This is a genomic window from Larkinella sp. VNQ87 (genome assembly GCF_049445795.1).
Lineage (GTDB): Bacteria > Bacteroidota > Bacteroidia > Cytophagales > Spirosomataceae > Larkinella.
Genome location: NZ_JBMSDT010000014.1, coordinates 57,672 through 114,392, shown reverse-complemented (window position 1 = coordinate 114,392; position 56,721 = coordinate 57,672). Strand labels below are relative to the sequence as shown.

Genomic DNA, 56,721 nt, shown 5'->3' with positions numbered 1-56,721 from the left:
AACCCCAGTCGGGCTTTTTGAGTTGTACCAACGGAATCACAACTCGACGTGGGGTATGGAAACAGGATGCGGAGTGACGTGTATCATTCCATTTTACAACGAAGGAGAACGCATTTTTTCGGTTTTGGAAAGTGTCACGAGCCTGGGCGTATTTGACCAGATTATCTGCGTCGACGACGGCTCGGAAGACGATACGTTAGCGCGGATTCGGCAGCGGTGGCCCCGGATGACAGTCATTCGGATGCCGGAGAATCAGGGCAAAACGGCTGCCATCAAACGTGGCTTGCAATCGGTGGAGTCGGCTTACGTGATGCTGATGGATGCCGATCTGCGAAATGTTGACTCGAAAGAATTGGGCCAGATTGTCCGGTCGGTCCATCAGTGCCCGGATGTGGACATGATTATTCTGCGACGGTTACATGCCGAATGGTTTGTGAAAATGAACCGCGCCGACATCCTGCTCTCGGGCGAGCGGATTTTGCGGACGGACGATTTACGGGTTATTCTCGAAAAACCGGTCGATGGTTTTCAACTCGAAATTGCCATCAACGAGTTTATGTGGCGAAATCAAAAGACCGTTTGCTGGGTACCGTGGTCGGCAACGAACACCTACAAGATGGACAAACGCGGGGCCGTAGACGGTTTTTTCAAGGATTTTGCGATGTATGCCGACATTTTGCAGTACATCGGTATTCTAAAATTTTTCCGCCAGGTCGCCGGTTTTGCGCGAAAACCGCTGTTGATGGGAACGCGGATTTAGGGGCGCAGCAAATAAGCTGTGCGCAGATGATTGAAGTTGTAGGCGGATAAGCCGTTGTTTTGCAAATAATAACAAAGATCTAAATCGTCAGTAAGTACGGTATAATCGCGCGTCGATAATTCCATGGAAACTGTATCACTCAACCCGAATTTAGTGAAAAAACGATTCGAAGACACCATCAGTGATCGGCTGGGTAGGTGGTGCTCTTCTATAACTTCAAGAAGTTGGGGAAGTACCGATAAAACCGGTTTTTTATGATATTCTTCGCCTTCCAATAGGTTACTTACTTCGGTAAGAATATTGGTGGTCGTAATTACTTTTTTGAAAAAACCGGTAAAGTTAACGAGGAGATTGAAGTCTTCTTTGGAATACGTTCGGGTCCGTTTATTTTGTCCAATTCGGTTTGTATCCAGTAGCCCAATGACGTAAAGAACCAATAGATTAGTGTCGATGAGTAATCCTTCCTTAGAGCGCAACTCCTGTGCTGTCATTGTTGCAATTCTCTTATTTTCATAGAGACAAATTCACCATTGCTAGCGTCAATTTTGACCGTTTTATATTTTCGTTCATATTCGGGGTTCAATTTTGCTAGAGCAGAGAGCGGAGACGAAGCTAATTTATCATTCTTAACAAGAAAGCTGATAGTGATGAACCAATATTTCTTAGAATCATCCATCTCAACTTCTTCAACCAGAAAGTCTGTCGGCTCGCCCGGTAGCTCCTTAATAAAATAGAATGCGTTTTCGACAGCGAGTTTAAATGGTATCATGATTGCTGAAATTTGCTTCAACAAATATAAACCACTTTATGAGGAAATTGATCCCTGCTTTTCAGAAAAATCAGGTCCTTTTGACCGACCTGGAAACCGCCCATACGGAACCCGGCCTGCTACACATCTGGTGGCTGGGGCAGAGCGGTTTTTTGCTGCAATGGGAGGGAAGAAGGCTCTTATTTGATCCGTATCTGTCGGATTCGTTGTCGGTTAAATACGCGAATACTGACAAGCCGCACGTCCGGATGTCGGAGCGGGTGGTTGATCCGGGGCAGCTAGTGGGGATTGACGTCGTGACGTCCAGCCACAACCACACTGACCACCTGGATGCCGAAACCCTGCTGCCCCTTTTCAATGCCAATCCGACCGTTCAATTCATCATTCCGGAAGCCAACCGGGCCTTTGTGGTAGACCGACTCAAGTGTGACCCGGTTTTTCCGATAGGTCTGAACGATGGCGAAACCGTCGAAATCGCTGGTTTTACGGTTCACGGAATCCCGGCGGCCCACAATGAGCTGGAGCGGGATGTGCAGGGACGCTGTAAATTCATGGGCTTCGTGGTGCAGGCCGGACCCTGGACGATCTACCACAGCGGGGATACGCTTTGGTACGATGGGTTGGTCGAAATCCTGAAACCGTTTCAGGTCGATGTGGCTTTTTTACCCATCAACGGCAACAAGCCCGAACGGCGGGTAGCCGGAAACCTGAACGCCGAAGAAGCCGCCCGGCTGGGCCGTAAGATTGGGGCGCGGCTGGTTATTCCGCATCATTACCACCTCTTTGAGTTCAATACCGAAGATCCGGCCCACTTTGTCCGGGAAGCCCGGCGGTACCAGATGCCCCACCGGGTGTTGCGCCCGGGCGAACGCTGGAGTGGAAAAAAGGATTCGGTCGGAACGATTGATTATTGAGCCACGAATTGCGAATATTGAAGAAAGGTCTATTCCGAACCCGTCCTTTCTTCACCATGAAAAAACTCCTCACATTTTGCCTGCTTTCCGGGGCGCTCTACGCGCAGAAACCGAATTTTAAGCTTCAGGTTATCGATAATCAGATTGATATTGGTTACGGTCTGGCAATCGGTGACGTCGATGGCGACCGGAAACCGGATATCCTGCTTGCCGATCAGAAAGAGTTTGTCTGGTACCGCAATCCGGGCAAACCGGGCGACGCCTGGCAACGGCATGTGATGGCCCAAAACCTGACCCCGCAGGACAACGTTTGCATTGCCGCCCGCGACATTGACGGCGATGGCAAGGTGGAGGTGGCCGTGGGCGCAGGCTGGAATCCGTCCGAGACGAATGATACGACCAAATCCGGGGCGGTTTTCTATCTCATCCGGCCCACCGACCCGACGCAACCCTGGGAGGCCGTTCGGCTGCACCACGAAATCACAACCCACCGGATGCGCTGGGCGCGCGTCGGATCAAACCGCTACCAGCTTATTGTGGTGCCCTTGCACGGGTTAGGCAACAAGAATGGCGAAGGGCGCGGGGTGCGGATTCTGGGCTACGAAAAACCGAAAAATCCGCGTGACCCCTGGAACATGCAGCTACTCGACTCCACGCTCCACCTGACCCACAATTTTGAAATCTGGGAGGATGGCCCCGAAACCCGGGTGCTGATCGGCAGCAAGGAAGGCGGTAAAACCGTTGCGTTCCGGGGCGGAAAGTGGACGCCGGTCGAACGCTGGATTGGCGCGGGCAACGGCATGGGCGAAGTCCGGCGCGGTTTGCAGAATGGGAAGGTGCCGTTTGTAGCTTCGGTGGAACCGATGCACGGCAACAAACTGGTGGTGTACAAAAACGGCCCGATCGCCGATGCGCCGGATAAACTCATGTACGGCGTGCAGCAGACGCTGACCGAACAACTGAGCCAGGGCCATGCGCTGGTTTGCGGTGATTTTCTGAAGCTGGGCGTCGATCAGGTGGCCGTGGGCTGGCGGAATCCGAACGCGGAGAAAAAGGTGGGCGTGCGGCTTTTTGTACCCGACAAAACGCTGCATACCTGGCAGGAACACAGCCTGGACGATAGCGTGATGATGGCGACCGAAGACCTGCAAGCCGCCGACCTCGACGGTGATGGTGATCTCGACCTAATCGCGTCCGGCCGGGCCACGCTGAATGTGCTGATTTATTGGAACCAGTTGAAGTAGGGTTGATAGGAACACGGCCGGGTCGCCGGTGCGATTGAACGGATGAAGCAGCCGTGTTCCTATTAAAAATTAAATTCCAGGTAATAATTGCGTGACAACCAATCCATAGCCATATTTGTGTAATCACTTACGTAATTAAAAACATAAAATCTTACCGATATGGATTTGATGGCACAACTGGGACCGCTGGCGTTTGGGAGTCGGCTGCGACGGCTGAGCGACCTGATTTCGAAGCAGGCGGCCCAGGTTTACGAATCGTTCGGGATCAACTTCGATCCGAAGTGGTTTACGCTGTTTTATTTGTTATCCTGCAGATCACCGTTGAGCGTGACAGAACTAGCCGATGAACTCGGTTTTTCGCATCCGGCGATCATTCAATTGGCGCGTGAACTCGAAAACGCCGGGCTGATCGTGTCGGCCAAATCCGGCAAGGACAGCCGGAAGCGGTTGTTATCGCTTAGCGAGAAGGGCCAGGCGCTATTGCCTGAGCTGCAAAAAATCTGGCAGGCCATTCTGGAACTGAACACACAATTGATCAACAATCAGCGGCATAATCTCATTTTTGGCATGGAAGAAATGGAAGAAACACTGGCGCAGGAACCGTATTTGAGTCGGTTCAAGACGTATTTCAAGCAAAAACAGCTTGATGAGGTGGAAATTATCGACTATGACCCCCAATATCGGGAGCTGTTTAAAACACTGAACCTGGCCTGGATAGAAAAATATTTTACAGTGGAAGAACCGGACATCAAATCACTGAGCAATCCGGAAGGCTATATTTTAGCCAACGGGGGCCGGGTGTTTTTTGCCCGGTATCAGAACGAGATTGTCGGGACCTGTGCTCTGCTGAAAGAGAGCGATGCGGTATACGAACTGGTAAAAATGGCCGTAGCGCCCGAAGCGCAGGGAAAGCAAATTGGCAGGAAGCTCTGTCAGCACGCTATCGAGGTGGCCCACCAGCTGGGTGCCAAACGGGTGTATCTGGAATCGAACACCCGTTTGGCACCCGCGCTGGCGCTGTACAAAAAAGTTGGTTTTTACAAAGTCGAATCCACGTCCTCACCCTACCAGCGTGCCAACATCAAGATGCAAATCGACCTGTAAAACCATTTTTTACGAAAGCTGAACCCCCAGGTTTCGCAAAGCCGCCGAGAGGCCTTCCAACTGAGTGGGTATTTCGCCCTCGGGGCCCACTTCGGCACTAAATTCTTCCGTTGCATCGGCCAATTCGTTCAGAATTCGCTGAACGGTAGCCGTCTCGGGTTTCTCAGCCGTCAACGCGTCATTCAGTTCCGACAGTTTTCGGCCGAGAGGGTGCGTATTTTCGCTTTGCTCCAGAATGCCAATCCATTGATTGAGCAGGTTGACAATCGTTTCTCCCGGTGGGATTGTGTGATTAGTACCGAGTACTTCAATCGTTTCATCAAGCAGATTGGTGGTGTTTGCGAGCGTAGCCATGTTACAAAGAGGTAGCAAGCGTCAGAATTGCATCGGCCAAGTTACGGAGCGGTTCGCGAAAATCCGCATCGACGCTGCTGGCCCGGACACTGAGTTGCTCCGAGAGATCGAGCAATATGGCTTTTACCGTCACCGGATCGGGTTCATTGCTTTCGAGCTGGCTTTTCAGTTCATGTAGTGAGGTCACAACCTGCTGATTAGCCGGCGAATCGTCGAGTTGGCCGAGCCAGCGATCGATCAGAGCCGGACCATCGACCGGCACAATGCTGGTTACACCACCGTCGTTTAAGGCGGCAACGGTAGTGTGAATGAGTTCAGATAAGTGTTGAGTTGCCATACATCCAGCAAATTAAGTGGTTTGAGACGGTGACAACTGGCTGCCGAATGTACGCAGGGCTACCACGATCTGTTCGAGTTCGTTGATCCACGGCCCTTCGTTCGACTGAGCGAGCTGGGTCGTGTTATCGGCCAGATTATTGAGCAATCCTTTTACCAGATCAGTATCCGGATTGGGCATTTGCAACACCGAGCGAAGCTGTCTCAGTTCCTGCAAGACGTGCTCAGCCGGTTTGCTGCCTTCCAGAATGTTGAGCCAGTCATCGATGGTCGAAAGGCCGGTTTTGGGGGAAATTGCGTTTGGTTCATGATTCCCAAGCGTGTTCAGGGTCGATTTAATCGTTTTTTCGGTTAATGCGTTGGATGGCATACGATCAGGTTAGTTTGAGCAGACCGGTTGCGGCAACCCAACCGGCCTGCTTCGGATTAAGCTAATTGATTTCCAAAATTCCGCAGGGCAACGGCCAGACTGTCCAGCCGGACGGGGAATTCGCCCCCGGCTTTAGCCGCCCAGATTTCAGATTGTTCGGCCAGTCCGAACAGAATACTCCGCACATGAATATTGTCGATTTGCGGGCCTTCCAGGGCGGTTTTGAGTTTCTGCAAGGTACTGGCAACATTGTCGGCTTCCGACGTTTTGAGCGATCGTAGCCAGTCGTTGATGAGCGAAAGTCCTTCCTGTGGGGTTGTTTTCAAAGGTCCTCCGTCGAACGCTTCCACCGTCGCGTCGATCAGTGTCGTAGCATTGCTGTGCGGAGTTTGGGATTGCTGGTGTGACATAGTTGAATGAAGAATTTACGCTATTGGAGTGACCAACAATTGATGTTGGTAATGAACGGGTTCCAGTTTTAGACAAAAGAAGTGAGTCGAGAGACAAGAGATGAAGGCCATGAACGAGTTTTGACTCTTTTGTCTAATCTCCGATGTCTTCTACAATTGGTGGCTGTTGCCTCCGCCTTCGCCCGTCGAAGTCCGTCGGCTGGTGCGGGTGTCGGTGCCAGAATTGTCGCGGTCGGTTTCGCCCGCCGAGCCGGTTCCGTAGCCGGAGCCGTAGGAACCGCCACCCTGGACGTTGCCTTCGTCGCCCGTGCCGCTGTTTCCGGGTACAGCCGGATTAACGCCCGGATTTCCGGCGGCACTGCCTGTTCCGGTTTTCGTGAAAATCTGCGCGCGGCCGTGCTTGTCGGCAATGTTGCCCGCTTCTCCACTGAGCACCCGGCCGAAGTCGCGGAGCGTCTGCACCAACTGATCGAGTTGCATTTTTACTTTATCATCATCGGCCGATTGTGCGGCTTGTTCGCCCTGATCGGCGAGTTCCTGAAGCAGCACGTTGATCTGGCCGGTATTGGGGTTACCTTCCTGCAATTGCATTTTCAACTCGCTGAGCGTGTTGGCAATCGGGTTGACGCTGCTGTCGGTATCTCCGCTGCGGAGGGCGGTCAGCCAGTGGTCAATCAGGGAAATGCCGTCGACGGTCGAAATGGATGTCGTATCCCCGTTGAAGGTATCCATCGTTGAGTTGATCAGGTTTACTGCCTGTTGATTTGCCATTGAATCCATTGGTTAGAGTTTGACATTCTTTTCCACTGTCGGGCATGGGGTCGATTTTTGCCCGATGTGCCCAAATAAACGTTCGGTTTCGTTCCGGGTACAAAAGGGAACGGCCGCAAAGCCGGATTGTTCGTACCTTTGCGAAGATTTTAGCCAAAGCATGGACCCAACGCAGCTCTATTCCGAACTCCAGTTTCAATTTGCCCGCAGCGGGGGCAAGGGTGGGCAGAATGTCAACAAAGTGGCGACGAAGGCCGAATTGTATTTCGACATCCCGAATTCGGCGGTTTTGACGGCGGACGAAAAGGCGGTTTTGCTCGAAAAGCTCGCGAACAAAGTGACCTCCGAGGGCGTGCTGGTGTTGTACCACCAAACCGAACGTACCCAATTGGGTAACCGCGACAAAGTCACTGAAAAGTTTTATCAACTCATCCGTAAAGCCTTCGAAAAGCCCAAACCGCGCAAAGCAACCAAGCCGACGAAGGCGTCGCGGGAAGAGAAAAAGCAGGAAAAACAACGCCGGGGCGAGGTCAAAGCCGGGCGGAGGAAGGTTGATTATTGAGAAAAAGATTCGACTTCAACTGTAAACACAGTATTGCCGTCCTCTCTCCACTACTTATGCTGTGTCCGGTAATGCTCGGCCAGCAGGTCCTCGCCGAAATCGTTGGTCAGATCCCGGACGACCGAGTGAACGTGGTTGGCGTTGTTCTGCGAATTGTCGTACTCAATCAGAATCGTTGGCCCCTGAATCCGGTAGTATTGCCCTTTGCCAGGGCCAAAACCGGGTTGACGGTCGCCCGCCCAGGCAAACACCAGCTTGTCCAGCCCCGCCTTTTTCAGCTTATCCATCTGCTGGTTTTTCAGCGTGATGTGGTAGTTGTTCAGGTAGGTTTCCAGTAACGATAAAAACGTTTTCTGCTGACTTTCGGTTAGTTGCGCGAGTGCGATGCCCTCCATTTTTTCAATGGAAGCCTTGCGGGTATTCCGCGTCACAATGTCGTTCGGGCAGGTTTCGCTGATAAGGGCTTTCGCAAGCTGGTCACTGTTGAGCGAGTTGACGAGGGCCAGCGCCAGGGCTTCCTCCTGCTTCAGAATCTGGCGGCCTTTCTGCGGCACCTCGGCCCGGACAATACCCGGATTGCTACCCAGGAACGCGGGCGTCATGCCGACCACCTTGCCGGTCAGCGACGAAAAGTGTAGCGAAAGATGGTGGCCGTCGATGCGCCAGCCCCACGGGCTTTTGTCGGATACCTCACCAAAAACCGAGAACGAATAATTCTCCGGATCGCGGTAGGTGTCGTTCGGCGGGCGGTTTTCAACGACCCGCAACACATTTTCCAGATCAATGATGGAGGTAACTTTTTCGTACCCCTGCTCGCTGAGGGCAGTTTTCAGCAGGGCCATAGCCGCTTGCTGCTGCTGCGGGTTCATCTGCTTCATGGGCAGGCCGTTGCGTTTGCGGGGGACGTAATGCCAGTCGTACCGCTCCTCGCTGTCGAACGGAAAAACCGCCAGGTTGCGCTGCCCGGCATCGAGACTGTTGACGAAGGTCCGGACGGCGGCTGCCATTTCTTTGCCGATGGGTTCGCGGGATGTGGGCGTAAAGGCAATCAGCAATCCGGTCAGGAAAATCAGGTACTTTTTCATGAGGGCTTAGGAAGTTAAAAAGGAAAGGTACGGATTTTTGGCATTTTGCGGACGATAATTTATCGACAAGTCCCGGTAAACCAGCGTTTCATCCGCTTCCGGTACCCGTTCAAATAAAACCTGATTCACTTCGAATAATTTAGCGTCCTCAGAAGCCGGGTTGCGGCTTATTTTGTCTGGTTTTGAGGGCCTGCTGCCCCGGTAGTTGTATTCTTTCCGAGTGGCGTCATCGCGTTATGAGCGGTGATGAGGGCAACCGGCAAAAGCACTACCTTCGACACGGTATTGAACTTGTAGCGAACCATGAGATTAACCCACCGGGTGTTGCAAACCTCGGGCCTGCCCATGACTGTCCGCCAATTCTGGTGGTACAGCTTTTTATACTGGAGTTTTTTTGGCCTGATCTGGTATTGTCAGGCGACGATGGCCTGGTTGCTGACGCCCAACGCCCCGATGTACGCAACCGAAACGCTGTACTGGCTCATCGAATTATTGTTCTGGTGGGGCGCAACACCCCTGATCATTCTCTGCGCCCAGCGGTTTTCGTTCCTCAAAAGCCAGCGGACCCAAGGCGTTTTTCGCCAGGTTTTGACGCATTTGGTGATTGCCGCCGTTCTCTACGGAATCGAATTATTGATTGAATACACCCTACTGGGGTCGGCGATGGCGCGGGAGCAGGGACGTCAGATTACACTGCGACGGATTCTGACGGTTTTTTCGCTCAGCTTTGGAACGGCCTTCGCGCAATACCTGCTGCTGGTGGTTTGTTACAATGTGCTGACGTACGTGAATCAGTTGCAGGCGCTGAAACAGCAACAACTTCAGACCGAATTGACGAATGAACAGCTAAAAAACCAGTTGGCGAATGCCCAGTTGCAGGCCCTGAAAATGCAGTTGAACCCGCATTTCCTGTTCAATACGCTGCACACCGTCGTCAGTCTGATGCTCCGGGGGCAAACCCGCCGGGCGGCCCTGATGGTGACCACGCTCAGCGATCTGCTCCGGGGCGTTTTGGCACGGCAACAGGCCAATTTCATTACGTTGCGCGACGAAATTACCCTGACCCGCCAGTATCTTTCCATTCAGCAAATCCGGTTTGAAGACCGGCTAACGGTCGACTTTTCCATTGATCCGGAGGCCGAAGAATGCCTGGTACCGCAATTGATCCTGCAACCGCTGGTCGAAAACGCCATCACCCACGGCATTGCCGACCTGACCGAAGAAGCCCGGATTCAGGTGACGGCCCGGCGGGTGAATGAAACCGTTGTCATCGATGTGTTCGACAACGGGCTGGGGCAGGAGCAACTGCACGATACGTCGGGCCTGGGGCTCGGCTTGCCCAATACGCTCTCGCGGTTGCAGCAAGCCTACGGCGACCGGGCGCAACTCCGGTTTGAACAGCCGCCGGGCGGAACGACCACCGTCACGCTGCTGATTCCCTGCCAGTTTTCGAATGAAAACCCGTCTTTCCGTCATGCATCCCTATCCCACGCTCATCATTGACGACGAACCGGCCGCCCGCGAGGTGATTCGCACCTTGCTGGCCGATACGCCCGCCATTCAGGTCGTCGACGAAGCGGCCAATGGCCTCGAAGCTGTGCAGAAAATTCTGTTGCACCGCCCGCAACTCATTTTTCTGGACATTCAGATGCCCCGACTCGACGGTTTTGGCGTCTTGCGGCAGGTCTGGCCCGACCACCAGCCGACGGTAGTGTTCACGACAGCCTACGACCAGTATGCGCTCCGGGCTTTTGAGGTCAATGCCATTGATTACCTGCTGAAACCCTTCGACGACATCCGGTTTGGGCAGTCGCTGGGCCGGGCCCTGGACCGGCTCAACAGCCGCAGCCAGCCCAAAATCGAAGCCCTGCTGGCGCAGTTGCTGGCCGGTCAGGCGCCAGCCCGGGCGTTTCTGTCGCGGGTGCTGGTCAAAGAGCAGGGCCGGATGTATTTCGTGGACCTCAGCGAGGTGGAGTTTGTCGATGCCGACGGCAATTACGTGACCCTGCACACGGCCACCGGCAAACACATCGTGTACGACAGCCTGACCAAGCTCGAAACCCGGCTGGACCCGAAGCAGTTTGTCCGCATTCACCGCTCGCACATCGTCAACCTGGCGTACGTGCAGGAGGTCGAAACCCACTTCAACGGCGATTACATCGTTCGGCTCAAAACCGGGCGGGTGCTCAAATGGACGAGGAATTACCGGGACAAGATACAGGCATTTCTGAATCAGGCGGGGTGAGCCTGTTTCCGCTGTCCCCATACCAACAAAAAAAGTCGGAAGGGCTGGCCCTTCCGACTTCATAGCAAACAACGGATGCGGTTTTGAAACCTTAGCGGTCGCCGATGGCTTTGAACTCGCGCAGCGTGGCACCGGTGTAAATCTGGCGCGGCCGGCCGATCGGTTCTTTCTGTTCGCGCATTTCTTTCCACTGCGCAATCCAGCCCGGCAAACGGCCGATGGCAAACATCACCGTAAACATATTGGTCGGGATGCCGAGGGCGCGGTAAATGATGCCCGAGTAAAAGTCGACGTTCGGGTACAGTTTCCGCGAGACGAAATACTCGTCGTTCAGGGCGGCTTCTTCCAGGCCTTTGGCAATTTCCAGAACCGGGTCATTCACGCCCAGCTTGCCCAGCACGTCGTCGGCGGCTTTCTTGATGATCTTGGCGCGCGGGTCAAAGTTCTTGTACACACGGTGACCAAAACCAAACAGCCGGAAACCGGTCGTTTTGGCATTTTTGGCCATGTCGATGTACTTGGCGACGTCCCCGCCGTTGTCCTTAATTTCTTCGAGCATCTCGATCACCTCCTGGTTGGCCCCGCCGTGCAGCGGTCCCCAAAGGGCGTTGATGCCAGCCGAAATCGAGGAATAAATGTTGGCCCGCGACGAACCCACGAGCCGCACCGTCGAGGTCGAGCAGTTCTGTTCGTGGTCGGCGTGCAGGATCAGCAGTTTGTTCAGGGCGCTCGATACCAGCGGGTCGACCTGGTAGTCTTCCACGGGCAGCGCAAACATCATTTGCAGGAAGTTTGAGCAGTAGTCGAGCTGGTTTTTCGGGTAATTGACCGGATGCCCCTGCGATTTTTTGTACGACCAGGTCGCAATCGTCGGCAGTTTGGCCAGAAGCCGGATGATGTGCAACTCGGTTTGATCCGGCGCTTTATCGTCGTACGAATCCGGGTAAAAAGCGCTCAGGGCGCTGACCAGCGACGACAGCACGCCCATCGGGTGAGCGTTGTTGGGGAAGCCTTCGAAAATCTTCCGCATGTCTTCGTTGACCATCGTATGTCGCCGGATGCGGTCTTCAAAAGCGCTGTATTGCTCCTGGGTGGGTAGCTCGCCGTAAATCAGCAGGTAAGCTACTTCCAGAAAGCTGGCTTTGTCAGCCAGGTCTTCGATGGAGTAACCCCGATACCGCAAAATGCCCTCTTCGCCGTCGAGGAAGGTGATGGCGCTCTGGGTGGCACCGGTATTTTTGTATCCTTTATCTAATGTGACGTAGCCCGTCTGGTCGCGGAGGTTGGAAATGTCAATGGCTTTTTCCTGTTCGCTACCAACCACGGTCGGGAATTGGTAGGTTTTGCCATCGACCGACAATTCGGCAATGTTTGACATACGTATGGGGTGAGTGAATCAATTAATAATGAACTGGGTTATAGGTCGATGCGTTTGGCCTTTCCACTGGAATGGGCAGTTCCACAGCGCAAACTCACCCGCCGTGGCGACCCTGCTGCCCCGACGACGGACGTATCCGCATCGGGCGAAATTAGGCAAAAACCGGGAACGACCATCGATTATTTCGGTAAAAACACAGGATTTGTGCAAAATCTACTTGTCTAACCCAAAATCAATGGGTTTAGTTGCCATTACCGTTGCACCGGCGCTCCGCCTTTCACCACGAGCCGTACCCGCCGGATGGCCCCGATCGACCGGGTCGGGTCGCCCTCGACGCTCACCAGGTCGGCCAGCAAACCGGGTCGGATGCGCCCCCGGTCGGCCAGGTGAAAGACGTCGGCGTTGACGGACGTGGCCGAGCGCAGGGCATCCAGCGGTTTCATGCCGTAGTCCACCATCAATTCCAGTTCACGGGCGTTATCGCCATGGGCAAACACACCCACATCGCCCCCGAAGCAAATCCGGACGCCCGCATCCAGCGCCTGCCGGAAGGTAATTCGCTTCTGCCGAATCCGGTCGGGTTCGGGGTCAACGCCTTTTTTCCAGCCCCGGTACTGGCTGATGGCCTCGCCCGCAGCGACGGTGGGGCAGAGGGCCGTGCCGTGTTCTTTCATCAGGGCAAATAGTTCGGGCGTTCCGGCGTCGCCGTGTTCGAGGGTTTCGCAGCCGGCCAGAATCGCCCGGCGCATCCCTTCCGCCGATCCGGCATGGGCTACCGTGGGTCGGCCGCTGCTCCGGGCCACTTCCACGATCAGCTTCAACTCGTCGAGCGTGAACGTCGGCCGGGCTTCACCCATCAGCCCCCAGCGGTAATCCGCGTACACTTTCAAAACGTCGGCCCCCTTGCCGATTTGCCGCCGGACAGCCTGAATCAACCGGTCGTGACCGTCGGCTTCTTCGGCGCCCTGCGGCACCGTCACGTCGGGACTGAAGCCTTTGGGGGCATAACTGCCGGTGGCAATCAGCGCCCGGGTCGCGACGATCATGCGCGGGCCGGGAATCAACCCCTGCTCGATGGCTTGTTTCAGCCCTACATCGTCGTAATCCGCGCCTTCGGTGCCCAGATCGCGGACCGTCGTAAAACCGGCTTGCAGGGTGTTTCGGGCGTGAACCGTCGCCCGTGCGACCCGGTAGGAACGCGGTTCTTTCAGGACCTGATCGTCCCAGGATGTTTCGTTGTACGGATGGAGCAACAGGTGCGAGTGGCCTTCAATCAGCCCGGGCAGCAGGGTTTGGCCGGTTAACGCCACGACCTCGACGCCCGCGCTTTGCAGCGAACCGACCGGCCCGACGGCTTCAATTTTCTCACCGTTTACCAATACTGCCCAGCCTTCGTGCATCGTCTCGCCGTCGAACACCCAGTCGGGTTTGTAAAGTGTACTCCGGACGGTTTTTTCGGAAAAAGGAACCGGTTTGCCTGTTTGTTCGGAACGAAGCGGCAACATCGTTAGGGCCAGCAGGGTGAATAGATGCGTCGTCAACATAAGCGATACGTCGTTCAGGGAATAAGGTGCCTTGGTGGCAAAACCGCTGGCCGAACGAAGATCCGCAAAATTTCGAAACGCGGCATTCAGAAAAAGCGGTTTGCCGGGAGAATCAAGCGCAAATTAATGATAATTTAACGCCACCATCCCGGCTTGGAACGGTACCTAAACCATCGCTCATGAAAAAAACGCTTACCCTGCTGGCGCTATGCGGTTTACTGACCACAACCGGATTTGCCCAATCGACCCGGAAACTGGTCGAAACGACTACCCAGTTTCTGGCGACGCTGAATGCCGAAGAGTTGCAGGAAACGCAGTACGCCTTCACCGACAGTCTGCGGCTTAAATGGACCAACCTGCCGGTGGGCCTGGTGCCCCGGCCGGGTATTGCCTAGGGTTCTTTGTTCGACAAAAGCCGCATGGCTTTCCACCCGGTGTTGTCGGCGATGTTGAGTTCGCAGGGCTACCTGAAAACCACCAGCATCATGCAACTCGACGACATCCTGAATTCGCTGTACCAACAGGCGTTCGACAAGGGTGAGATCAACCAGAAAACGCTCACGATGATGCAGAACATGAAGTGGGGACACGGCAATTTAATGACAACCAGAAGGCCTTACTGACCTTGCTGATTCAGGAATTTACCCATAACTTCGAACACCAGAAAGCCCACCAGCTTTTAAGCAAAATCATGAAGTCGGGCCTCGACAAGGTGTAATTTGCCTGGGTGGGTAGTCTGGAAAATAACCAGCCGCATTATTACCTCATCAACGGGCCTGACTTCCTGATTGAGTACGATAACGTCGGATTTCAGAACGACGGAAACCCTATTCACGCCATTCTGCGCGAAAAAGGAAGCGAATTTGGCGAAGACCTGCTGAAGCAGCATTACCTGCAAAGTCACAAATGAGTCGGCCAGGTTCCGGTTCAGCGCTTTTTGCTCCTTTTGGTCGTGATAACGTCGTAAGAAGTTTTGCCAAATATGATTGCCAGAATGGCCGGGAGCAAAACAGCACCGGTTTTGAATCCGGAACCTGTAAACTGGTAAGTGCCGGTAGAAAACCGGGTGTAGGTCTGGAAAACCACAAACAGGCAGAAAACAAATAGCCCGATCGCTAATACCACCGCCAGCGGCCCGCTCAGCATGCGTTTGATGACCAAACCAACCAACAGCGCGGCCACCACCGTTGCGGCCACCGTTCCCATCGCTTTGGGGAGGGTGTCGAGGTAGTCGTAATCGTACCAGAAAATACCAATCTGACCAATCAGGTTTGGATGGGCGAGCAGCCAGGCATCGACGAGCGTCAGAATCAGCAATACGAGATAATAAAACAGGTTGTTACGCATTAGGCACAAAAAAGGGTGAAAACAATGGATCAATCTTCGGGAGATTTCACGAATAAAAAAAGCCTCCGAAGAGGCTTCTGTTTAGAAATTCCTGCTTTTACGGCATAACGTTAGCGAACGAACATTTTGTGTGTGGCCGATGGTTTGCTAACCAGGATTCGGACTAAATTCAGCAGGGTAAGCCGGTAGCTGAACGCGGCTGCCGCCCGGGGGCGGTTGTTGAGCCAGTGGAGGAGCGGTTTTTCGATACGCTGGTGGGCCAGTCCGCTAAACCAGACCAGACCGATCAGTAACGCAAAATTGGTGACAAGAACGTGCTGCCGAAGGCCGAGTAGGAGCAGGGCGTGGGTGACGACCATGACGACGGGCATGTGGATCAGGTACAGCATGTACGAGGCATCTCCGAGTTTCAACAGTCGGGCCGGATAGCGGATGGTGCCGGTTTTTTCCCACTGAATCAGCGCCAGCAGCAAAACCGTGGCGGGTAGACCAAGCCCACCGACGCGAAACCAGAGGTCTGCCGGGTTGATGTGTTGACCGGTGTAGACAAACAACGCACAGGCGGCTGCAACAAGAATGAGTGGAATCCGAACGAGCGTGGGGCGGGTCAGAAAATAGACGGTAATGCCGAGGCAAAATTCCAGGTTGAACGGGCTGAAAAAGAAGTCATTCAGCGGAAAATTGAAGAAATACGGATGGCCCAGCAACGTCATGATGCCGCTGAAAACCGTAGCGCCAACCACAACCGCCGGAATGATCAAATCAGGCACCCGAACAGCAGGTAAAATACAGCTCATGGCTCAGCGTCCAGGTAACGAGCAGCGGACTTTCGTGCGAAGGCAGTAGCAGGATGGCTTTTAGCAAGGTTAGCGGGCTGAACGCATATCGGACCCATTGCAAGGAAGGAGTAAAAAGCCTGAAAACCAGTAGACCAACGCTCGCCAGGAGCAGTAGAATCCAGTACAGGGAATAAATCCGGATGAAGCGCTTCTTCAGGTAAGGTAACCACTGTCGGGGCGTCCCGAACTTGCTGATGCTCGTGTGGGTAATGATAAAACCGCTGATGATGAAAAACAGATCAACCCCGCCAAAACCGGCTCTGAAGCAATTGAGCAGGGGTGACTGAATGCCAATATTGTCCATTTTGGCCGTCAAATGAAACAGGGTGACCAGCAAAGCCGCCAGGGCCCGCATCGCCTGGATGGAACGGAACGTTTGGGGTGTGGAAACAGGAGGACAGAGAATCATAGAATTTTGAATCATAGACCTGGGGAATGCGACCTAACTGGGTAACTGGCGGGCAGTTCAGGCAATCAATGCTAGGCATCTTGCCGCAAACGGTTCCGCCGAAATTGTGATAAAAACCGGGTTATGAGTGACTATAAATGGGGATTTGTTGATTTATAGGTAGGCCGGTAAAAAGGTGAATAAAAAATTTTAGACGATTCCCGGAGCGGAGGAGAAAAGAGTTGATGCTGAATGCTCATTTGGTTAGTAGTTACACGTTTCGTTTCCCGGGCGAACACAGCATTTGATGGGTTGATTAGCCCCAATTCATTCTGAAAACCGCCTGGTTTGGTGGAATACTATTGAGATTCAGAATTGCAGAAATGGTAACTGTGCGTACAAGCAAATAAAATAGCTTCGTGTTTTTCCACAGAGGATTAGCTGGGAGATTTACGGGTTGTAGTACCGGCGGGCGTAGTTCATGAAACCTGCCGCCAAACCTTCCGGCAGACCCTGAAGATGGACAAAACTGAACGTTCGGGGAAGTCGGAAATCCTTGATCGAAACAACTTTCAACTGGCCGGTCCGGACTTCCTTCTCAATGGCCCGCGACGACAGAATGGACAGGCAGTTGGCGTGTTCCAGAAACGATTTGATGCTTTCCGAACTGCCCAGGTGCATCACCACCGTGAGCGACGATGGCCGGATGCCGCGCTCCTGCAAAGCGGTTTCCAGCACTTCGAGCGTGCCCGATCCGCGTTCACGCAACACCAGCGGTAGGTTTGTGAGTTCTTCCAGGGTAATTTCCTTCAAACGGCTGTAGCGGCTGTTGGCATGAACGACAGCCACCAGCTCATCTTCCAGAAAATCGTGGTATTTCAGCCCGGCATGGTGTTTTTTCCCCTCCACAATGCCCAGGTCGATGTCTTTGGCCGACACCGCCTGTTCGATCATCTCGGTATTGCCCGTCAGCAGGCTGAGCTGAATGGTCGGGTAGCGTTCGTAATAAGCCGCCAGCAGGGGCGAAATCAGGTACTGGGCAATGGTGGTGCTGGCGCCCAATCGCAAACTCCCTTTTTGCTGGCTTTTGAAGGAATTGAGTTCGAACAGGGCTTCCTGATACAGATCAAAAATCTGTCCGGCGTAGCGAAACAGCACCTCACCGGGGGGCGTCAGCACGATGGAATTACCTTTCCGGTCGAACAATCGCAGGCCGAGCGTGTCTTCCAGCGCTTTAACGTGTTTGGTCACGGCGGGCTGCGTGATGAACAGCTCGGCCGAAGCCTTCGTAAAACTGCGATGACGGGCAACGGTGTAAAAAACTTTCAACCGAAAATCTTCCATCTGGATGAACTGGATGCTGGATAAGCTGGATACTGGATGCTGGTTACTCGATACTGGATGGTCCCAGATGTTATGCAAAACTACAGATTGCATCCCGTTTATCCAGTTTCCATCATCTAGTATCCTGTTTATCCAGTATCCAGTATCCAGCTCATCCAGTTTCCAGCTTTCCATTACCTTTGTGATTCTTCGCGAACTAACCCGACGAGCCATGGACCGCAGCTACCATCTCCAACAAGCCGAAAATCAGGAATTTGACCTTTGCATCATTGGCGGTGGGGCCACCGGCGCGGGCTGCCTGCTCGACGCCCAGAGCCGGGGTCTGAAAGCGATCCTGATCGAGAAGCACGATTTTGCCTCCGAAACGTCCAGCAAATCGACCAAACTGATTCACGGCGGGGTGCGGTACCTGGAGCAGGCCGTCAAACAGGCCGATCTGAACCAGTACCACATGGTGAAAAAGGCGCTGCGCGAGCGGCTGACGCTCATTCGGAACGCGCCCCATCTGGCGCACCCGCTGGCCCTGCTGACACCCTGCATGAGTTGGGTAGAAGGCGTTTATTATACGGCGGGCCTGAAAATGTACGATACGCTGTCGGGCGATCTGAGCATTGGCAAAAGTGAGTGGCTGAACAAGGAAGAGGCTTTGAAGCGAAATCCGTCCCTGACGCACAAAATTCATAGTGCGGTTTTGTATTACGACGGGCAGTTGAACGACGCCCGTTACAACATGTCGCTGGTCAAAACCGCCATGCTATTCGGAGCCGTGGCGCTCAACCACGCCGAAGCCCGCACGTTTGAGAAGGATGCCGCCGGGCGGCTGGCGGTGTTGCACGTCCGCGACTCGCTGACCGGCAACCTGCTGCGCGTTCGGGCGAAGCGGTTTGTCAACGCCACCGGTCCGTTTGCCGACCGCATCCGGCTGCTGGCCAACCCCAACATGGGCCAACGGATGCGCGTGAGCAAGGGCGTTCACATTATCGTGCCGGGCGAACTGATGCCCTCCGACACGGCCATTCTGGTGCCCAAAACCGACGACGGCCGGGTGGTATTCATCATTCCGTACAACGGCAAACTGATGATCGGCACCACCGAAACCGAGTCGGAACTGGGCGAAACCGAGCCGGTGGTGGAACGCGCGGAGGTCGATTACCTGGTCAGTTACGTCAACCGGTATTTCGAAAAACCGATCACGGCTGATCAGGTCATCGCCGGTTTTGCCGGTCTGCGGCCGTTGTTGCAGGCCGACCCCAACGCCGATACCAAGCAACTCGTGCGCGATCACGAAGTGGAAGTCGATCAGACCTCGGGGCTGGTCAGCATCCTGGGCGGCAAGTGGACCACCTACCGGCTGATGGCGAAAGACACCATCGACAAGTTTTACGAATTGGAAAACCAGCCCGAAGAACCCTGTATTACGGACCGGATCAAACTGGTGGGGGCGGAAGGCTACGCCGAGGATTTCTGGAAAGTGCTGGTCAGTAAATACGGCGTTCCGGAAACCGTAGCCCGGCACCTGAATCACCAATACGGCACTGAAAGCCTGGAAATTGCCCAACTGATGCACGACCGGCCAGACTGGAAAGCGCCCTTGTCGGAGCGGTTGCCGCACACAAAAGCCGAGGTCGTTTTTGTCGTTCGGGCCGAAATGGCGCAAACGCTCAAGGACGTGCTGGCCCGGCGGTTTGGCCTTGAACTGACCGACTGGCAATCTACCGACCAGATTACCGAAACCGTGGCCGATCTGATGGCCGCCGAACTGGGCTGGACCGAAGACGAACGCCGGAAAGCCGTCCATGACTACCACGCCGAACTCGACTGGTTCCGGAAGTCAGCGGGGTTAGTGGTGTGAGAGTTTGATAGGAACACAGATTTAACGGATGCAACGGATAAAAATCTGTTCTTATCCGTTGCATCCGTTAAATCTGTGTTCCTATTAAAATTTTTAAAGATCATTACTTCCCCAGCCGCATTATCCCCTTCACCAACTGCACGATCACGACCTGCGCAAGACCGGCGGCTGCGATCAGCCACAATTCGGTGCGGGTCATCGGCTGAATGCTGAGCACCTCGTTCAGAAACGGCACGTAATACGTCAGCACCAGAATAAACAGGCAGAGTAGCAGCGCATACCAGATGTACCGGTTTCGGGTGATTTCGTTTACAAAAAACGAACTGCCCGACCGCAGGTTGAACACGTGCAGTAACTGTGCAAACGACAGCGCGTAGAACGTCAGGTTGTTGCCTTCTTCCTGCGTTAGCCCCAGTTCCCGCGTCCCGATCAGGTAAACACCAAGCACCGAAACCGTCATCGTCAGCGCGTAGAAGACCACCATCCGCCAGTCGGATCCGTCCATGATGGGCGTTTTGGGGTCGCGGGGAGGGCGGTGCATCAACTTCGAGTTCTCGCGCCCGACGCCCAGCGCCAGGGCCGGAAACACGTCGGTGACAATGTTGATGAACAGAATCTGCAACGGCAACAGCGGATTCCCCACGTTCAGAAAACCGGCGAAGGTCACCACAAAAATTTCGCTGAGGTTACACGACAGCAGGAACAGCACAAACTTGCGGATGTTCTCAAATATCACCCGCCCCTGCGCAATGGCCGTCACGATGGACGTGAACGAGTCGTCTTTCAGGACCATGTCGGCGGTTTCGGCGGCTACCTGTGTGCCGCGCAGGCCCATCGCAATCCCGATGTCCGACTTTTTCAGGGCCGGAGCATCGTTGACGCCATCGCCGGTCATGCCGACAATGTCGCCCCGTTGCTGGTACAGATCAATCATGTCCAGCTTCTGCGCCGGACTGACCCGCGCAAACACCCGGCACTTCAGTAATTTATCCTTTTCCAAATCAGCTAGTTGATCGAGCGGTTTGAGGTCTTTGCCGGTCAGCACGATTTCTTCTCCGGGTTCGATCAGTTTCACTTTGGAAGCAATCGTCAGGGCCGTGGCCGGGTGGTCGCCCGTGACCATGATCACCTTGATACCGGCTTCGCGGCAGGCTTGCAGTGCGGGCGTCACCTCGGTGCGGGGTGGGTCCAGAAAACCGATCAGGCCCACGTAGGTCAGGTCTTCGTCGGCAAAATTTTCACCGGGTTGGGTGTCGGTTTCGCGGTAGGCAAAGGCCAGCGTCCGCAGGCCGTCGGTCGCCATTTTCTCCGATAACTCGTAATACGCCTTCCGGTCGTTGTCCGGCAGCGACTGGCAGCGGTCGAGCACTTCCTCGGCGGCTCCTTTGACAGCCACCAGAAAACCGTCCTCACGTTGGTGCAAGGTGCCCATAATCCGGGTGTCGGAACTGAACGCTTTTTCGGCTTTTCGGGGAAAATCGGCGTGGAGTTGATCGGGGTTCTGTCCGGCGGCAATCGCAAATTTCAGCAGCGAAACCTCCACCGGATCGCCCACTTCTTTCGGTTGGCCGTCGACGATGTCGTAATCAGCGTTGTTGCAGAGCACCCCGATCTGGATGAGTCGTTGATACGTTTCCGATTCGGTAAGGGCCGCATCGCCCTGGACTACTTCCAGCTTTTTCGCTTCGGCATCGGCCTGCACTTCGGCCTGCTGGCCCGGCAACTGGAGCAGGTTAACCTCGATGCGGTTTTGGGTCAGCGTACCGGTTTTGTCGGTAAAAATGACGTTGGTACCGCCCAGCGTCTCAACCGCTGAGAGCCGTTTGACAATCACTTTCTGTTCGGCCAGCCGCAGCATCCCGTAGGCCAGCGCAATCGTTGCGACCACCGACATACCCTCCGGAATGGCCGCAATCGCCAGCGCCAGGGCGGTTTCGATCAGCCGCAGCGGTTCTTCCTGCCGGATCAGCCCGACGACAAGAAACAAAACCGCCAGCCCGACCGTCACCCAGATCAGCACCTTCGCCAGCGAATCCAGTTTTTCTTCCAGGGGCGTTGCCGACCGCTGCGCTTCTTCGACCATCGTGGCAATTTTGCCCAGTTCGGTTTGCTGGCCGATGCCCGTCACGACGGCCCGGCCAGTTCCGGCCGTCACGGGCGTTCCTTTGAACAGTCGGTTGTGCTGGTCGCCAAGCGGGGATTCGTCCGGCGGCAGTTCCGTATTTTTATCGATCGGCAGCGATTCGCCGGTCAGCGCGGATTCGTCGGCCTGCAACTGGCTGACTTCGAACAAGTTGGCGTCAGCCGCGACCAGGTCGCCCGCTTCGACGACCAGAATATCGCCGACGGTCACTTCTTCCGACGAAATTTCCCGAACCCGGCCGTCGCGCAGCACGCGGGCGGGCGTGGTGTCCATTTTTCGGAGCGCATCCATCGATTGCTGGGCGTTCCATTCCAGAAAAAAACCGGTGGCGGCATTGATCAGTAACACGGCGATGATGGCAAAGCCTTCGACGGTTTCGCCCAGGAAAAACGAAATCCCGGCGGCAGCGGCCAGGATGTAGACAATCACACCCGTAAACTGGCGCAACAAAATCGAGAGGGGGCTTTCCCGCTTGGTTTCCTGTAGGGCATTCGGGCCGAATTCGTCGTAGCGGTTTTTGGCTTCTTCGGCGGTCAGGCCTTTTTGGGGATCGACGTTCAGGGTTTGGATGAGTTGCTCGATCGGGATTTGATAAGGACGCTCGGGCGTTGAAACAGTTGGCATACACGCAGTGGGATAGGGACAAGGCAAGTTACCGCATTAACCAATACCGAAGCCAGGCGGTTTGTGAAGTTTCAGTAAATCTTGATTGTTACACAGGGTTTATCAGAGAAAATCAGAGGTTATCAGAGAATCACTTTGATCAACTCTGATCAACTCTGATAAACCCTGTGTAACAACCCAAGCCTGAATGAAAACTGCGCGAAACAACGAGTCAAAAGAAGGTAGATAAGCCCGATAACCTGCTTTCTGTTATTGAATGTCCTCTTTATAGCTCATGAATAAAACAATTGGAAGATACCGCTGGACGATTTGCAGTCTGGTGTTCTTTGCGACCACGATCAATTACCTCGACCGGGTGGTCATCAGTCTGCTCAAAGGCGATCTGGAAAAAGATTTTAACTGGACAGAAACAGATTACGCCAATCTGGTGGTCGTTTTTCAATTGGCCTACGCGCTGGGGATGCTCGGGGTGGGGCAGTTGGTCGATAAACTGGGGACGAAAATGGGCTATACGATCTCGCTGACGGCCTGGAGCATCGTCGGCGTCCTGACCGCCCTGGCGAAAACCACCTTTGGATTCGGAGTCGCTCGGGCCGCGCTGGGTTTGAGCGAAGCGGGAAACTTCCCGGCGGCCATCAAGACCATTGCCGAATGGTTTCCGAAAAAGGAGCGGGCGCTGGCCACCGGTATTTTCAACTCGGGCACGAACGTGGGGGCGATTCTGGCACCACTGACCGTGCCGTTCATCGCCGAATTCTGGGGCTGGCAGTGGGCCTTCATCCTCACGGGCGCAACCGGTTTTATCTGGCTGGTACTCTGGCTGACGATTTACGACACGCCCGCCCGGCATAAAAAAGTAAGCAAAGAAGAACTCGACTACATCAACAGCGACAAAGACGAACAGACGGAAGACCAAACCTCGACGGAAAAAGTGTCATGGTTCAAACTGCTGACGTTCCGGCAGACCTGGGCGTTTGTGTTGGGCAAAATGCTGACCGACCCGATCTGGTGGTTTTACCTGTTCTGGCTCCCGGCCTTCCTGAAAGCGCAGTATGGCCTAACGGGCATGGATGCGGCTTTTCCGGTGGCGATTGTCTACACCATTGCGAGCATCGGCAGCGTTTTCGGCGGGTGGTTGCCCCTGAAGCTGATCAAAGGCGGGATGCCGGTTTTTCGGGCCCGGAAAACCTCGATGCTGATTTACGCGATTTGCGCCGTGCCGGTCGTGTTTGCCCAATACCTGGGCAGCATGGGGCTTTGGCTGGCCGTGTTGAGCATCGGTTTTGCCACCTCGGCCCACCAGGCCTGGAGCGCCAACATTTTTACCACGGTGTCGGATATGTTTCCCAAAAAAGCCATTGGCTCCGTGACCGGCATCGGTGGGATGGCGGGTGGCCTGGGCGGCATGGCGATTTCGTCGCTGGCTGGAAAGCTCTTCGACCATTACAAAGCCCTGGGCAGTCTCGAAACCGGCTACTACATCATGTTCCTGATCTGCGGTTTTGGCTATCTGCTGGCCTGGACGGTGATGCACCTGCTGGTGCCCCGCTATAAACTCATCGAACTGTCGAGCAAGAACGCCCCCGCGCCCGTGGCGTAATCGTAATCGTACCCACGGACTTTAGTCCGTGTGAGCTAGAATAACCTTTAAGTTGGTATCAACTAATGGACTAGATAAACTCACACGGACTAAAGTCCGTGGGTACTTTATTAACTCAAATTTTTGGAATGAAACGGAGTGGAGCTGTTTGTATTCTATTAATAATCAGCCTGTTTTCGGGTGCTGCTGCGCAGATCATTCGGAAGCCAATTCCCGACAAACTGGTCGTGTTGACGTTCGACGACGCCCCGGTGACGCAGGCTACGGTGGTAGCGCCCCTGCTGAAGAAATACGGTTTTGGCGGGACATTCTTCGTGTGTGAGTTTCCGCCCGATTTTTCGGACAAAAAGAAATACATGAGCTGGGAGCAAATCCGGGAACTGGACCGGATGGGCTTTGAAGTGGCCAACCACACGCTGACGCACAGCAACGTGTCGAAACTGTCCAGTGCGCAGTTTACCGCCCAACTCGATTCGCTCGAAGCCCGCTGCCGCCAGCACGGCATCGACCGCCCGCTGACGACTTTTGCTTATCCCGGTTACGGCACCAACCCCGCTGCGTTCGAGGTGCTGAAAGCCAAAAACTACCAGTTTGCCCGCGTGGGCGGAGCGCGGCCTTACGACCCCACGAAAGATTACCCGTACCTGATCCCGAGTTACAGCACCACTGAACCCAATAATTCGGACAAGGAGCGGATTTTCAACGCCTTTCAGCAGGCCAAAAACGGCAAGATCGTCGTCGTGACCATCCACGGTGTGCCGGATTACGCGCACGACTGGGTGACGACGCCCCCGGCCATTTTCGAAGACTACCTCAAGTATTTGCACGACAACAACTACACCGTCATTGCGCTGCGCGACCTGGCGCAGTACGTCAACACCGACGAAGCCCTGCGGACCATTCAGCCTCCGCTGCCGACAGTTTCCATTCAGGTTGATCTGAACCAGGAAAAAGGCCGCATGGACCCCGTTTGGGCGTGGTTTGGCTACGACGAGCCGAATTACACCTACATGAAAGACGGCAAAAAACTGTTGTCGGAACTGTCGGCACTAAGCCCGGTGCCGGTATTTGTCCGGACGCACAGCCTGCTGGTGACCGGCGACGGCACGGCGGCTCTGAAATGGGGGGCGACGAACGTCTACACCGAAGATGCGAAAGGAAAACCGGTGTACGACTGGACAATCATCGACAAGATTTTTGATACCTACATCGAGCGGAAAATGAAACCGCTGGCGCAGATCGGTTTCATGCCCGAAGCCCTGTCGTCGAAACCACAACCCTACCGGCACGACTGGCAGCCCGGCCAGCCCTACGACAAGATCTACACCGGCTGGCGGTATCCGCCGAATGACTACGAAAAGTGGGCCGAACTGATTTACCAGTGGGTCCGGCATTCGATCAGGCGGTATGGGAAAAAGGAAGTCGAAAGCTGGTACTGGGAACTCTGGAACGAGCCGGACAGCCCGTACTGGGGCGGTACGGTGGACGAGTACAACAAACTCTACGACTACTCGGTGGACGCCGTCCGGCGTGCCTTGCCGACGGCCAAAGTCGGTGGTCCGCATGTGACGGGGCCTCAGGGCAAACGCGGAGCCACCTTCCTGAAAGCTTTTCTGGACCACTGCCGGAGCGGCAAAAACTACGTGACGGGTAAAACCGGTGCTCCGCTCGACTTTGTGGCTTTTCACGCGAAGGGAGCGCCCCGGCTGGTCGATGGCCACGTCCGGATGAACCTGGGCACGCAGTTGCGCGATATTTCGAGCGGTTTTCAAATTGTGGCTTCCTATCCCGAATTCAGCAAATTACCAATCATCATCGGTGAATCGGACCCCGAGGGCTGCGCGGCCTGCGGCATGAAAACCAACCCGGAAAACGCCTACCGCAACGGCACGCTGTATTCGAGCTACACGGCGGCTGCGTTTGCCCGCAAATACGAACTGGCCGATGCGCATCAGGTCAATCTGAAAGGGGCGGTTTCGTGGTCGTTCGAGTTTGAAAACCAGCCCTGGTTCTACGGTTTTCGCGATTTGGCGACCAACGGCGTCGACAAACCGGTGCTGAATGTGTTTCGGATGTACGGGATGATGCGTGGGAAACGCGTCAAAGTGACCGGTAACATGCCGTACCAAACGATGGCGATTCGCGATTCGAGCGTGCGCCGGGCGGCTCCCGATGTGAACGCGCTGGCTACCCGCGACACGGCTTCCAATACGGCCACCGTGATGCTCTGGAATTACCACGACGACAACCTCCCGGCCCCGGTTTCACCCGTCGACCTGACGATCAAAGGCCTACCGACGAAGCAGGTGCTGGTGACGCACTACCGCATCGACGACGAACACAGCAACTCCTACGCCGTCTGGCAACAGATGGGGTCGCCCGCGCAACCCACGCCCGAGCAGGTCAAAACGCTCGAAAAAGCCGGGCAACTGGCGCAGTACGGCTACCCGGTCCGCACGGATGTTGCGAACGGCGAAGTAAAATTGACGACGGTTTTGCCCCGGCAGGCGGTGGTGTTGTTTGTGGTAACGTGGTAAGTTTGCAGTTTGGTTGTTACACAGGCGGGGCCGCCCGGCGGTTAATCAGGGAACATCAGAGGTTATCAGGGTTTTCTCTGATGTCCTCTGATATCCTCTGATTAACTCTGTGTAACAACAAACCCTTCCAACGCATGAAGAAAAAAATAGCTTTCCTGCTTCTTTTCAGTCATTCCCTGCTCGCTCAACCCCGCTGGCCGGCCATTACGCAGCAGACCAAACCCTGGACGCGCTGGTGGTGGATGGGCAGCGCCGTGAATCCGAAAGACCTGACCAACCTGATGACCCAATACCGGAAAGCCGGGCTGGGCGGGGTCGAGATTACCCCAATTTACGGCGTCAAAGGCGAGGAGAAAAACTTCATCGAGTTTCTCTCCCCGAAGTGGATGACCATGCTCGACCACTCGCTGAAGGAAGCCAACCGGCTCGGCCTGGGCGTCGATCTGGCGCAGGCGTCGGGCTGGCCGTTCGGCGGGCCGTGGGTGACGCCGGAGGATGCCTGCAAATACGTGGTACACAAGACGTTCACGCTGAAAACCGGGGAAACGCTCAGTGAGCCGGTTTCTTACATTCAGCAGCCCATTGTGCGGACAGTGGGCGAGAAGATCGACCGCAAACAACTGGTCGAACCGATCACAAAAAACCCGAACCTGCAACTTCATGCCTTCGATCAGGTCCGGTTTGAGAAACCTTTGCCGCTGGTGGCGCTGATGGCGTATTCGGACAATGGCCGGATCATCAACCTGACCACGAACGTCGACGCCAGCGGGAAACTGAACTGGACCGCGCCGGAAGGTACCTGGATGCTGTATGCGGTTTTTCAGGGCTGGCACGGCAAGATGGTCGAGCGGGCCGGACCCGGGGGCGAGGGCGACGTGATCGACCACTTCTCGAAAACCGCTACCCAGCATTACCTGCAACGGTTCGATCAGGCGTTCAAAGGCCATGACCTGAAAACGCTGCGGGCGTTTTTCAATGACTCGTACGAGGTGGATGACGCCCAGGGCGAAAGCAACTGGACCCCGGCTTTCTTTGAGGAGTTTGTGAAACGGCGCGGCTACGACCTGCGGCACCAACTGGTTTCCTTTTTTGCCAAGGGACGAAACGAACGACACCAGCGCGTGCTGACCGATTACCGTGAAACCATTTCGGAACTGCTGCTCGAAAATTACACCAAAACCTGGAGTGACTGGGCCAAGGGCAAAGGCAAAATTATCCGGAACCAGGCCCACGGATCTCCCGCCAACATCCTCGACTTGTACGCGATCACCGACATCCCCGAGATCGAAGGCACCGAGATGCTGCGGATCAAGTTTGCCACCTCGGCGGCCAACGTGACGGGCAAGAAACTGACTTCGTCGGAGTCGGCCACCTGGGATAACGAACATTTTCTGTCGAAGCTGAGCGACATCAAAAAGGACATGGACCGGTTTCTGCTCGGCGGGGTCAACCACACGTTTTACCACGGCACGAACTATTCGCCCCAGGATGCCGCCTGGCCGGGCTGGCTGTTTTATGCCGCCGTTCACTTCAATCCGAACAACCCGTTCTGGACCGATTTTGGAAAGCTAAATCAGTATGTGGCTCGTTGTCAGTCGTTTCTGCAAGCTGGAAAGCCGAACAACGACGTGCTGGTGTACCTGCCAATCTACGATGCCTTCGCCCGACCTGCTCGCGAGCTGCTGCAACACTTCGACGGCATCGAACACGGTTTTAAAGGCTTGCCCGTGGAGAAACACGCCGACGCACTGCTGAAAAAAGGCTACGGGTTCGACTTTATATCAGACAAACAGTTGATGAAAGTAACCGCACTGAACGGTAAACTGCAAACCGGGGGCGTAACGTACCAGACCATTCTGGTGCCCGAAGCCCAGTTGATTCCGCTGGAAACCTTGCAGCAGTTGGTAAAGCTGGCGCAGGCTGGGGCGAAGGTGGTTTTTGTGAACGAACTGCCGCAGGATGTGCCCGGTTATGGCAAACTGGCGATTCGGCAGAATGCCTTCAATGCGCTCATTACTTCGATAAACTTCGACGATGGCGAAGAAGGAGTGCAGAAGGCCAAGGTCGGGAAGGGCGCTTTCTGGGTGTCGAGCGATCTGGAAGCTTTGTTGTCGGCTGCGGGCGTTAAACGCGAAAAAATGGTGGACACCGGCCTTCAGTTTGTGCGTCGGAGCCACGCCAACGGCCATTATTATTTCATTGCCAACTGGGGCAACAAGGCCGTCGACGGCTGGGTGCCGATCAGCGGGGCCGCCAAATCGGTGGCGTTGTACAACCCGATGACCGAAAAGCTGGGCATGGCACGGTTCCGGACCACGGGCGGAGTCGGGGAGGTGTACCTGCAACTGGCCCCCGGCGAGTCGTGCATTCTGGAAACGTCGCGGGCGGCCGTCGCGGGTCCGGCGTATGCGTACTGGAAACCGGCGGCCCCGGCCCAGGACTTGAAAGGCACCTGGACGATCCATTTCGTGGAAGGCGGTCCGCAGTTGCCCGCCAAACGCGAAACCGATCAGCTTGGGTCGTGGACGGAACTGGACGGCGAGGACGTGAAAAAGTTTTCGGGCACGGCCCGCTACACGCTCTCGTTTCCGAAACCGGAAGGCTCCGGCACCGCCTGGCTGCTCGATCTGGGAAAAGTGGCCGAAAGCGCCCGGATTGAACTGAACGGAAAACCGCTGGCGACGCTCATCGGCCCGACGTATCAGGTGGTGATTCCCGGCGATCAACTGAAGCCGACCAACACGCTGACGGTTTTTGTGTCGAACAGCATGGCGAATCGGATCATCGACCTGGACCAGCAGCACGTCAACTGGAGGAAATTTTACAACATCAACATGTCGGCGCGGCTGCGCGAAAACCGGGGCGAAGACGGGAATTTTACCGCCGAAAAATGGAAACCGCTCGAATCGGGCCTGATCGGGCCGGTGACGCTGACACCGGTTACGACCGGGAAATAACCGGAATTTAACCCTTACCACCATGCAGGAAATTGCGTTTACGATGCAACTCAAACCCGGCGTTGAGGCCGAGTACCAACGCCGTCACGACGAAATCTGGCCCGAACTCGCCCAGGCCCTGACCGACGCCGGAATCCGGGATTATTCCATTTTTCTTGACCGCTCCACGGGCACGCTCTTTGGCGTGCAGAAGCGCGTGGAGGGCCACACCGCCGAGCAGTTGCCGACCCTGCCGATCATGAAAAAATGGTGGGACTACATGGCCGACCTGATGGACACGAATTCTGACAACTCGCCGGTTGCAAAACCGCTGGAAAGGGTCTTTCATCTGAACTAACGACGGATCAGCCCATGAAGCGATGGATGGCCGCTGGCTGGCTCTGGCTGCTGGCGGTAGCGGTTTTGGCCCAGCCCCGAACGGTTTCACCGGAAAAAATGCGGGCGGTTTTCGACGAAATCAAGACGCCCTATAAGTATGGCATTGTGCTTCCCCAGCCGGATTCCGGGAGGATGGTGGACAGCCCGACGATCTTCCGGAAGGGCAAAAGCTGGTACATGACCTACATTGTTTTCGACGGCAAAGGCTACGAAACCTGGCTGGCGAAAAGCGACGATCTGCTGCACTGGACGACGCAGGGCCGCATCCTGTCGTTTTCGGAAAAAGACTGGGACGCCACGCAGAAAGCCGGGTACGTGGCGCTGGTCGATACGGAATGGGGCGGTTCTTATGAGGTGGGAAAATTCCGGAACCGCTACTGGCTGTCGTACCTGGGCGGCTCCGAAAAAGGCTACGAAGCCGGTCGGCTGGGCATTGGGATGGCTTCCACGGACGACTTGACGCGGCCAAAGGAAGCCGGGCGGCTGTCGCAACCGGTGCTCTCAGCGGTCGATGCGGACGCCCGCTGGTACGACAACAAAACCATTTACAAGAGTCTGGTAATTCGGGATAAGGCGAAGAAAACCGGTTATCCATTTGTGATGTATTACAACGCCAAAGGTGAACAACCGGATGCCAACGGCAGCGGCTTTGAAAGCATTGCCATGGCGGTTTCCCACGATCTGACGCACTGGAAACGGCTCGGGCAGGAACCGCTCATTACCCGGAAAACCGGAATTTGCGGGGATGCGCAGATTGCCCGGATCGGTGACGTGTACGTGCTATTTTACTTTGGCGCGTTCTGGAAACCGGGTTTCCAACGGGGCGCGTTTGAGCGGTTTGCCTGTTCGTACGACCTCGTTCACTGGACCGACTGGACCGGGCAGGACCTGATTGCCCCCTCGGAACCGTACGACAAAACCTACGCCCACAAACCCTGGGTGATCAAGTGGAAAGGTGTGGTGTATCATTTTTACAACGCCGTGGGCAACAAAGGCCGCGTCATTGCCGTGGCCACGTCCAAAGATTTGGGGAAGAGTTCGTTGGGGCAGTAATATTCACGCTGGAATGATAAAAATTGAGCGGTCATTGATTCAGATTCCATGAAAAAAGCAGTCATCTTTTCCGCTTTCCTGGTCGGACTGGGTTTTACGACCCTGATGCAGGCCCAACCACAACCGTCCGCGCGGTATGTGCCTGCCCGGGCACCGCTTCGTCCGAATGCCTACCAGGAGTTGCCGCTGGGTGCTATAAAACCGCAGGGCTGGTTGCGGGAAATGTTGGTGCGGCAGAAAAATGGGGCTACCGGTCACCTCGATGAGCTGTATCCGCTGGTGATGAACCACCGCAACGGCTGGCTCGGGGGCGACGGCGATCAGTGGGAGCGGGGGCCGTACTGGATCGACGGTTTGCTGCCGCTGGCCTATTTGCTCGATGATAAGGAGCTGATTGCCAAGGTAAAGCCCTGGGTCGAGTGGGCGCTGAACAGCCAGCAGCCCGACGGCTATTTTGGCCCCTCGAAAGACTACGGCCCGGAGCCCGGTGTGCAGCGCGACAACAGCCGCGACTGGTGGCCCAAGATGGTCATGCTGAAAATCCTGAAGCAATATTATTCGGCCACCGGTGACCAGCGGGTGATCAAACTGATGACCAATTACTTCAGGTACCAGTTGAAAGAGTTACCGCAAAAACCGCTCGACCACTGGACGTTCTGGGCGCGGTATCGCGGGGGCGACAACCTGATGGTGGTCTACTGGCTGTACAACCTCACCGGCGATAAATTCCTGCTCGAATTGGGCGACCTGATTCATAAACAGACCTTTGACTACACGAACGGCTTTCTGGCGACCGATCTGCTGAGCAAACCCGGCAGCATTCACTGCGTCAACCTGGCGCAGGGTCTCAAGGAGCCGCTAATTTATTACCAGCATCACCCGGAAAACCGGTACCTGGAAGCCGTCGAGAAAGGGTTGGCCGACATCCGGAAATACAACGGCATGGCGCACGGGCTGTACGGGGGCGACGAAGCCCTGCACGGCAATAACCCCACGCAGGGGTCGGAGTTGTGTACGGCGGTGGAAATGCTGTTTTCGCTGGAAAGTATGCTGGAAATTACCGGGAAGGTCGGTTTTGCCGATCACATTGAAAAGATTGCCTTCAATGCCCTGCCGACCCAGATTTCCGACGATTTTATGAACCGCCAGTATTTTCAGCAGGCTAACCAGGTGATGGCGACACGGATGACCCGCAATTTCGATGTCAACCACCACGGCACTGATCTGTGCTTTGGCCTGTTGACCGGTTATCCCTGCTGCACGTCGAACATGCACCAAGGCTGGCCAAAACTCACGCAAAACCTGTGGTATACGACCCCCGACAAAGGACTGGCCGTGCTGCTGTACGCTCCGAGCGAAGTCCGGGCCACGGTGAGCAATGGCACGGCGGTGTCGTGGAAAGAGGAAACGAATTATCCGTTCGAGGAAAGCATTAAATTTACGCTGACGACCCCGAAACCCGTTGCGTTCCCGTTTCACCTGCGGATTCCGGCCTGGTGCAAAAAGGCGTCGATCAAAATCAACGGCCAGGTCTGGCAGGAAGTCGCCGGGAATCAGGTCGTGAAAATCAGCCGGGCGTGGCAGTCGGGCGATGTGGTGGATTTGGAGCTGCCGATGCACGTTTTCAAAAATACCTGGTACGAAAATTCCGTGTCGGTCGAACGGGGGCCGATTACCTACGCCCTGAAAATGGGGGAGGAGATCAAACGGGTCAACAACGACAAAGATCCGGTTGAATACGGGAAGCTATTCTACGAACTCCGCCCGACGACGCCCTGGAATTACGGCCTGATCCGGACGCCGGACGATAAGCTGGAAGAAGCCTACACCGTCGAGAAAACCGGTCTGGTGTCCGACTTTCCGTGGAGCCCGGCCAATGCGCCGGTAGTGATCCGGGCGAAAGCGAAACGTATCCCGTCGTGGCAGCTTTACAACGAGATGGCCGGGCCGATGCCGTACAGCGTCGCCTACCAACTGGAAACCGGCCCGGAGGAAGAAATTACGCTGATTCCGTACGGCTGCACGAACCTACGGATTTCGCAGTTTCCGGTGGTGAAGTGAGATAGTTAGGGCAATCAGGAAGAATATGGTTTAAATTTTAAGTGACTGTTTACCAATCGTTTATTTTCTCTTGTGTATCACCTCATTTCGTGAAGGGGCCGAACTTTGCCATTTTTAGCCCCCTTTAGGGGCCGGGCCGACGTTTCGGTTGGGGGGATTCATTGGCATTTGTTAGTCCAGACACTATGACAGCCGGTTTCGACAATCAATCCTGAGAAAGACCTCACTCCTTGCGTACGGAATTTTCTACGTTTCAGCCGAATCCGGTTAACGATCCCCTTTTGCCGACAAAAATCCGGTGAGATTGCCTGAGTACGTTACGGTTAGCTGATGCATCGCGCGGGTGCAGGCTATGTAGAGCATTTGTTTATCTAATTCCGTGTGATAGTTCGTGGCCGAAGCAAAGGGCACGATGACCTCATCAAATTCCAGCCCCTTTGCTAAATGGGCCGTTGTGATGATGACGCCTTCTTCAAAAGCCACCGAGTCGGAAGTAAGCAAATGAACACCTTCGGCTTTGAGTGCATGGAAGAGAGACGCTGCCTGCCGGAGGGTTTTGCAGATGATTCCAAATGACTGATTATGTGACGTTTGAAACCTGGCAATCCGTTGTTTCATTGCGTCCACTTCCTCATCGGTACTGTTAAAGCGGGCTACGACGGGTTCCTGACCATGCCTTTCCATCGGTATAATGGCCGGATTGGGTAGGATACGCTGCGCAAAGGCCGTGATTTCTACGGTTGACCGGTAGCTTCGATAAAGTCTGATCACATCGGCTTGCGGGAACACGCGCTCAATCGTTTCCGCGGATGAAGCGCTGTACGGGTTTACCGCCTGGTTTGCATCGCCCAAAATCGTCTTTTTGCAGAGGAATACCCGCGACAATACTTCATAGTGAATAGGCGTATAATCCTGCATCTCGTCCACCAGCAAGTGTTTAACATGCGTATAGGTAGTGATGCCTTCCAGGCGGATCCGGAAATAAATCAACGCAAAAACATCGGCATATTCTAACGTCAGGTTGTGGTCGATCCTGAAAAACTCGGGTTTACCGATCCAGTCATAAAAATCTTTGTAGAAGTCCAGCACATTGTCAAACCGAACCATACCCGGAACGGCTTCCCAGATTTTTGACTTTTCCGGCCCGGTCAGCTTCCGGCCTGCTGCGTCTCTGACGAAGGTCAGGACCTCCTTCACAACAAGCTCAAACCGCTTTAAGATTGGAACGCGGAAGTAAGCAGTAAACCGCCCCAGAATGAATGAAGCAGGAACGGTGATTTTACCGACCACCAGGTCCGTACAGGTGAAGTAATTATTCTCCACGTAGATAAGGTATTGATTCAGCTTGCTGAGAAAGTCGAAGGACGATTTGAACCGGATGCGTTCGGTGAAAGCAACATCGTTTCCTTCCAGCAACGCGGACACCTGGTCGAAGAAAGTCTGAAACCGGTATTTTTTGTTGAGCAATTCGGTGGCAAGCTCTTCCATGCCCATCTCCGGGATGTGTTCCTCACCCAACTCCGGTAAGACGTTGGAGATATAATCCGCAAAAACCTTGTTGGGCGAAATAATGAGGATGTCTTTGGCCGAGATGGTGTCTCTAAAGCGGTACAACAGGAAGGCAATTCGGTGCAGAGCAATCGATGTTTTACCCGAACCGGCCACGCCCTGGATAACCATGATCTGAGCGGTCTCGTTTCGGATGACCGCATTCTGATCCCGTTGAATCGTAGCGACAATGTTCTTCATCTTGTCGTCAGATGATCGCGCTAACTCTTTCTGAAGAAGGTCGTCGTGAATGTTCAGGTCGTTTTCAATCATATACTCCATATGACCGTCCCTGATTTTATACTGCCGTTTCAAGGCAATGTTACCCTGAATAAGTCCGCGGGGTGTTGCGTAGGAGGCTTCTCCCAACTCGAAGTCGTAGAACAACGAAGAGATTGGGGCTCGCCAATCGTAAATTAAGTTCCGACGCTGCAACTCATCCGAGAAGGAATAAATGCCGATGTAAACCGGTGATCGCTGATGATCCTTCGTAATGAAGTCAATGCGGCCAAAGTACGGGGATTGACCAAGCTTGATCAGTTTACGTTTTCTGGCTACGGCAGCTTCACCGGTAAACGCCATCCGGTTAATGGATTGGCCGGCAGCTACCATATCGGCGTCGTCCATGCCTGACTGGTGTTCATGAATGTATTGCTTTTTCTCCCGGAGCTCATCGGAAAACTGCTTGACGGCATCATCGATTCGCCGGATGGCAAGGGTAAGCTTATCCTTGATTTCAGCGAGAAATTCTCTTTCTTCCTGTTCGGTTGCGTGAATCATATCTGATGGTGAATGAATAAACTTTAAATTCCGGTCAATAGAAAATCAGGTTTAGCCTTTCCTTTTGTGGGCTGTGCACCCACCCGTAGCACTGCATGGACAAAGGAAGAGAACCATACCGTGCGTCAAACTCCCCGTGTGAAAAAGTGGTCGCATGTTTTTTAATCGAAAATAAAAGATGGGACAAGCGTGATTCGGGCTGCGAAGATAAGGCAAGTGTATTTAAATAACTACCTGTAAATCAATTAATTAAATTCGATCTAAGTCAGGCAATATTCTCAAAAACAGCGCGTTTCCCTAGTAAAGGGATACCGCTATATGACGGCTATTTCTACCTTGTTCATTCCTGTTCGGATGGGGCCGGACTTCCACTCATGTTGTCCGCCGTTCCGGCGGTAGCAGTGCCAGACCGATCCGTCGGAGCCGGTCTAACCGTTTCCTGATCAATTTTAGGGGCCAGGGGTTTGATTCCCGATGACTAAACGCCGTCGAATGGTTGTCTCCCAAAGGCATTGCTTGATCTTATTCGCTGATTCTGCGTTTTTCCAAAAAAAGTCGCAGCCCGACCGCAGGGTTGTTGCGGTTTTTGCACCTAATTCCGTGTGTTCACCTTTAACGATACCGCCCGTTTGCAGGAGGCCGAACTAATTGCTGAGCTGAAAGCCGGTAATGAAGCGGCTTTTCGGATGCTGGTTGAAACGTACCAGAGCAAGGTCTACAATACCGCGCTGGTGATCGTGCAGCAGCCCGAGGAAGCCGAGGACATTGCGCAGGAGGTGTTTGTGGAGGTCTACCAAACCGTTGGACAATTTCGGCAGGAAGCCAAACTCACGACCTGGCTGTACCGGATCACAACCTCGAAGGCGCTGGCCCACCTCCGGAAGCGAAAGGCCCGGAAGCGGGTTTCGTTCCTGACCAGTTTATTCGGAGTGAACAACGAGGTGCTCTACAATCCACCTGATTTTCAGCATCCGGGCGTGTCGCTGGAGCAGCAGGAGGAAATGAAAACGCTGTTCCGGGCTATGGACCGGCTCGCTGATACGCAGAAAATTGCCTTTACACTGCATTATCTGGATGAGTTGAGCCACCGCGAAATTGCCCAGATCCTGCAGGTAAGCGTGTCGGCAGTGGAATCGCTGCTGCACCGCGCCAAACAGCAGTTACGCAAACAATTGACACCCTTTTACAACGAGCGAAAAAAACCGTGACACATGAACCGAAACGATGAAAATGAACAATGGGAGGAGCGGTTCCGGCAGTTGCGGAACCTCGAACCCGCCCAGCCCCGGCCGTTCTTTTACGGAAGGCTGGAAGCCCGGTTGGAACACTCGGAAGCCGCAGCGGTATTGCCGTGGTGGCTACAAAAACCGGTGTATGCTCTGGGTACGCTCGGTGTGCTGGTGGTGCTGAATATTGCCGTGGCGGTCTGGCAGAACGCTCCGGCCACGCCCGAACCGGCTCCCGATACCTACGAAGCGTTTGTGCAGGATTATCAATTGAATCACCAAACGACGCTGGTCGATGAATGAGCGAAGACGTTACCGGCTGCTGGTTGGCCTGATCATTGCGCTGGTGGCGCTGAACATCGGACTGCTCGCCTGGATGCAGTTTGGGCCACGCCAGTACCGGGCCGGGCGCGATGGGCGGTATTTTTTATCGAAAGAACTCGGGTTGTCCGACCAGCAGCGAGCCACCTACCGGGCCATGCGGCAACAGCATTTTCAGGCCATCCGGCCCTTGCTGGACTCGATCCGGCAGGAACGCCGACGGTTTTTTGAACTCGTCGATGATTCCACCCAAACCGATGCACAATTGCTGGAACGGGCGCGGCAACTGGCCGAGAAAAACGCCCGGCTGGATGTTCGGAATATGCGGCATTTTCAGCGACTCAGCGCGCTATGTACGCCCGCCCAACGGCAGCGATTGAAAGAAGTGCTGGCCCGACGACCCGGTTTTGGCCCGTTCAGCGGCCCCGGCTGGTCGGGCCGACACCGCTCCGATTCCACCCGGCGCGACCATTCGGAAAAATAATTCGTTTTTTTCGGCAAAAACCGCAGGGTTTCGGACCGGTTGACACCTAAGCGATACAACTAAACAAATAATGAACTCATGCAAAAAGTAATGTGTGTGGCCCTGGTGCTGGTCGGACTGACGGTTTTTGAAAGCAGAGCCCAAAACGGGCCGGGGGGCGGTCGCGGGCGCATGGAGGGCATGACGCAGGTGGAAGAAAGTGCGTTGCCCGCACCCGCAACGGCCTACGTGAAAGAAAAATACCCCAACCTGGCGATTCGGCGGATCATGAAAGACAAAGACGACAACTACATGGTGGTGGTCGCGGCCGATACCACCCGGAAGATCGTGGTGTTCGATGCCAAGGGAACGTTTAAAGAGGAGCGTGCGATGCGCGGACGCCGGGGCGGAAATAATTCAAACAAATAGATCGCACAAACGGTATCGGTATCAATCCTCGTGTTGGGATTATACTTCATCAACCTTTTTCGTGCATCCTTCCGTCATCGCAGTTTACGGGTTGCGTGACGGAAGGCATGCTTTTTGCCCATTTTACTCCCTGCTCGAATGAATTTCTCTACACCCGTTCTGTTTTTGACGACCCGACTGCGCTGGAATTTCTTGCGGATCTCGTGGTTTCTCCTGCTGCTGCTCGGTTCGGCAACGGCCCTGCTGGCCCAGACAAGCCAGTTGACCGGCACGTTTGTCGATCCCAACAAGGCGGTTTTGGTCGGTGTGCCGGTAATTCTGATTTCTCAACAGGATACGACCCAGCAACAATACACCGTAACGGACACGGCGGGCGTCTTCAGTTTTCAGAACCTCAGTCCGCAGTCCTACCGCATCAAAGCGACCTATCTCGGTTTTCAGGAATACGATAAAGTGATCACGATCAGCCAGCCCGTGCAGGACTTGGGCACGATTACGCTGACGGAAGATTCGAAAACGCTCAAGGAGGTCGTGATCAAAGGGCAAATACCGCCCGCGCAGCAGAAAGGCGATACGCTCCAACTGAATGCCGATGCATTTAAAGTGACGAAGGACGCGACGACCGAAGATCTGATCAAGAAAATGCCGGGCATTACGGTCGAAAACGGCACCGTGAAGGCGCAGGGCGAGGATGTGCAGCAGGTGTTGGTCGACGGCAAAATCTTCTTCGGCGACGATCCGAGCATTGCGCTCCGGAACCTGCCGGCCGAGGTCGTCGATAAAATTGAGGTGTTCGACCGCATGAGCGATCAGTCGCAGTTTACCGGTTTTAACGACGGCAATACGACCAAGACCATCAACATCGTGACGCGGGGTGACCGGCAGAACGGCGTTTTCGGTCGGGTTTACGCCGGGTATGGAACCAACGACACGTATTCGGCGGGCGGGAATGTCAACCTCTTCAACGGCGCTCGACGTCTGTCGATTGTCGGCCTGAGCAACAACATCAACCAGCAAAACTTTTCCTCACAGGACCTGACCGGTGTAGCCAGTTCGGGCGGGGGAGGAGGTGGCTTCGGCGGTGGTGGTCGTGGGGGCGGAGGCCGTGGAGGGGGCGGTGGTGGCCGTGGCGGCAACTTCGGCGGGGGCGGAGGGGCAGACAATTTTCTGGTTGGTCAGCAGAGCGGGATCAACAAAACCAATTCCATCGGCCTTAACTTCTCCGACGACTGGGGCAAGCACCTCACGTTCCGGGGGAGCTACTTTTTCAACAACAGCAATAACAACAACGCCCAGACGGTTTTTCGACGCTATACACTGTCTGAAAATACCAGTCAGAATTATTTTGAAAACAGCGTCAGCCGGACGGAGAACTACAATCACAGGCTTGATTTTCGGCTGGAATACACGATCAATTCCAATAATTCACTCCTGATTACGCCCCGGCTGCGCTGGCAGAACAATAATTCAATGAGCCGGGGGCAGGCCCTGACGTATCCGGGTGCCGACAGTTTGTCCAACAATTCGACGCTGGGAAACAATTTCAATCCGGTTTTGCCGCCCGACAGCCTGCTGCTGAACCGCAGTAATACGAATACGACCAACCGGGTTCGGGCCTTTAATTTTAGCAACAACATCTTGTTCCGGCACCGGTTTGCCAAGCGGGGTCGCTCGCTTTCGATCAACTTCGGAACGCAGATCAACACCCAAAACCGGGACAACACCCAGTTGTCGCTAAACGAATATTTCACGGGCACCACGCCGGACCAGCGCATCGATCAGATCACGGACAACAACACGCCGAGTTACCAGTATTCGCTGAATGCGGCTTTTACGGAACCGCTGAGCAAACTGAGTCAACTACAACTTAACTACACCACGACATACCGCTACAGTGATGCCACCAAGCGGACGAACCGCTACAACCCGGCCACGCAACGGTACGACACCCTGGATTCGCTGCTGTCGAACACCTTTCAGAACGACTACCTGACTAATTCGGCGGGTGTAGGCTACAATTACCGGTCGCCAAAAATGGGGATTAATGTGAACATGAACTTTCAGCGGGCCGACCTGATCAGCGACCAGTTGTTTCCGCTGAATAACGACGTGCGGGCATCTTTCAACAACCTGCTGCCCTCGGCCATGCTCGATTTCCGCTTATCGACCGACAGCCGCATCCGGCTGTTTTACCGGACCAATACCCAGGCACCGTCGGTGACGCAGTTGCAGAACGTGCTCGACAACTCCAACCCGCTGTTTCTGACCGCCGGGAACCCGGATTTGAAACAATCGTATAGCCACAACGTTTCGGCTCGCTACCAACTGACCAAGCCCGTCAAAGGCCGCAGCCTGTTCGTGTTTGTGAACGTCGGGTCGACCAACAACTACATCGCCAACTCCACGCTGATCAGCAACGGCAACGTGACGTTGCCCGATGGTACTACGCTGGGGCAGGGCGTGCAATTGTCAAGGCCGGTGAACCTGAGCGGGTTGTGGAACCTGCGGACGTTTGTCACGTACAGCACCCCGCTCAAGTTTATCAAGAGCAACATTAGCCTGAACGTCGGGAACAGTTACAGCCACCTGCCCAGCCTGGTCAACAACCAGATCAACAACGCCAATACGATGACCTGGTCGCAGGGTGTCAACCTGAGCAGCAACATCAGCCAGAAACTGGACTTTTCGTTCTCGTATTCGGGTAACTTTAACGATGTGAAGTATTCGCTTCAGTCACAGAATAACAACCGGTATTACTTCCAGGTCCTGAGCGGCCGGGTCAACTGGATTTTCGGGCCGGGGCTGGTGTTGCAGTCCGATATTTCGAACCAGAAGTACACCGGATTTAACGGCAGCATCAACCAGCAGTTTACGCTCTGGAATGCGGGCGTAGGCAAGAAGTTCCTGAAAGACCAGCGGGGGGAACTGCGGGTGTCGGTTTTCGATTTGCTGAAACAAAACAACAGCCTGAGCGTGACCCAAAACGATACGTACGTCGAAAACAGCCGCGCGCAGGTGTTGCAACGGTATTTCATGCTGACGTTTACTTACAACCTGCGTCAGTTCAAAGCCGCCCCCTCACGCACCAACGGCGATGCCCCGACGGATCGGCCCGCCCGCCCGAACTGGCGGGAAGGGGGCGGAGGGCGGTTCCCCGGTGGTGGCCGTCCGGGCGGTCCTGGCCCCGGGAATAATTGAGGGAGTATACAAGAGGGGGCACCTTTTGTATCGAAGACTACCCCCAACCCCCTAAAGGGGGCTGTCAAATCCGGATCTTTAGCTCCCCTTCAGGGGTTGGGGGGTTGTTTATTGTCTTTCAAAAACCATCACATGCTGCTGCGGCAGTTTTCGGTAAACGCTTTTGAGGGACAAACCGACGGCTTTCATCTCTTTGGTGGCCTGGGCAATACTCATTTTGTGGTGCGGTTTGATGGGCACGTTGGGGTCTTCGGCCCGGTATTCGACCAGCACCACGCGGCCACCCGGTTTCAGCGCCCGAACAATTTGCGTCATCATTTCGCGGGGGTGCGAAAACTCGTGGTAGGCATCCACTAGCAGCGCCAGATCGACGCTGTTGGCCGGAAGTTTGGGGTCGGTGATGGTGCCCAAAACCGCTTCCACGTTCGACAGACCGGTTTTCTTTTTCGTTCGGTTCAGGTCGCTGATCATTTCCGGTTCAATATCGACCGCCAACACCTTGCCGTTCGGGACGTTGGATGCAATCCGAAACGTAAAATAACCGGTTCCGGCTCCGATGTCGGCCACTACGTCGGTTGGCTTCAGTTTCAGGGCGTCGAGCAGCAGGTCGGTGCGTTCTTCCTGTTCGCGCTCCGGGCGTTCGAGCCAGGCGGCTCCCAGGTGGCCCATCACCTGCGAAATTTCCCGGCCCATGTACACCTTGCCCGTGCCGTCGTAGGCCGGTTTTTGGTACTGATAAACCCCTTTCGGAGCCGCCGTGGTGCCGGGTTGCTGCGCCTGTGTAAAGGCGATGGAGAGAGAAAACAGGAGCAGGAACCGAATCAGTCGTTTCATACAGGGAAAAATCAGTTACAGCGTGAACAAGCCGTAAAGGAAAGTGTTTAAACAGAAACTTCAACCACTCTCACGCACGTATGAACCTGATTTTGCACCTTTTACTCGATGCGGCCGTCATCTTCGGATTAGCCTACCTCATGCCGCAGGTCGATGTGAAAAGTTTTGGTACTGCTTTATTGATTGCGGTCATCCTGGCGGTTTTGAACTTTTTGGTGGGCTGGCTGCTCCGATTCCCACTCAACCTGGTGACCTTCTTTCTGCTTACCGGAATTGTCCGGATTTTGGTGACAGCCATTTTGCTGAAACTGATCGATAAAATGATGAGCAGCTTCACGATTGTCGGTTTCTGGCCCGCGTTGGTCATTGCGGTAGCGGTGGCGGTCATCGGAGCGCTGGTCGATGGTGCCCTGGCTCCTGCGCCCATCGTCGTGGAAGAGCGGTACGACGAAGCCATGCGTCTGATTCCGAGCTTGTTACGCGTGTAAGGATATTTGATAGGAACACGGATTTGATGGATGCAACGGATCAGAACAGATTAGTTAATCCGTTTCAAATCCGTTGCATCCATCAAATCCGTGTTCCTATCAAGCTTATTTTGCTTTGCGGATGTAAATGTTGCCGTGCATGTTTTTCATCATTACCTCCCGGCCCCCGCCGTTCACTTTGCCCTGCACCCAGTCATCGATGCTCACTTTGTACATACCGTCTTTGGCGCTTCGGCTGGCGTTGGGCTGGCTTTTGTCGACATCCACATCGAAGTCGCTGTAAATGTCACCCCGGTCGGATTTGAGCTTGACGTTGAATTTTGCGTTGGCAGGGAACGTTACATCCACATTCCCGTTGAGCGTTGAGAAAGCCATCGGGGCGTCGTTGACACTCCGGAACGTCGCCTTCAACGGGCCATTGACGGTATTCGCCACGGCCGACCCGGCGACGTTGTTGAGCTGAATGGAGCCGTTGACGTTGTTGATTTCCAGTTCACCGTTGACGTTTTCGATCACAATATCGCCGTGGTTGATGGTGCTTACTTTCATCGAAAACTGCTGCGGTACCTTGATGGTCAGGTTGATGGGCCGTTTGGGCATGCCCATGTTGATGGAAACGGTGTTATTCTTTTCTTCAGCGGTCAGATCGAGGCCACCCCGGGTCGACAGTTTCTTCATGCCGTTGGCTAGTTCGTCCGGTTTTTCCTCTTTTTTCTTGCCGGTATACGCTTCGGCGGTAGCATCAATCACGACCTCTTTCCCGTTATAGCCGGTTACCTGGATCGAGCCGTTGAACAGGCCGACGCGCAGAAAACCAGGTTTGTTCGGGTCGTTCAGCGGAATAACAAGCTGTTCTTTAATTTCGCTTTGGGCGATGATCGGCTGGAGATCGGCAAGCGTAATCAGCAAAAGAACGGCAATAAACAAGCGGTTGATTTTCATGGTATTTGATGAGACTAAAGACATGAGATACTAGACTAAAGACAGAAGAGCGGCACGCAAATACGGTGTTTGATGGGTTTTCACGATTGTTTTTTGATGTAGACACTGCCGTTAAACGTTTCGAACCGGAGCGTTTTGCCGCCGTTGCCAATCCGGATGGACGTATCCTTGTTGAGTTTGTAGACCGTACCGTCGCCCTTCTTCTCCTGCGTTTTGACGACGTTCACCGGCAGAATTTCGGCATTCGGGAAATCGGTATAAAACTCGCCCTGAAAGGTCTTGAACGTCAGGTCGGCCGACAGATTGGCGGGGTAACTGATCTTAATGTCGCCGTTCAGCGTGTAATACTTCGACTGCTCGGGCGGGCTGCTCAGGTAGTTGGCTTCCACATTGCCGTTGATGGTGCGGGCGTCGGTAGCCCCTTTAATATTGGTCAGGGTTACGGCGCCGTTTACATTATGGGCAGACAGCGAACCCGTCACATCTTTCACATTTACATCTCCTCCGTTGACGGTCGAAACATGCAAATTCATCGAATACGGCACTTTGACGGTAAAATCAAGCTCATATTTGTAATCGATCCGTCGGTAGTTAGTGCCATTGTCTCCTCGTTTCCAGTTGCGGTTTGGCCGTGAATCATACGGTTCGGCGATGTACGCAATGATGCTGTCGGCATTCTGGTCGAATTGCAGCAGGAATTCCTTTTTGCCCTGTTCGAGCAAATCAGCGGTTTTGGCCGAAATCGAGCGGTCGACTTCCAGCACGACCTTGTTGCCCGCGTAGCCTTCGACTTTGATAAAACCGCTGATGTTGTAGATGGCCAGCGTACTGCTTCCAGCGACTTTCGAAAGCGTGAATTCCCGGCTGATGTGGTCTTTGAATTCCTGGTTCTGGGCCGACGCGGAGATCTCCGTCAGGACCAGTCCGACCAGCAGGAGGGCGATAAATGGTTTCATAGTTTTTGTTTGTGGTAGAGTAAAGACAAGAGACAATAGACAGGGGACAAGAAAGAAACAAGAGACAGGGAACCTGACAGAAAAGATGGCCTGTTATTATTGTCTCTTGTCTTTTCTCTCTTGCCTAGGTCAATTCCTTGATTGATTGCTCGATTTTCACTTTAACAAAATCATTTAGATCGTCCTGCCGGAGCAGTTGCCGCAGCGGTTTGACGGAGCGTTTCTCCTGCAGTTTGACCATCACGTCGGCCAGCGCCGATTGCACCAGGGGCGAATCCTGTTTGACGATGGACTGCACCAAACCTTCCCGGACGCGTGGGTCGGCGGCCATACTTGCCAGGGCTTCCAGCGTCACCAGCCGGACGTTGACGTTCGAGTCGTTGTTGAGCGTACTCAGCAGGGCGTCGATGATCTTCTGATCGACCTGCTGGATGTCTTTCGTGTATTCGACCGCCCGGAGCCGTTCCGTCGCCGACGAATTTTCGAGCAACGACAACAAAACCGTCTGCCGCATTTCTTTCACCTGCGCATCCAGCTCGCTGATTTGCTGCTCGTAAACCGGAGCCTTTTTCGCACTCAGCCAGTAGCCCCCCGCCAGTCCGACCAATACCAGCGTCAGGCTGTAAGCCACCCGAACGGCCAGTTGCGGGGTTAAAAACCGGCGCACCCGGCGCAGGATACTTTTCCACGATCGACGGCGTTTTTGAGCTTCCGTGTGCTGGTAGGTTTCCAGCATGGCGTAAAACCGGGTCCGGACTTTTTCGCCGGGTTCCGGCATGGGCACATTACCCATCGCCAGCCAGAGTTGCCGGGTCGCTTGCAACTCGGCCTGACAATCGGTGCACTGCGCCAGATGGGCTTCCACGGCAATCCGGTCGGTGTCCGACAATTCGTTCCCCAGCAGGTCGATTAATTGCTCTTTGGCGCTTTCACAGTTCATAACTTTGTTCGATTTTGTACCCACGGACCTTAGTCCGTGTGAGTTTGTAAACCTTTATGTTGGTATCAACTACTGGATAATTGAAGCTCACACGGACTAAACGGGGCCGCCCGGCGGTCCGTGGGTACGGTAAAGACGTTTCAATTCATGCATCGCCCGGTGAACACGCACCTTGACGGCCCCTTCGGTGGTATCCAGAATCCGGGCAATTTCTTCGTATTTTAGCTCCTGAAACCGGCTCAGAATCAGAATTTCCCGGTTTTCGGGACAGAGCCTCCGCAGGGCGTCGTGCAGCGAAGCCAGCTCCTGTTCCTTCTGTAAGGCCTCGTCGGCGGCCGTTCCGCCCCCAATTTTTTCGACAAAATCCGCTACATCGTACTGGTGCCTCGACGGCTTGTTTTTCCGGACATGGTCGGCCAGCACATTGCGGGCCAGGTGGTACATCCAGGTCCGGAACTCGCCCTCTCCGGTGAACGTATGCCGGTATTTCAGCATCCGGTAAAACACGTTCTGCACCAGGTCCTCGCTGGTGTCGGTCTGCCCGGTCATGTGGTACAGAAAACCGAACAGGGCGCGGTGGTAGCGTTCGAAGAGCAGGCCCATCTTTTCCAGATTACCGTCCTTTACCTGAAGCATCAGTGCGTTGTCTGTCAGCGTTTTCAACCGGGTAGCCGTTGCGGGTTTGTCGAATCTGGTGGTGGAAACTGCCGGAAGTTGGGAAGGTTACAGGAATCGATGAAATTTTTTCGCCCCGATTTTTGTAACTTGCTTACCATGATTTTCGACAATCACAACCGCCCCATCACCTACCTTCGTCTGGCCGTCACGGATCGCTGCAATTTGCGGTGCTTTTACTGCATGCCGGAAGAGGGCATCAAGTACCTGCCCAAACACCAACTGCTGACCTACGAGGAGATGGAGCGGCTGGTGCGGGTGCTAGCCCGGCTGGGCGTGTCGAAAATCCGGATTACGGGCGGAGAGCCTTTCGTACGCAACGGCCTGATGGATTTCCTCTGGCGATTGAAAGCCACCGAAGGTGTTGACGAACTGCACATTACGACCAACGGCGTGCTGACCGAACCGCTCGTACCCGAACTGGTACGAATGGGCGTCGGCTCGGTCAACCTCAGCATCGATACGCTCGACCGCGAACGGTTTCGGCAAATCACCCGGCGCGACGAACTGCCCGCCGTGCAGCGGACCCTCGATGCCTTGCTGGCGCACCGCGTGCCGGTCAAGCTGAACGCCGTGGTGATGGAAGGCAAAAACATTGAAGACCTGCCGCTGCTGGCCGAACTCACCCGCGACCATCCCGTCGAAGTGCGGTTTATCGAAGAAATGCCGTTCAACGGCGAAGGCAGCCACTACCCGGTTTTGAACTGGACGCATCAACGTATTTTGGCCGAATTGCAAACCCTGTATCCCGGTTTGCAACGGCAGGCCGACGCGCCGTTTTCGACCGCAACGACGTACCGCATTCCCGGCTATCAGGGCACCATCGGCATTATTGCGGCTTTTACGCGCACCTTCTGCGGCACCTGCAACCGCATCCGGCTGACGGCCCAGGGAACGCTCAAAACCTGCCTGTACGACAACGGCGTGCTGGATGTTCGGGCGTTGCTCAGATCGGGAGCCACCGACGACGACCTGACAGCCGCTTTCCTGAAAGCCTTCGCCCACCGCCCGAAAAACGGTTTCGAAGCCGAACGCCAGCGCGGACCGGTAACTGAATCCATGTCGACCATCGGCGGGTAAACCGGGTCGGATTGTGCCTTTCTGATGAGAATAGTTCCAAACTGGTTTTATGACACGATTTCTTTACCCTGCTCATAGTCTTCCAAAAACCGGCCGGAAGCTGGTTTTTCCAGTATTGTATCTAGTAGTAATGAGCCTTTTCACGGCGCTCATCCCCTCGTCTGACCGGCCTGATCAGACCCGGCATAAGTCTGACCTGGCCGGGAAAGCGAACGGCTGGCGGCTGGAGAATGCGTTTCCGAACCTGCGTTTTCGCCGGCCGGTGGAGTTTACGTATGCCGACGAGGGTAGTAACCGGGTCTTTGTGCTCGAACAGGAGGGGCGAATTCGGGTGTTCGACAACAGCGCGACCGCAAAAACCGCAGCGGTTTTTCTGGATGTGCAGAAAAAAGTTTCGTCGGAGGGGGAGATGGGCCTACTCGGGCTGGCGTTTCACCCCGACTTCCGGCGCAACGGTTTCTTTTACATCTATTACACCAAACGCAATCCCCTCGAATCGGTCATTGCCCGGTATCAGGCCACCGGACCCAATCGGGCGACGGTTGACCCGGCCACCGAAACCGTGTTGGTACGGTTTGCGCAGCCCTACGACAACCACAACGGCGGGAAAATCGCTTTCGGTCCCGATGGGCTGCTCTACATTTCGACCGGCGACGGCGGTGCCTGGGGTGACCAGCATAACAACGCCCAAAACCGTGCTGCGTGGCTGGGCAAAATCCTGCGCATCGATGTGAATAAAACCGACAAAGGCGCCTACGGCATTCCGGCCGATAATCCGTTTGCCGGAAACCGGGAAGGCTATCGGGAAGAGATTTTCGCTTACGGCCTGCGCAACCCCTGGCGGTTTAGTTTCGACCGGCAAACCGGCCAGCTCTGGGCCGGTGACGTGGGCCAGAATGAGTTTGAGGAGATTGACATCATCACGAAGGGCGGCAATTATGGTTGGCGGTTGAAAGAAGCGGGGCGGTGCTATAACCCCCGCAACGACTGCGATCCGGGAGGTCTGATCGAGCCGATTCACCACTATCCGCGTCAGGACGGCACATCCATTACCGGCGGGGTTGTCTACCGGGGCTCCCGACACTCCGGTTTGCGGGGCAAATACCTCTACGCCGACTTTGCCAGTGGCCGGATCTGGGCGCTGACTGCCGAAAAGGGCCAGAAAACCGACAACCAACTGCTGCTTAAAACCGACGGGGCCATCTCCGCGTTTGGCGAAGACTCCGCCGGTGAAGTCTACCTGCTCGACCACAACGGCACGATTCAACGGCTGGCGACCGTGAATTGAGCTTATTGGAGTTGATCAACTATACATTTATCGCTGTCCGCAAATGGACAAGTGATTGTCCCCGGGCGGACAGCTTGAATTGAAAGGACGACGGCGCAGGTGTTTCTACGATTACCGAAAAGAAGTCCGTTACCGTTCATAGCTTTATACTACCTTTAATGTATTAGGTATTACATAGTACCTTTTATAGCATAATTTTTGGGAAAGCGTTACTATGGCCTGGCCATGTTAAAAATGTTTTGATCCAAACTGCTTCTTTTTCCTGGTATGATCCGTAATTACGTCAAAATCGCCTGGCGGAATCTGGTCCGCAACCGGACTTTCGCGGCCATCAATATTGTCGGGCTGGCGCTTGGGCTGGCCACTTGCCTGCTAATCTGCCTCTTTGTGCTGGATGAACTGAGCTACGATCGGTTTCACGAGAACGCCGACCGGATCGTGCGTGTCGTGTTCCGGGGAACGGTACAGGGCGGGAAAATGAACGAAGCGCACGTCATGCCGCCCGTGGCCCGGACACTCAGAGCGGATTACCCCGAAGTGGAAGAAGCCACACGGCTGCGGGTTGGCGGAAGTCCCCAACTTGTGGTCGGCGACAAGCTGTTCAACGAAGAGAAAATGGCGTTTGCCGATTCGAATTTCTTCCGGGTGTTTAGCTTCCGGCTATCGCAGGGCGATCCGAAAACCGCTTTAAATCAGCCTAATACCGTGGTGCTGACGAAGCCGACGGCGCTGAAAATTTTCGGTCGGGCCGAGATTCTTGGTAAAACGATTCAGGTAAAAGGCAGCACGACGCCCCTGACCGTGACGGGTGTCATGGACGAAATTCCGGCAAATTCACACTTTGAATTTGACTTGTTCACCTCGATGGCGAGCCTGCCGGAAGGCCAATCGACTTCGTGGATGACTTCGGAGTTTTTTACGTACCTGGTCCTGCCGAAAGGCTACGACTACCGACAACTGGAGGCCAAATTGCCGCAGGTGACCGAAAAATACATGGGGCCGCAGATTGAAAAAGCGTTCGGGATGAGCTACGCTTTATTTCGGCAAAAAGGTAACAACATCGGGCTGTTCCTCGAACCGCTGACGGACATTCACCTGTATTCGGATGCTGCGTATCAGCTAAAACCGTCCGGAAACAGCCAGTATGTGTATCTGTTCGGGGCCGTGGCGGTTTTTGTGTTGCTGATCGCCAGTATCAATTTCATGAACCTTTCGACCGCCGGGGCGTCGAAACGGGCTAAGGAAGTCGGCATCCGGAAAGCGATGGGCTCCATTCGGCTCGAACTGGCCGGGCAATTCCTGATCGAATCCATCCTGCTGACGAGCCTTGCCCTGTTTGTTGCCGTGGGGCTAGTCTATGCGGCTTTGCCGCTGTTTAATGCGTTGTCGGGCAAAGAGCTGACTTTCAACCCGGTTGCCATGCCCTGGTTGCTGCCCTCGCTGCTGCTGTTTGGCCTGGTGGTGGGCGTCCTGGCCGGAAGTTACCCGGCGTTTTACCTGGCGTCGTTCCGGCCGGTGGCGGTGTTGAAAGGGCGGTTTACGGTCCGTAAAAGCGGGATTAGCCTGCGTAGTGGACTGGTGGTGTTTCAGTTTTTCATTGCCATTCTGCTCATGATCGGTACGACGGTGGTATACCGGCAACTCGATTACATCCAGAGCAAAAAGCTGGGTTACGACAAGAATCAGGTGCTGGTGTTGTCGAATACCTGGGCGCTGGGGCCGAAAGAACGCACCTTTGCCGAACTCCTGCGGCAGGACCCGCGCGTAGTGCGGGTGAGCCAGTCGGGGTATCTGCCCGCCGGAGAAACGAACAACAACAATTTTTTTGTCTACGGAGATGATAATTCATCCCAACTGCTCAAAACACTTCGGTACGACATTGATTACGAGTACATTCCGACAATGGGAATGACGCTGGTCACGGGCCGGAATTTTTCACCCGACTACGGCACCGACTCGACGGGCATCCTGATCAACGAAACGGCGGCCCGGACGCTGGGCTGGACTGGTCGTGCGCTCGGGCACCGGCTGACGAGCACCGACAATCAGGGCAAAAAAACCGTGTACCGGGTGGTGGGCGTGGTCCGGGATTTTCATTTCCGGTCGCTGCACGAGCGGATTACGCCCCTGGTGATGGTGTTGGGCAAAAATCCCGGAACGCTAATTGTCAAGGTCAAAACGCCCGACGTCGCTGGCTTGTTGAGTAGTCTCAAAGCGCAATGGACGGCGTTCAAGACCGACCAGCCGTTTGCCTACTCGTTTATGGATGAGCGGTTTATGAAAACCTACGAAGCCGAACAGAAAATTGGACAAATTCTGGGCATTTTTTCGGGATTAACCATTTTCGTGGCCTGCCTGGGACTGCTGGGACTGGCTATTTTCACCGCCGAGCAGCGTACGAAAGAAATTGGCGTGCGGAAAGTACTGGGCGCGTCGGTGGCCAGCATCGTCGGGATGCTTTCGAAAGACTTCCTCAAACTGGTGCTTGTTGCCCTGACGCTGGCGTCGCCCCTGGCCTGGTTCGGCCTGGAAAAATGGTTACAGAGCTTCGAATACCGGATTGCGCTGGAGTGGTGGCTGTTTGTACCGGTCGGACTGCTGGCAATGGCCGTGGCCGGGCTGACCATCAGTTTTCAGTCGATCAAGGCGGCTTTGGTTAACCCGGTCAGGAGCCTGCGGGCCGAGTAGCGGGTTGAAGCGTCAGCATTCATAGACTCAAACCACCACCACCCGGCCAACCAGGCCGGGTGGTGGTGTAAAGTAGCATTAAAACCGGGTTGGTTATTTTTTGGCCGGTTTTTTAAAGATAGTATCGTCAACCGGGCCGTTGATGGTGACTTTATTGGTTGTAAAGACGAGGTTTCCGGCCTGTTCATTCATCATTTCCATTGTGTTGGCGAATTTAAGACCCTCCACTTCTTTGTAATCACCCAATGACATTTCGCCCGGCTGACCATTGATGTTCATTTTGATCTTGCTGATCAGGTAGGAGTTTGCGTCGAGGAACTGGTCCATTACCTGACCGTCCTTTGTGGTGACCTTCAGGTGGTAGGCATCTTTTCCGTCAACTTTCTCTTTCCCAACGAGTTCAACTTTACTGCCTTTTTCCTTGTAATTCACGATCGGGCCAAAGGGATCAAGTTGCCCCAATTGTTGCTTGACCATATCGGCCGGGATTTCTTCGGGCTCGCCCGAGCCACCCATCATCGCCGGGCGGATCATCCAGCCACTGGTACCATCGATGACCTGTACCATCGCATTGCCCATAATCGACGATTCACTCCGCATGGATTTTCCTACGACAATGGTGGTTTTGCTTGGGATGTCCATGCCCTGGACCGAAAGCGACCGTTCGGTATACAGCGTTTTTACCCCATTGATCTTATCCATGCCGCCCACCGCAGCAACGTGTTTATCCACAATCTCATCAACGGTCTGGGCGTGTGCCGTGATGGAGAAGATAACGGCGGCAGCGGTCGCCAGGAAGGTGTTCGTTTTCATCGGAAGTTTGGTTTGGTTTCCTATCGGTATGTCAAAATAAGTATTTTTTTATGGATATTTCTAGCCTATTGGCGTGGTTGTCCGCTTCCGGTACCTGTGCCACCGGCCGGGGCTTGTCCACCGCCCTCGCTCTTCACATCGTCGTTGTTCACCGAGCGTGCCCGCTTCTTGGGCGCATCCATCGTCATTTTACCGATTTTGTACGTAAACGTCAGCCGGACACCCCGGTTGTAGAGGTAAACGTCGTTGACCTGACGGAACTGGTCGGAGTTCAGCACCGTGTGAATGTTAAACCGGTTGTTGAGAAAGTTTTCGGCCGCGATGCCCACGCTGCCCTTTTTGTTGGCAAAATCTTTCTTCACGCCAACGGTGTAAAAGCCAAAACCGCCCTGCCGCCCCTGCAACTGCACCTGCGACCCCTGCAAGAATCCGAAGGCCTGAGCACCCCAGCCCTTTCTGAACGTGGCCGACGCAAACGTACCACCGCTGACGTTAAAACCGGTGTTCTTCAAGTTGGCCGATTGGCCGTCCTGTCCGAGTTCCTGACCCGTCAGGCTGGTGTAAAAGGCGTTCAGGAACAGCCCGATGTTGATCTTGGAGGTAGCCGCCACGTTGGCAAAAACATTGGTTCCGTAGGCGTGTTGCCGACCGATGTTCTCGTACGTCGTCACGATGGCTCCGGCCAGCGTGTCGGAAGGCTGGCGCACCTGCGTAATGGCGTTGTTGGTCACCCGGCCGAAGAACGTCGCGTTGACAAACGTCTTCTTGATGGTCCGGCTCAGGCCCAGTTCGAAATTGTTGGTCAATTCGGGGCGCAGCGACGGGTTGCCGATGGTGATGTTCTGCGGGTTGGACGCGTTGAAGTTGGGGTTCAACTGCTGCAGGCCCGGCCGTTGAATCCGCCGGTTGTAGCCCAGCTTGACCGTCGTTCCCTTGATGCTTTTCGAGGCATTGAAGCTCGGCACCAGCACGCCGTAATCACCCACGCCCAATTGCCCGGATTCGCGGGTGCTGGCGTCGATGAACGTGTGTTCGTAGCGCAAACCGCCTTTCAGCGTGTACCGTTTTTTGGTGGTGTACGTGTACGAAGTGTAGGCGGCCGCAATGTTCTGGTGGTACAGCAGTTCGCCCAGCGTGCCGTTGTTTTCGGTCGTGAAGCCCCCGGTGGGTCCGGCTACCAGGTAGCGATAATCGCTGGTTACCTCCCGGAAAATGGCTTTTCCGCCAAACTCGATCAGTTGGTTTTTTTTAATTGGTGTCTGATAATCGGTTTGCAGCGTAAATTCCTCGTTGATGCTTTTGTTGAGGTTCCGTTGGCGTCCGGTTAGTTCCTGTGAGCCGTTCAGCAGGTCGGCGTCGAAGTTGTTGGTCAGGTCATTGCGGCTATAGAGCGTCGAAACGCTCCATTCCTGCTGCGGTTTGAAGGTGTGCAGGTAGTCGATGTTGGCGTCGACCGTTCCGGAGAGGTTCTTGGTATCCACGTTGCGGTAGGAGGCCAGCCCCGCCGTGCCGTTGGTGAATAATTGGGTGATCAAATCCTGTTGTACCGACATATTGCGGACGCCATAGCGCACCCCGGCCGTCAGGCTCTGGTTTTTCGCCAGGTCATAATCAAAGCCCAGGTTGTACTGCCCGAACAGCCCCGAACTCCGGCCGTCGCCGGTCTGGCGCGTCAGCGTCGTCACGTCGGCCACCTCGCTCGTCTGCTCCAGTCGGGTCCGGGTGATGGTGTTGTAGTTGGCCCGGCCAAAACCGCCCAGCGTAAAACCGGCCTTGCCTTTTCGGTAGTTACCGTTGAGCGACAACGACGATCCGCGATTGCCCACGCCCGAATCGACATTCAGGTTAAGCCCCTGGAGGCTGTTCTTTTTGGTGATGATGTTGATGATCCCGCCCGACCCTTCAGCATCGTACTTGGCCGACGGGCTGGTGATCACCTCGACGGTTTTGATCTGATCGGCGGGAATTTGCTTGAGCGCATCCGATACGCTGCTGGCAACGATGGTCGAGGGTTTGTTGTTGATCAACACCCGGATATTCTGGCTTCCCCGCAGCGACACGTTCCCGTCCAGATCGACGGTGAGCAGGGGCACTTTCCGCAAAACGTCGGACGCGTCACCGCCTTTGGCCGTCATGTCCTTTTCGGCGTTGTAGACCAGCCGGTCTACTTTTTCCTCAATGAGCGCAGCCTGGCCCACAACCGTTACTTCTTCCAGCGTTTTTACATTGGACGACAACTTAACCACGCCCAGGTCCAGGCTCTGGCCGTTGGCGAGCGTCAGGTTGTCAATCGTTTTGTTGCGAAAACCCACGAAGCTGATCAGAATCCGGTAATCGCCGGGGGCCAGTTTCGAGAGCGTGAACTTTCCTTTTTCATCGGCCACCGTACCGTCGACGGCTTTTCCGCTGCTGCGGTTATAGAGGGCAATGCTGGCAAATTCGACCGCTTTCGTCTGGGCCGAATCCAGTACGTAGCCCGTAATTTTGGCGTTTCCTTTGGGCGTCTGGTCTCCGGCGGTACCGGGCAGAGCCTTCGGTTGAGCGGCTCCGCCCATCATCGGAAACTGGGCCCGGGCGGGCAGGCTTAACGAGCAAATCAGTAAAAATAGAGCGATCAGTAAGGCGTTCGTTTTCATGAAGTTCTTTGTATGACACAAAGGTGGAACGCCCGATGCAGACCCGGAAAAGAAAGTGGATGAGCGTATGAATCAACCGGATGGACCTTCGTTTCGGACGGACGAATGAAAAGAAACTTATCGGCCGAGCCAGTCTTTGAACTCGGTTATACGGCTTTGGCTGACAAACACATCCTGCCGGGCCGCAGGCAGCAGGTCCAGCTTGAGCTTAGCTGCCGAATAGACATGAATGGTCTGAATGGCCGGCCGGGCGACCAGGAACTGGCGATTTACCCGAAAAAACACCTTCGGGTCCAGCAAGCCGATCAACTGGTCCAGGCTGTATTCGACCGGCCAGAGTTGTCCGTCGCGGGTTACCAGAAACGTCGCTTTTTCTTCGGAAAAGAAATAAGCAATCTGGTGAGTTTCGATGCTTTTGATTTTGGTACCAACGTTCACCATAAACCGCTCTTTGAAGCGCACATCCTGCGGTTTTTGCATCAGGGCTATCAATGTGCTAAGGTCCGGATGGCTGGTCTGGAGCCGGAGTGTTCTGAATTTTTCCAGCGCGGCCGTCAGTTCGTCGTAATCGACCGGTTTGAGCAGGTAGTCGATGCTGTTGACTTTGAAGGCTTTCACCATGTAGTCGTCGTAAGCTGTAGTAAAAATGACCGGAATGGTAAGCCGGAGTTGCTCGAAAATGCTGAAGACCAGACCATCTTCGAGGTGAATATCCATGAAGGCCAGGTCGGGGTGCGACGGTTGGCCGTTGCCATGTTGGCCAAACCACGAAACCGCTTCGGCCACCGACGGCAGTTGCACCAGCACCTGGATGGCGGGATCGTATTTTTTTAGCATCCGCTCCAGTTGGCGGGCGGTGCGGTCTTCGTCTTCAACAATGACTACGTTCATGGGATCAGCGGAATTTTGACAATAAAAGCGCCCTGCCGTTCGCCGTACCAGATGGGCTGGTCGGTCAACAGCGAATACCGGTTGGTGATGTTTCGCAGACCCACGCCCGTCGACAGTTCGGGTTGTTCGCGGGGTTGCAGCGGGTTTTCCACGATCAGGAATTCATTTTCGCCGTAAATCCTGACCCGCAGCGGCTCGCGGACCGACATGCGGTTGTGTTTGACCACATTTTCGACCAGCAATTGCAGCGACAGCGGAGCGATCCGGTAGCGGTTTTGCACGTCTTCAGGCAGGTCGATGGTGACCGTAAATTTGTTTTCAAAGCGAATTTTGATCAGAAACGTATACGCCTGAATAAATTCAACTTCCGTTTTAAGCGGAACCATATCCTGATCCCGCTGCTCAAGCAGGTAGCGGTAGGCTTTGGAAAGCTGCTTGATGAATTGCTCGGACAGGTCGGCGTCTTCGTGAACCAGCGAGGTCAGAATGCTCAGACTATTAAAGAGAAAATGCGGACTGACCTGATTTTTAAGGGCTTCGAACTGCGCCCGGACGGCTTCTTTTTCCAGTTGCTCGGCTTTTAGCTGAACATCTTTCAGTTGTTGATAGGCGCGGGCATTAATCGTCCAGTAAAAAGCCGAGAGCATAATCATGATCGCAAACCCCATGTTCACGCGCTGAGCAAAAGCGAGTAAATCCGGCGAAAGATGCGACGGATTAAACCGGGGCAGGAGCGAGGGCCATGCGGTAAAAATTAGGGTAAACAAACCTCGGGAAACCCAATGGAAGGCTATGCTGTAAAGAATCGCCAGGCTCAGCGAAATCAACAACGTCAACAGGAAGGCCAGCCAGCCGGATTTTAGCAGAAAATCACTGCCGAACCAGTGAAATAATTGCCGCTGGCTCCAGTCGGTGGCCCCAATCCAGACAAAGTACATGGCGATGGCCAGCATACTGATCAATACAATAAAGGGCAAGATGTGCCATAGCGTCGCAACCGTCCGGGCGGATTCGGGCAGGTTGACGTACAGGATCAGGGGAGAATACAGTAGGATTAACCGAGTTGCCAGTTGCCATTTTTGCCGGGAAGTCAATCGGTCAGTCATTATCGGGTTCGGTTAAAAAACGAAGGTGATCGACAATTTCTGAAAAATAAAAAGAAAGCAGACGATTGCCGGTTTTGGCGGGTTGAGTGATGCGTCTGACTGGATGGATGCTGTTCTGGTGAGCGTCTGTCGATGCGTAGGTGGCTGAAGAAACCGCTGGCCAGGCAGAAAAAAGCCCGGTTTGATGAGTCATCAAACCGGGCAAGACAGTTTCAAAACCGCAGGGCGTTACGCGTGTTGTCCCTGGTGGACGCCCTCGCGGATTTCCTCGATCATCTTGCGGTTAAACGCCGGGATGTCGTCCGGTTTTCGGCTCGTCACCAGTCCCTGATCGGTCACGACTTCCTGATCGACCCAGTTGGCCCCGGCATTGCGAAGGTCGGTTTGGATCGAGGGATAGGAGGTTAGTTTCCGGCCCTGCACCACGTCCGCTTCGATGAGCAGAATCGG

The 56,721-nt window shown here is 54.7% G+C and carries 53 protein-coding genes (1 of these 53 cut by a window edge); 26 read left to right on the top strand and 27 right to left on the bottom strand.

The annotated features are described in order from the left end of the window. Positions 1-55 precede the first annotated feature (55 nt). Entirely contained in the window at positions 56-760 is a 705-nt protein-coding gene (locus tag ACO2Q8_RS23035) for a glycosyltransferase family 2 protein (RefSeq protein ID WP_423347225.1), read from the top strand. Here the strand turns inward: ACO2Q8_RS23035 and ACO2Q8_RS23030 are convergent. Both ACO2Q8_RS23030 and ACO2Q8_RS23025 read right to left on the bottom strand, forming a co-directional pair. Next, positions 757-1,251 (bottom strand): PIN domain-containing protein, encoded by a 495-nt coding sequence (locus ACO2Q8_RS23030; protein WP_423347224.1) that lies wholly within the window; start codon positions 1,249-1,251, stop codon positions 757-759. The two genes, ACO2Q8_RS23035 and ACO2Q8_RS23030, sit on opposite strands and share 4 nt — an antisense overlap. Next, positions 1,248-1,529, bottom strand: coding sequence for a hypothetical protein (locus ACO2Q8_RS23025; RefSeq protein ID WP_423347223.1), 282 nt, complete (start codon positions 1,527-1,529; stop codon positions 1,248-1,250). Before ACO2Q8_RS23025 ends, ACO2Q8_RS23030 begins: the two co-directional genes overlap by 4 nt. A gap of 38 nt (positions 1,530-1,567) precedes the next feature. Here ACO2Q8_RS23025 and ACO2Q8_RS23020 point away from each other — a divergent pair, with 38 nt between their 5' ends. The 3 genes from ACO2Q8_RS23020 to ACO2Q8_RS23010 all read left to right on the top strand — a co-directional run bounded on the left by ACO2Q8_RS23020 (position 1,568) and on the right by ACO2Q8_RS23010 (position 4,791). Further along, entirely contained in the window at positions 1,568-2,443 is an 876-nt protein-coding gene (locus tag ACO2Q8_RS23020; RefSeq protein WP_423347222.1) for an MBL fold metallo-hydrolase, read from the top strand. Between the two features lie 56 nt (positions 2,444-2,499). Beyond that, positions 2,500-3,687: an FG-GAP repeat domain-containing protein gene (locus tag ACO2Q8_RS23015; RefSeq protein WP_423347221.1), complete on the top strand. Its 1,188-nt coding sequence runs from the start codon at positions 2,500-2,502 to the stop codon at positions 3,685-3,687. A gap of 159 nt (positions 3,688-3,846) precedes the next feature. Beyond that, positions 3,847-4,791, top strand: a complete 945-nt coding sequence (locus ACO2Q8_RS23010; protein WP_423347220.1) for a bifunctional helix-turn-helix transcriptional regulator/GNAT family N-acetyltransferase — start codon at positions 3,847-3,849, stop codon at positions 4,789-4,791. Positions 4,792-4,800: 9 nt separating this feature from the next. On the opposite strand, the gene ACO2Q8_RS23005 is transcribed toward ACO2Q8_RS23010, so the two are convergent. The 5 genes from ACO2Q8_RS23005 to ACO2Q8_RS22985 form a co-directional block, all read right to left on the bottom strand. Continuing rightward, complete coding sequence (locus ACO2Q8_RS23005; protein WP_423347219.1) at positions 4,801-5,145, bottom strand: hypothetical protein; 345 nt, start codon at positions 5,143-5,145, stop codon at positions 4,801-4,803. A 1-nt stretch (position 5,146) separates the two neighbouring features. Then, the gene (locus ACO2Q8_RS23000; RefSeq protein WP_423347218.1) at positions 5,147-5,482 is read right to left on the bottom strand and encodes a hypothetical protein; all 336 of its coding nucleotides are present in this window, start codon (positions 5,480-5,482) and stop codon (positions 5,147-5,149) included. Between the two features lie 12 nt (positions 5,483-5,494). After that, positions 5,495-5,851, bottom strand: a complete 357-nt coding sequence (locus ACO2Q8_RS22995; RefSeq protein ID WP_423347217.1) for a hypothetical protein — start codon at positions 5,849-5,851, stop codon at positions 5,495-5,497. A gap of 56 nt (positions 5,852-5,907) precedes the next feature. Beyond that, the gene (locus ACO2Q8_RS22990) at positions 5,908-6,261 is read right to left on the bottom strand and encodes a hypothetical protein (protein WP_423347216.1); all 354 of its coding nucleotides are present in this window, start codon (positions 6,259-6,261) and stop codon (positions 5,908-5,910) included. Between the two features lie 150 nt (positions 6,262-6,411). Next, on the bottom strand, positions 6,412-7,032 hold the full coding sequence (locus ACO2Q8_RS22985; protein ID WP_423347215.1) for a hypothetical protein: 621 nt from the start codon (positions 7,030-7,032) through the stop codon (positions 6,412-6,414). A gap of 160 nt (positions 7,033-7,192) precedes the next feature. Between ACO2Q8_RS22985 and arfB the strand changes: the two genes are divergently transcribed. Next, positions 7,193-7,594 carry an alternative ribosome rescue aminoacyl-tRNA hydrolase ArfB gene (arfB, locus tag ACO2Q8_RS22980; RefSeq protein WP_423347214.1) on the top strand — a complete coding sequence of 134 codons (402 nt, stop codon included), beginning with the start codon at positions 7,193-7,195 and terminating at the stop codon, positions 7,592-7,594. A 50-nt stretch (positions 7,595-7,644) separates the two neighbouring features. Here the strand turns inward: arfB and ACO2Q8_RS22975 are convergent, their stop codons facing one another. Continuing rightward, positions 7,645-8,679, bottom strand: a complete 1,035-nt coding sequence (locus tag ACO2Q8_RS22975) for a DUF3500 domain-containing protein (RefSeq protein ID WP_423347213.1) — start codon at positions 8,677-8,679, stop codon at positions 7,645-7,647. 303 nt (positions 8,680-8,982) lie between these two features. Between ACO2Q8_RS22975 and ACO2Q8_RS22970 the strand changes: the two genes are divergently transcribed. Both ACO2Q8_RS22970 and ACO2Q8_RS22965 read left to right on the top strand, forming a co-directional pair. Continuing rightward, a complete protein-coding gene (locus ACO2Q8_RS22970) occupies positions 8,983-10,182 on the top strand; it encodes a sensor histidine kinase (RefSeq protein WP_423347212.1) in 1,200 nt (399 codons plus the stop codon). Next, positions 10,133-10,924 (top strand): LytR/AlgR family response regulator transcription factor, encoded by a 792-nt coding sequence (locus ACO2Q8_RS22965; RefSeq protein WP_423347211.1) that lies wholly within the window; start codon positions 10,133-10,135, stop codon positions 10,922-10,924. The genes ACO2Q8_RS22970 and ACO2Q8_RS22965 overlap by 50 nt, the downstream gene beginning before the upstream one ends. 91 nt (positions 10,925-11,015) lie before the next feature. On the opposite strand, the gene ACO2Q8_RS22960 is transcribed toward ACO2Q8_RS22965, so the two are convergent. Both ACO2Q8_RS22960 and ACO2Q8_RS22955 read right to left on the bottom strand, forming a co-directional pair. Next, entirely contained in the window at positions 11,016-12,302 is a 1,287-nt protein-coding gene (locus ACO2Q8_RS22960; protein ID WP_423347210.1) for a citrate synthase, read from the bottom strand. A gap of 251 nt (positions 12,303-12,553) precedes the next feature. After that, positions 12,554-13,846, bottom strand: coding sequence for an amidohydrolase family protein (locus ACO2Q8_RS22955; protein WP_423347209.1), 1,293 nt, complete (start codon positions 13,844-13,846; stop codon positions 12,554-12,556). Between the two features lie 179 nt (positions 13,847-14,025). Between ACO2Q8_RS22955 and ACO2Q8_RS22950 the strand changes: the two genes are divergently transcribed. The 3 genes from ACO2Q8_RS22950 (at position 14,026) to ACO2Q8_RS22940 (ending at position 14,756) form a co-directional block, all read left to right on the top strand. Next, on the top strand, positions 14,026-14,241 hold the full coding sequence (locus ACO2Q8_RS22950; RefSeq protein ID WP_423347208.1) for a hypothetical protein: 216 nt from the start codon (positions 14,026-14,028) through the stop codon (positions 14,239-14,241). 24 nt (positions 14,242-14,265) lie between these two features. Then, positions 14,266-14,469, top strand: coding sequence for a hypothetical protein (locus ACO2Q8_RS22945; protein ID WP_423347207.1), 204 nt, complete (start codon positions 14,266-14,268; stop codon positions 14,467-14,469). Positions 14,470-14,573: 104 nt separating this feature from the next. After that, positions 14,574-14,756 carry a DUF3500 domain-containing protein gene (locus ACO2Q8_RS22940; protein WP_423347206.1) on the top strand — a complete coding sequence of 61 codons (183 nt, stop codon included), beginning with the start codon at positions 14,574-14,576 and terminating at the stop codon, positions 14,754-14,756. A 17-nt stretch (positions 14,757-14,773) separates the two neighbouring features. On the opposite strand, the gene ACO2Q8_RS22935 is transcribed toward ACO2Q8_RS22940, so the two are convergent. The 4 genes from ACO2Q8_RS22935 to ACO2Q8_RS22920 form a co-directional block, all read right to left on the bottom strand. Beyond that, complete coding sequence (locus ACO2Q8_RS22935; protein WP_423347205.1) at positions 14,774-15,193, bottom strand: hypothetical protein; 420 nt, start codon at positions 15,191-15,193, stop codon at positions 14,774-14,776. Positions 15,194-15,303: 110 nt separating this feature from the next. After that, complete coding sequence (locus ACO2Q8_RS22930; protein ID WP_423347204.1) at positions 15,304-15,990, bottom strand: acyltransferase family protein; 687 nt, start codon at positions 15,988-15,990, stop codon at positions 15,304-15,306. Then, the gene (locus tag ACO2Q8_RS22925) at positions 15,956-16,441 is read right to left on the bottom strand and encodes an acyltransferase family protein (protein WP_423347203.1); all 486 of its coding nucleotides are present in this window, start codon (positions 16,439-16,441) and stop codon (positions 15,956-15,958) included. Before ACO2Q8_RS22925 ends, ACO2Q8_RS22930 begins: the two co-directional genes overlap by 35 nt. 429 nt (positions 16,442-16,870) lie before the next feature. Beyond that, positions 16,871-17,857, bottom strand: coding sequence for a LysR substrate-binding domain-containing protein (locus ACO2Q8_RS22920; RefSeq protein WP_423347202.1), 987 nt, complete (start codon positions 17,855-17,857; stop codon positions 16,871-16,873). A 118-nt stretch (positions 17,858-17,975) separates the two neighbouring features. Here ACO2Q8_RS22920 and ACO2Q8_RS22915 point away from each other — a divergent pair, with 118 nt between their 5' ends. Next, a complete protein-coding gene (locus tag ACO2Q8_RS22915; RefSeq protein ID WP_423347201.1) occupies positions 17,976-19,616 on the top strand; it encodes a glycerol-3-phosphate dehydrogenase/oxidase in 1,641 nt (546 codons plus the stop codon). Between the two features lie 103 nt (positions 19,617-19,719). Here ACO2Q8_RS22915 and ACO2Q8_RS22910 read toward each other — a convergent pair whose 3' ends face one another. Further along, positions 19,720-22,383: a cation-translocating P-type ATPase gene (locus ACO2Q8_RS22910; protein WP_423347200.1), complete on the bottom strand. Its 2,664-nt coding sequence runs from the start codon at positions 22,381-22,383 to the stop codon at positions 19,720-19,722. Between the two features lie 274 nt (positions 22,384-22,657). Between ACO2Q8_RS22910 and ACO2Q8_RS22905 the strand changes: the two genes are divergently transcribed. The 6 genes from ACO2Q8_RS22905 (at position 22,658) to ACO2Q8_RS22880 (ending at position 32,969) form a co-directional block, all read left to right on the top strand. Next, positions 22,658-23,983: an MFS transporter gene (locus ACO2Q8_RS22905; protein WP_423347199.1), complete on the top strand. Its 1,326-nt coding sequence runs from the start codon at positions 22,658-22,660 to the stop codon at positions 23,981-23,983. A 128-nt stretch (positions 23,984-24,111) separates the two neighbouring features. Continuing rightward, a complete protein-coding gene (locus ACO2Q8_RS22900; RefSeq protein WP_423347198.1) occupies positions 24,112-26,520 on the top strand; it encodes a GH39 family glycosyl hydrolase in 2,409 nt (802 codons plus the stop codon). A 134-nt stretch (positions 26,521-26,654) separates the two neighbouring features. Beyond that, positions 26,655-29,477: a glycosyl hydrolase gene (locus tag ACO2Q8_RS22895; protein WP_423347197.1), complete on the top strand. Its 2,823-nt coding sequence runs from the start codon at positions 26,655-26,657 to the stop codon at positions 29,475-29,477. A gap of 22 nt (positions 29,478-29,499) precedes the next feature. Next, on the top strand, positions 29,500-29,814 hold the full coding sequence (rhaM, locus tag ACO2Q8_RS22890) for an L-rhamnose mutarotase (RefSeq protein ID WP_423347196.1): 315 nt from the start codon (positions 29,500-29,502) through the stop codon (positions 29,812-29,814). Positions 29,815-29,828: 14 nt separating this feature from the next. Further along, positions 29,829-30,908 carry a glycosylase gene (locus tag ACO2Q8_RS22885; protein WP_423347195.1) on the top strand — a complete coding sequence of 360 codons (1,080 nt, stop codon included), beginning with the start codon at positions 29,829-29,831 and terminating at the stop codon, positions 30,906-30,908. A gap of 48 nt (positions 30,909-30,956) precedes the next feature. Then, a complete protein-coding gene (locus tag ACO2Q8_RS22880) occupies positions 30,957-32,969 on the top strand; it encodes a beta-L-arabinofuranosidase domain-containing protein (protein ID WP_423347194.1) in 2,013 nt (670 codons plus the stop codon). Between the two features lie 267 nt (positions 32,970-33,236). Here ACO2Q8_RS22880 and ACO2Q8_RS22875 read toward each other — a convergent pair whose 3' ends face one another. Beyond that, entirely contained in the window at positions 33,237-35,297 is a 2,061-nt protein-coding gene (locus ACO2Q8_RS22875) for a HelD family protein (RefSeq protein WP_423347193.1), read from the bottom strand. Positions 35,298-35,899: 602 nt separating this feature from the next. Here ACO2Q8_RS22875 and ACO2Q8_RS22870 point away from each other — a divergent pair. The 5 genes from ACO2Q8_RS22870 (at position 35,900) to ACO2Q8_RS22850 (ending at position 40,934) form a co-directional block, all read left to right on the top strand. Beyond that, positions 35,900-36,505 (top strand): RNA polymerase sigma factor, encoded by a 606-nt coding sequence (locus ACO2Q8_RS22870; RefSeq protein WP_423347192.1) that lies wholly within the window; start codon positions 35,900-35,902, stop codon positions 36,503-36,505. Between the two features lie 3 nt (positions 36,506-36,508). Then, the gene (locus ACO2Q8_RS22865; protein ID WP_423347191.1) at positions 36,509-36,826 is read left to right on the top strand and encodes a hypothetical protein; all 318 of its coding nucleotides are present in this window, start codon (positions 36,509-36,511) and stop codon (positions 36,824-36,826) included. Continuing rightward, complete coding sequence (locus tag ACO2Q8_RS22860; protein WP_423347190.1) at positions 36,819-37,328, top strand: Spy/CpxP family protein refolding chaperone; 510 nt, start codon at positions 36,819-36,821, stop codon at positions 37,326-37,328. The genes ACO2Q8_RS22865 and ACO2Q8_RS22860 overlap by 8 nt, the downstream gene beginning before the upstream one ends. A 78-nt stretch (positions 37,329-37,406) precedes the next feature. After that, entirely contained in the window at positions 37,407-37,736 is a 330-nt protein-coding gene (locus ACO2Q8_RS22855) for a hypothetical protein (protein ID WP_423347189.1), read from the top strand. A gap of 138 nt (positions 37,737-37,874) precedes the next feature. Next, a complete protein-coding gene (locus tag ACO2Q8_RS22850) occupies positions 37,875-40,934 on the top strand; it encodes an outer membrane beta-barrel protein (RefSeq protein ID WP_423347188.1) in 3,060 nt (1,019 codons plus the stop codon). A gap of 108 nt (positions 40,935-41,042) precedes the next feature. On the opposite strand, the gene ACO2Q8_RS22845 is transcribed toward ACO2Q8_RS22850, so the two are convergent. Beyond that, positions 41,043-41,768 carry a class I SAM-dependent methyltransferase gene (locus ACO2Q8_RS22845; RefSeq protein WP_423347187.1) on the bottom strand — a complete coding sequence of 242 codons (726 nt, stop codon included), beginning with the start codon at positions 41,766-41,768 and terminating at the stop codon, positions 41,043-41,045. A gap of 80 nt (positions 41,769-41,848) precedes the next feature. On the opposite strand from ACO2Q8_RS22845, the gene ACO2Q8_RS22840 reads away from it, so the two are divergent. Next, on the top strand, positions 41,849-42,256 hold the full coding sequence (locus ACO2Q8_RS22840; protein WP_423347186.1) for a phage holin family protein: 408 nt from the start codon (positions 41,849-41,851) through the stop codon (positions 42,254-42,256). A 105-nt stretch (positions 42,257-42,361) separates the two neighbouring features. On the opposite strand, the gene ACO2Q8_RS22835 is transcribed toward ACO2Q8_RS22840, so the two are convergent. The 4 genes from ACO2Q8_RS22835 to ACO2Q8_RS22820 form a co-directional block, all read right to left on the bottom strand. Then, the gene (locus ACO2Q8_RS22835; protein WP_423347185.1) at positions 42,362-43,198 is read right to left on the bottom strand and encodes a DUF4097 family beta strand repeat-containing protein; all 837 of its coding nucleotides are present in this window, start codon (positions 43,196-43,198) and stop codon (positions 42,362-42,364) included. Positions 43,199-43,278: 80 nt separating this feature from the next. Next, complete coding sequence (locus ACO2Q8_RS22830; RefSeq protein WP_423347184.1) at positions 43,279-44,154, bottom strand: DUF4097 family beta strand repeat-containing protein; 876 nt, start codon at positions 44,152-44,154, stop codon at positions 43,279-43,281. A 124-nt stretch (positions 44,155-44,278) separates the two neighbouring features. Continuing rightward, positions 44,279-45,094, bottom strand: a complete 816-nt coding sequence (locus ACO2Q8_RS22825) for a HEAT repeat domain-containing protein (protein ID WP_423347183.1) — start codon at positions 45,092-45,094, stop codon at positions 44,279-44,281. A 96-nt stretch (positions 45,095-45,190) separates the two neighbouring features. Then, entirely contained in the window at positions 45,191-45,730 is a 540-nt protein-coding gene (locus ACO2Q8_RS22820) for an RNA polymerase sigma factor (RefSeq protein WP_423347317.1), read from the bottom strand. A 138-nt stretch (positions 45,731-45,868) separates the two neighbouring features. Between ACO2Q8_RS22820 and moaA the strand changes: the two genes are divergently transcribed. From moaA to ACO2Q8_RS22805, 3 genes are all read left to right on the top strand, one after another. Continuing rightward, positions 45,869-46,849 (top strand): GTP 3',8-cyclase MoaA, encoded by a 981-nt coding sequence (gene moaA / locus ACO2Q8_RS22815; RefSeq protein ID WP_423347182.1) that lies wholly within the window; start codon positions 45,869-45,871, stop codon positions 46,847-46,849. Between the two features lie 130 nt (positions 46,850-46,979). Beyond that, positions 46,980-48,137, top strand: coding sequence for a PQQ-dependent sugar dehydrogenase (locus ACO2Q8_RS22810; protein WP_423347181.1), 1,158 nt, complete (start codon positions 46,980-46,982; stop codon positions 48,135-48,137). Positions 48,138-48,404: 267 nt separating this feature from the next. Then, positions 48,405-50,825: an ABC transporter permease gene (locus tag ACO2Q8_RS22805; protein WP_423347180.1), complete on the top strand. Its 2,421-nt coding sequence runs from the start codon at positions 48,405-48,407 to the stop codon at positions 50,823-50,825. Between the two features lie 93 nt (positions 50,826-50,918). Here the strand turns inward: ACO2Q8_RS22805 and ACO2Q8_RS22800 are convergent, their stop codons facing one another. From ACO2Q8_RS22800 to ACO2Q8_RS22775, 6 genes are all read right to left on the bottom strand, one after another. Further along, complete coding sequence (locus ACO2Q8_RS22800) at positions 50,919-51,638, bottom strand: outer membrane lipoprotein-sorting protein (protein WP_423347179.1); 720 nt, start codon at positions 51,636-51,638, stop codon at positions 50,919-50,921. Between the two features lie 65 nt (positions 51,639-51,703). Then, positions 51,704-54,274: a TonB-dependent receptor domain-containing protein gene (locus ACO2Q8_RS22795; RefSeq protein ID WP_423347178.1), complete on the bottom strand. Its 2,571-nt coding sequence runs from the start codon at positions 54,272-54,274 to the stop codon at positions 51,704-51,706. Positions 54,275-54,391: 117 nt separating this feature from the next. After that, positions 54,392-55,165, bottom strand: coding sequence for a LytR/AlgR family response regulator transcription factor (locus ACO2Q8_RS22790; protein ID WP_423347177.1), 774 nt, complete (start codon positions 55,163-55,165; stop codon positions 54,392-54,394). Further along, positions 55,162-56,271, bottom strand: coding sequence for a sensor histidine kinase (locus ACO2Q8_RS22785; RefSeq protein ID WP_423347176.1), 1,110 nt, complete (start codon positions 56,269-56,271; stop codon positions 55,162-55,164). Before ACO2Q8_RS22785 ends, ACO2Q8_RS22790 begins: the two co-directional genes overlap by 4 nt. Beyond that, entirely contained in the window at positions 56,264-56,464 is a 201-nt protein-coding gene (locus ACO2Q8_RS22780) for a hypothetical protein (RefSeq protein WP_423347175.1), read from the bottom strand. The genes ACO2Q8_RS22785 and ACO2Q8_RS22780 overlap by 8 nt, the downstream gene beginning before the upstream one ends. 35 nt (positions 56,465-56,499) lie before the next feature. Continuing rightward, positions 56,500-56,721: the end of a type 1 glutamine amidotransferase domain-containing protein gene (locus tag ACO2Q8_RS22775; protein WP_423347174.1), read on the bottom strand. Its footprint extends 348 nt past the window's final position; only the last 222 of its 570 coding nucleotides appear in the window; its start codon lies beyond the right edge, outside the window; its stop codon occupies positions 56,500-56,502.

Coding starts and splice junctions, on each gene's coding strand:
- ACO2Q8_RS23035 (WP_423347225.1), top strand. CDS start 56: ATGGAAACAGGATGCGGAGTGACGTGTATCATTCCATTTTACAACGAA.
- ACO2Q8_RS23030 (WP_423347224.1), bottom strand. CDS start 1,251: ATGACAGCACAGGAGTTGCGCTCTAAGGAAGGATTACTCATCGACACT.
- ACO2Q8_RS23025 (WP_423347223.1), bottom strand. CDS start 1,529: ATGATACCATTTAAACTCGCTGTCGAAAACGCATTCTATTTTATTAAG.
- ACO2Q8_RS23020 (WP_423347222.1), top strand. CDS start 1,568: ATGAGGAAATTGATCCCTGCTTTTCAGAAAAATCAGGTCCTTTTGACC.
- ACO2Q8_RS23015 (WP_423347221.1), top strand. CDS start 2,500: ATGAAAAAACTCCTCACATTTTGCCTGCTTTCCGGGGCGCTCTACGCG.
- ACO2Q8_RS23010 (WP_423347220.1), top strand. CDS start 3,847: ATGGATTTGATGGCACAACTGGGACCGCTGGCGTTTGGGAGTCGGCTG.
- ACO2Q8_RS23005 (WP_423347219.1), bottom strand. CDS start 5,145: ATGGCTACGCTCGCAAACACCACCAATCTGCTTGATGAAACGATTGAA.
- ACO2Q8_RS23000 (WP_423347218.1), bottom strand. CDS start 5,482: ATGGCAACTCAACACTTATCTGAACTCATTCACACTACCGTTGCCGCC.
- ACO2Q8_RS22995 (WP_423347217.1), bottom strand. CDS start 5,851: ATGCCATCCAACGCATTAACCGAAAAAACGATTAAATCGACCCTGAAC.
- ACO2Q8_RS22990 (WP_423347216.1), bottom strand. CDS start 6,261: ATGTCACACCAGCAATCCCAAACTCCGCACAGCAATGCTACGACACTG.
- ACO2Q8_RS22985 (WP_423347215.1), bottom strand. CDS start 7,032: ATGGCAAATCAACAGGCAGTAAACCTGATCAACTCAACGATGGATACC.
- arfB (WP_423347214.1), top strand. CDS start 7,193: ATGGACCCAACGCAGCTCTATTCCGAACTCCAGTTTCAATTTGCCCGC.
- ACO2Q8_RS22975 (WP_423347213.1), bottom strand. CDS start 8,679: ATGAAAAAGTACCTGATTTTCCTGACCGGATTGCTGATTGCCTTTACG.
- ACO2Q8_RS22970 (WP_423347212.1), top strand. CDS start 8,983: ATGAGATTAACCCACCGGGTGTTGCAAACCTCGGGCCTGCCCATGACT.
- ACO2Q8_RS22965 (WP_423347211.1), top strand. CDS start 10,133: ATGAAAACCCGTCTTTCCGTCATGCATCCCTATCCCACGCTCATCATT.
- ACO2Q8_RS22960 (WP_423347210.1), bottom strand. CDS start 12,302: ATGTCAAACATTGCCGAATTGTCGGTCGATGGCAAAACCTACCAATTC.
- ACO2Q8_RS22955 (WP_423347209.1), bottom strand. CDS start 13,846: ATGTTGACGACGCATCTATTCACCCTGCTGGCCCTAACGATGTTGCCG.
- ACO2Q8_RS22950 (WP_423347208.1), top strand. CDS start 14,026: ATGAAAAAAACGCTTACCCTGCTGGCGCTATGCGGTTTACTGACCACA.
- ACO2Q8_RS22945 (WP_423347207.1), top strand. CDS start 14,266: ATGGCTTTCCACCCGGTGTTGTCGGCGATGTTGAGTTCGCAGGGCTAC.
- ACO2Q8_RS22935 (WP_423347205.1), bottom strand. CDS start 15,193: ATGCGTAACAACCTGTTTTATTATCTCGTATTGCTGATTCTGACGCTC.
- ACO2Q8_RS22930 (WP_423347204.1), bottom strand. CDS start 15,990: ATGAGCTGTATTTTACCTGCTGTTCGGGTGCCTGATTTGATCATTCCG.
- ACO2Q8_RS22925 (WP_423347203.1), bottom strand. CDS start 16,441: ATGATTCTCTGTCCTCCTGTTTCCACACCCCAAACGTTCCGTTCCATC.
- ACO2Q8_RS22920 (WP_423347202.1), bottom strand. CDS start 17,857: ATGCAATCTGTAGTTTTGCATAACATCTGGGACCATCCAGTATCGAGT.
- ACO2Q8_RS22915 (WP_423347201.1), top strand. CDS start 17,976: ATGGACCGCAGCTACCATCTCCAACAAGCCGAAAATCAGGAATTTGAC.
- ACO2Q8_RS22910 (WP_423347200.1), bottom strand. CDS start 22,383: ATGCCAACTGTTTCAACGCCCGAGCGTCCTTATCAAATCCCGATCGAG.
- ACO2Q8_RS22905 (WP_423347199.1), top strand. CDS start 22,658: ATGAATAAAACAATTGGAAGATACCGCTGGACGATTTGCAGTCTGGTG.
- ACO2Q8_RS22900 (WP_423347198.1), top strand. CDS start 24,112: ATGAAACGGAGTGGAGCTGTTTGTATTCTATTAATAATCAGCCTGTTT.
- ACO2Q8_RS22895 (WP_423347197.1), top strand. CDS start 26,655: ATGAAGAAAAAAATAGCTTTCCTGCTTCTTTTCAGTCATTCCCTGCTC.
- rhaM (WP_423347196.1), top strand. CDS start 29,500: ATGCAGGAAATTGCGTTTACGATGCAACTCAAACCCGGCGTTGAGGCC.
- ACO2Q8_RS22885 (WP_423347195.1), top strand. CDS start 29,829: ATGAAGCGATGGATGGCCGCTGGCTGGCTCTGGCTGCTGGCGGTAGCG.
- ACO2Q8_RS22880 (WP_423347194.1), top strand. CDS start 30,957: ATGAAAAAAGCAGTCATCTTTTCCGCTTTCCTGGTCGGACTGGGTTTT.
- ACO2Q8_RS22875 (WP_423347193.1), bottom strand. CDS start 35,297: ATGATTCACGCAACCGAACAGGAAGAAAGAGAATTTCTCGCTGAAATC.
- ACO2Q8_RS22865 (WP_423347191.1), top strand. CDS start 36,509: ATGAACCGAAACGATGAAAATGAACAATGGGAGGAGCGGTTCCGGCAG.
- ACO2Q8_RS22860 (WP_423347190.1), top strand. CDS start 36,819: ATGAATGAGCGAAGACGTTACCGGCTGCTGGTTGGCCTGATCATTGCG.
- ACO2Q8_RS22855 (WP_423347189.1), top strand. CDS start 37,407: ATGCAAAAAGTAATGTGTGTGGCCCTGGTGCTGGTCGGACTGACGGTT.
- ACO2Q8_RS22850 (WP_423347188.1), top strand. CDS start 37,875: ATGAATTTCTCTACACCCGTTCTGTTTTTGACGACCCGACTGCGCTGG.
- ACO2Q8_RS22845 (WP_423347187.1), bottom strand. CDS start 41,768: ATGAAACGACTGATTCGGTTCCTGCTCCTGTTTTCTCTCTCCATCGCC.
- ACO2Q8_RS22840 (WP_423347186.1), top strand. CDS start 41,849: ATGAACCTGATTTTGCACCTTTTACTCGATGCGGCCGTCATCTTCGGA.
- ACO2Q8_RS22835 (WP_423347185.1), bottom strand. CDS start 43,198: ATGAAAATCAACCGCTTGTTTATTGCCGTTCTTTTGCTGATTACGCTT.
- ACO2Q8_RS22830 (WP_423347184.1), bottom strand. CDS start 44,154: ATGAAACCATTTATCGCCCTCCTGCTGGTCGGACTGGTCCTGACGGAG.
- ACO2Q8_RS22825 (WP_423347183.1), bottom strand. CDS start 45,094: ATGAACTGTGAAAGCGCCAAAGAGCAATTAATCGACCTGCTGGGGAAC.
- ACO2Q8_RS22820 (WP_423347317.1), bottom strand. CDS start 45,730: ATGCTTCAGGTAAAGGACGGTAATCTGGAAAAGATGGGCCTGCTCTTC.
- moaA (WP_423347182.1), top strand. CDS start 45,869: ATGATTTTCGACAATCACAACCGCCCCATCACCTACCTTCGTCTGGCC.
- ACO2Q8_RS22810 (WP_423347181.1), top strand. CDS start 46,980: ATGAGCCTTTTCACGGCGCTCATCCCCTCGTCTGACCGGCCTGATCAG.
- ACO2Q8_RS22805 (WP_423347180.1), top strand. CDS start 48,405: ATGATCCGTAATTACGTCAAAATCGCCTGGCGGAATCTGGTCCGCAAC.
- ACO2Q8_RS22800 (WP_423347179.1), bottom strand. CDS start 51,638: ATGAAAACGAACACCTTCCTGGCGACCGCTGCCGCCGTTATCTTCTCC.
- ACO2Q8_RS22795 (WP_423347178.1), bottom strand. CDS start 54,274: ATGAAAACGAACGCCTTACTGATCGCTCTATTTTTACTGATTTGCTCG.
- ACO2Q8_RS22790 (WP_423347177.1), bottom strand. CDS start 55,165: ATGAACGTAGTCATTGTTGAAGACGAAGACCGCACCGCCCGCCAACTG.
- ACO2Q8_RS22785 (WP_423347176.1), bottom strand. CDS start 56,271: ATGACTGACCGATTGACTTCCCGGCAAAAATGGCAACTGGCAACTCGG.
- ACO2Q8_RS22780 (WP_423347175.1), bottom strand. CDS start 56,464: ATGACTCATCAAACCGGGCTTTTTTCTGCCTGGCCAGCGGTTTCTTCA.